A 44684-nucleotide genomic window follows, 5' to 3' on the forward strand; every position below is an offset into this window, starting at 1 on the left:
ATCGATGCTAGTCTGCGTAAGGCCCGAACAATAAGGCAGGCAGGGAGAGGGGGAACGACCGGGCAATCGTTCCGTGTGTTCGAGACAACCGGATTCTGCTGGTCTTCTTCGCTGACGTAGCGCATCACACAACTGCACAGCCAACAACGAAACCGCAGAGCACTGGTGGAATCGTGGAGCGGTTCTTGCGACATATTGGCATCTTGGATGCCTGACGACGTACGGCGGCCATAGCGAAACGCGAACCGGGAGGCCCCATGAATCGCATTTATCAGTATCACGGATTCGAGATTGCCGTGGCCGTTGAGACCGACTTCGGCTGGAAGGGCGCGCGCGGTGTGCCGGTCAGCGCGGGATACGTGGCGATCGTGAAAATCAGCAAGGCGGACGGCTCCGTCAGCGTCTTTTCGCCACTGCGCCTCGGCGAATCACAAGGCGAGCGATTTACCAGCCAAAGCGACGCGCTCATGAGCGGCTACAGCGCTGGGCGACGTCTTGTCGACGACTTGCTGGCTTCGTAACACGGCGCGCAGTTGCGGGCCGTGGATATCGAGCGCGTCTTGCTTCCTGAACGTCACAATCCGCGCGATCCGCGATCCCGCGATCTGCGGCGCAGCTTGTCACAACCCATGGCCATTGCTACCGAAAGCGCCCAGAAAGCAACTATCCCGCCGATGAAAAGCAGGTCCATGGCTTGTCTCCGATATTACATTTTTATGTCTTCAATCTTAGGCACGAACCCGTAAATGCCGCGTTAAAAGATTGACGAGACTTATCAAAAAAACAAAAACAGATCAAAGATCCGGGCCTGCACGGAACCGTTTCGCCGGCGGTCGCGGCGTCCCGACGCCAGACATCAGGGCTAACGCTATTACGATATTTTTCGATTTCACATGTGACCTATCGGAACAGATTGAGCTGCGGGCGAGGTGCGGGAGCGATGAATCGTTCATGCGACCAATATCGGATTTCGCCTTGATCTACAGTAGGCCGCTCGCTTTCTTTCTACTCCTTCAACTTGAGTATTTCGCCAGTTGTCGATATACAAATGGATTGTTTCGTTAATCGAAACCAAGGGCTCAAGGGGATAACGGCGTTGCGGTTTTTTGAGGTATCACGCGCACCAAGCGGCTTTTTCGTTTATTGGTTGATGCACTGACCAGTTCATCGATAACAAGGATATCGTTCGCAATGCGAATAACACTGACATGCACGCTTGCAGCGACCTTCTTCACGGCGCTGGCGGGATGCTCGAATACACCGCAGCAGCAGGTTTCTACGCAAGTTACGCAGCCCGCTGCCAATACCATGACATCGCGTTATGCAAGTTTGGCCAACCTGCCATTCGATGGCGGATATCCGACTCACGACGGCGTCAAGACGTTGCAGGACGAACTGCTATTCCAGCGCGGTGTCCAAAGCTATATTTGGGCGCTGCCGGCGCTCAACATGTACGCCATGAAGGAAGGATCAGAATCGAAGTTCGGTGCGGGCTACAACGTCCTGCCAATCTGGAAAGAACGTCTCAGCGCGAAAACGCTGGTCACGACGCCCAACTCGGACGTCATCTATGCGATGGGATACCTGGACCTTAAGCAGGATGGCCCTATGGTCATCGAAGCGCCGCCGTGAATGCAGGGCATTCTCGACGACTTCTTTCAACGTCCAATCTGCTCGATCGGCAAGATTGACGGCCGCCAATGGTGCGGTGATGTTGGACTGTCCGGTCCAGACAAGGGCAAGGGAGTCAAGTACCTGATTGTCCCGCCGGACTACTCAGGAAAAATACCGCCGGGTTATCTGGCCTATCGCTCACGAACCTACAACGTGTTCGTTTTCTGGCGTGGTTTTTTCAAAGATCCGAAACAGTTGCAAGCGCCGGTCCAAGTCATGGAGCGCACGCGCATCTATCCGTTGGGCAAAGAGGCGTCATCCAGCCAGGCCGATGCAATTTCCTGACGCTTCGGGCGTTCCGGTTAACATGCTTTATCCGAAGGACGGGACCGCGTTCGACATGCTTTCGCGTTTCATCGATCATGAATATGCGGATCCGCAAGACATCGAGATGCGGGGCATGCTGGCAGCAATTGGCATTGTCAAGGGCAAGCCGTTTCAGCCCGACGACCATGCGCGCACGTTACTCGACGATGCCGCCAAGACTGCCAGCAAGATTGGCCTCGCCGGCTCTTATGAGCCGCAGACCATCGTACCCAATGCAAAATTGGTACGACGACCGGCGCTGGCTCAATGTGTTCCCGGGCAACGGCTCCTTTACTTCCGACACCTTCAATTACATTGACCCGCGCACTGGATTCTTCACCAACGCTTATTCTGCAAGTCCGGGCATGGCCGCGCGCATTGAAAACGTCGGCGCGAAATATCCGGCCACGTTCGTCGACGCAAATGGCGATTTCCTGAAGGGGCAGAACAGCTACCGCTTGCGTCTGCCAAAGGGCATCCCTGCCGCACTTTTCTGGTCGGTGACCGTGTACGACTCCATGACGGCATCGGGTCTGGATAACGGGCAGCCCTTTCCTTCAATCAACTTGATGGACCGCCCTGTTGAAAATGCAGACGGGTCCACCGACATCTACTTTGGCCCGGACTCTCCCGGAGCGGGTAAGAATTGGTTTCGAACCTTGCCTGGGAAAGGGTATTTCATCATCCTGAGGATATATGGGCCAACCAAGGCGTTCTTCGAGAAAGACTGGAAGCCAAGTGACGTGGAGAAGACCGGCTAGCGTCAGGCGCGAACGGGTCGTCTTGCTGGCTGCGAATCAAGCCAGCGCAGTCACCATGATCTCGACCAGCAGATCCGGCGCGGCCAGCTTCGACTCGACCGTCGCGCGCGTAGGCGCGTTTCCCGGTGCGACCCATGCGTCCCACACTTCATTCATGCCCGCGAAGTCGCGGCCAATATCAGCCAGCCATACTTGGGCCGACAGCAGCCGCGTTTTATCGATACCTGCCTGCGCAAGGTACCCGTCGATCTTGGCAAGTACCTGCTGCGTCTGCCCTTTCACATCGAGCGTTCGATCATTCGACGTCTGGCCGCCGACAAACACCAGTCCTGCGGCTTTCACCACACGGCTCATCCGTTGATTCGTTTCAAACCTGACGATATCGTTCATACGTATTCCTTGTTAATTTAAAATAACCGTCCATAAACGCTGTTACCTCTATGCCGCCGCAACAGCACTGAACCGGTCGATAGCAAACGCATCGAGCGGTAGCGACGCCACACCGTCCAGCACCAGCTCCGATACCAACTTCCCGCATCCCGGTCCAAGCTGAAACCCGCTGCCGCAATACCCGAACGAATAGGTCAGGTTCGACGCCCGCCGGCTCGGCGAAATCACGGGAAGTGAGTCGTCGGTGAATGCTTCCACGCCGGCCCATGCGCGATTGATCCCGATATTGCGTAGATGCGGAAACAGATCGACAACCGTATTTGCGCTCTTCACGAGCCGTGCAAAATCGACTTCGCCATGACGTCCCGGCAAATCCGCGATCCCGATCAGCTTGCCGCCGATAACAACCGTGCCGTTATCGAATTGCTTGAACGAGAGCGGCCGCCCCGTTGCGCCGAGCGTCGCGCGGCAGAACGGCGCAACGCGATGCGTGACCATCAGCATCAGCCCTTCAGGATGAACCGGCACCGGCTCGCCGACTTGCTGCGTAAGTTCGCCCGCCCATGCCCCGGCCGTGACAACCAGCTTCGCGGCAGAGAATACGCCCGCCGGCGTGTGCGCGAGCCAGCGCTCGCCCTTCTGTTCGATGCGTGTCACCGGTGTGCCTTCATGGAACACCGCGCCATGCCGCTCTGCTGCAAGGCGAAAAGCCGTCGTCGTCCGAAACGGCAGCGCATAGCCATCGCGCTCGACCCAAATACCGCCCGTCACATGCGGCGTAATCGCCGGTTCCAGCTCAAGCAACGTCTCACGGTCGATGATCTTCTCATGCGTAAAACCATGTGCCTCGAGCAGCGCCACGCGTTCACGACACTCATCGAGTTCGGCTTCGGTCTCGGCAATCTTCAACTGTCCCGACGCCACGAAACCGGCATCGTCGCCGATCGTATCGACGATGTTGTGCCAGATCTCCCGCGACATCAACGCCAGCGGAATTTCCGGCAACGGCCGGCCGAGCGTACGTACGCCACCGGCATTAACGCCCGATGCATGGCGGCCGACATAATCGGCTTCCAGCACGGTCACGCTCACGCCGCGGCGCGCGAGATGGAATGCGCTGCTCGATCCATGCAGCCCGCCGCCGATGACCAGCACGTCGGACTCGTTGGCTACGGGCTTATTCACCGGCCAGTTCTCCCAGCGTAAGCGGTTTGATCGGCGGCCGGATGCGGTAGTAGCCGACCGTAGCGGGAGCCACATCACGGGCATCGGCAATCACTTCAGTCACGGTCAATCCGCACAAACGGCCTTGACATGGACCCATGCCGCATCGGCCGAAGGACTTCGCCTGGTTCGGCCCGAGACAGCCGAGCTTCACGAAATGCCGGAGTTCGCCGGCCGTGACTTCCTCGCAGCGGCACACAATCACCTCGTCCTTCGGCACGCGATTTTCATTGCGCGGCCGATAGAGGCTGTCGAGGAAAGGACGAATGCGCATGACGTCGTTCAAGCGGCGAAGCAGCGGCGCGGCGCTGCGATTGCGCGCGGCGGTATCGATTGCGCCGAGCTGCGCGGCGATCGCCAGCGCTGTTACTTCGCCTTGCGTTTCTGCAGCCTGCGCGCCGCCGATGCCACCGCCGTCGCCCGCAACGAAGATGCCGGGGACATCGAGTTCGCCCCATTGATCGGTGACGGGCGTGAAGCACAACTGCGCTTCATCCCACTTATGCGATGCCCGCAACGACTGCGTGAACTGCGTATTCGGCACCACACCCTGGTGCAGCAGGATGACGTTGGCTTCGATCCGATGCGACACGCCCCGCATCGAAAAATGCAGCGCACGTGCGCGCTCGCTTCCGTCTTCGTCGATACCGCTCTCCACGCGCAGATCGTCGGCGGCTTCGTGCATCGGCACGCCCGCTTCGCGCAAGGTCCGCATCAACTGCAAGCCCTTGCTCAGGTAGGGCCATGCGCGCAACGCGGACAGCATGTGCCGCTTGGCGCGCCAGCGGTCGTCGTGGCGAGTCGTATCGACAAGCGCGCGGATCGGTACGCCAGCGCGTACATATTGCCATCCGAGCAGATAAAGCAGCGGTCCGCAGCCGACCAGTATCGGCGGCTCGGTGGGCACTTCGCCCGCGCTTTTCAGCAGGATCTGTGCGGCGCCGGCGGTCATCACGCCGGGCAAGGTCCAGCCGGGAATCGGAAAGGGCCGTTCGAGCGCGCCGGTCGCGAGCACCACGCGCCTGGCCTCGAAGCTGCCTACTTTGCCGTCCTTCAGGTAGTGCACCGAGCGCTCGCGCGTGACTTGCCAGACAGATGCGTTCGGTACATAACGCGCGCCGGAGCGCGCGAATGCGCTGGCCAGCGCCGAACCGGCGGCATAGTCGGGACCGAGGACGCTGCGGCGCTGCGCATCGCTGCGTTCGATCGCGCGATAAATCTGCCCACCGACCGCTTCCTGTTCATCGAGCAGTACCACCGACAACCCTGCCCTCACAGCCTGAGTTGCAGCCGCAAGCCCGGCAGGTCCGGCGCCGATCACGGCGACATCGACGAATTCAGCGGGCATGAGCATTCTCCCTGGATGCCTGCGACGGGTCCAGATCCGACAGCGGCGGCAGATCGCGTGCGCCCTCTTGCGAATGAATACGCATGCCGTCCTGCACCGTGACCATGCAGCTCTGCCGGCTCGGCATGCCGTCGATCTCGACCAGGCATTCGAAGCACGCGCCCATCATGCAATACGGCGCGCGCGGTGCGCCCGATACCGGCGTCGCGCGAAAACGCTGGACCCCGGCGGCCAGCAATGCGGCGGCAACCGAACGTCCCGCCGGTACGCTGAAAGGCTCGTCGTTGAACCAGATCTGGATGGTGGTTTCAGCCTCGGCATCGCTGCCGGCGGCCGGCTGGAGCACTCTGAATAGCGGTTTGGAAGTCATAGTCGGACAGGTCGAAACAAAGCGGTATATCGGCGTTCAGGACTCGCCGCGTGGCACGCAAGCGAGATGTTGAAGCGGCTAATGAACATGGCTGGCCAAGTGATCGGCGGCGAGGAAACGGGCGCCCCGGAACGCGGCGAGTTCATCGGGGATCGGACCACCTGTTATCCAGGGTGCGATGCGAAGGGCGTGTGCTGCCGCCAGCGTCACACCGCTGTGACAGGTCACGACGAATGAGCCCGGATACTGCAGCGACTGTTCGTAGATCGGAAAACTGTCGGGGCTATAGACGCGCAGCGCGGCCCACGTGCGCACCAGCCGCACGTTCTTCAACAGGGGGAAGCTACGGACCCCGCGTCGCGCGATGGTCGAGAGCACGTCGGTGGTGGTGAAGTCGTTGTAGCCGGCCTCTTCCATTGAATCGCCGAACTGCACCGAGCCTTCGTCGGTCTGGCGCACATTGATGGTCGGGTAATGCAGGAACGGTGCGACCCGTTCACTGACCAGCACCTGTCCGCGATTCGGCGCAACCGGCGCATGCAGACCCACCTGGGCGCTGAGCGCGCGGTTACCGAGGCCCGCTGACAGCACCACCTTCGGCGCGCGCCACACAGCGTTCTTGCCGTGCACGGCGAAGCCGTTCGTCTCGGGAACGATGCGACCGATCTCTTCGCCGTTGACGAGTTTCACCCCGCGCCGCTGCATGGCCTCATGCAGCGCACGCAGCAGCTTGAGCGGATTCACGTGGCCGTCCATGGGCGTATAACTCGCGCCGATCACTTCAGGTCCCACGGCCGGCAGACGTTCGCGCAACTCCCGCGCGTCGAGCAACTGATAGGGGTACTCGCCACCGAGTTCCGCCTGCAGCGTCGACAGACGTTTCTCGCGCTCGGCCATCTCGTCCTCGGAGAAACACAAGTGGAAACCGCCCGGCTGCTTAAGCGATACATCGATACCGGTGTCTTCCAGCAACGCAGCCGCCAGTCCCGGCCACAGCCGCGCCGAGCTACGCGACCAGCGTGCGTAGGGCGACAAACCGTAGCCCTTGCCCTGCACCCACACCAAGCCGAAATTGCCGCGTGAGGCGCGAAAGCCGCCGTCGCCCTGGTCCAGCACTGTTACCTTCGCCCCCTCGCGCGCCAGCCCGTAGGCCACCGCGGTTCCCACCAGCCCGCCTCCGACCACCAGCACGTCGGGACTGTCGACTGAATGACCTCTCATCGTGTTTCTCCAATCAGGACGCGGTCCAGACCCACCATGCGGTCGAGCACCAGCATCAGGACGACCGTGCCGACGATCAACACGGTCGACACGGAGGCGACGAGTGGATCGATCGTCTGCGCGATCTGGTTGTACATCGCGACGGGCAGCGTGGTCGTGCCGGGCGTCGCGACAAAAACGGTCATGGTGAGCTCGTCGAAACTCTGGATGAACGACAGCACCCAGCCGCCCGCAACACCCGTGCGAATCATTGGCAGGACTACGCGGCGAAAGGCCGTGAAGCGGCTGGCGCCGCACGACAGCGCCGCCCGTTCCGCATCGCGATCAAGGCCTGTTGCCGATGACAAAGCAAGCCGCAACGCATACGGCAACACGATGATCACATGCGTCGCACAGAGCGCCCAGAACGAGCCGCCGAGCCCGAGCAAGCTAAGAAACCGCAGGAACGCAATGCCGAGCACGACGGCGGGAATCATCATCGGCGAGAGGAAAAAGCCGGTGAGCGCGGCACGGCCGGGGAAGCGATAACGCGCGATGGCAAGCGCCGCCGGTAACGCCAGCGCGACGCCGATCGTGGCCGCCACCAGCGCGAGGCGCACCGAGAGCCAGAACGCCCCGACGATCTGATCGTTGTCCAGAATCGCCCTGAACCAGCGCAGCGACGCGCCGTCGAACGGCAGCGAGATGAATCCCTTGTCGGTGAAAGCGACCAGGATGACGACGACCAACGGCGCGGCGATAAAGGTCAGGAAGAGCGCATTGAACAGCAGGCCGAGGAATCCGTTTTGTTTCATGACGTCCCCCGGTTCAGTCGAAGATGTGCTTGAAACGGCGCTCGGCCAGCCGGCTGCAGCCCAGCACGATCACCACATTGGCGATGAGCAGCAGCACCGCAATCGTCGCGCCCAGCGGCCAGTTCAGCGTGCCGAGGAACTCATCGTAAGCGGCGGTCGCAACCACTTTCAGACGTCGCCCGCCGATCAACGCAGGTGTCGCGAAAGCCGATGCGGACAGCGCGAACACAATGATCGAACCCGATAGCACACCCGGCAGGATCTGCGGCAGCACCACACGCCGGAACACCCGGAACGGCGAAGCGCCGAGCGAGCGGCCGGCCCATTCCACCTGCGGGTCGAGTTTCTGCAGCGTCGCCCAAACCGACATCACCATGAAGGGCACCAGCACGTGCGTCAGCGCGATCACCACGCCGGTCATCGTGAAGACGAGGCGGATGGGTTCAGAGGTGATGTGAAGCGCCTGCAACGCGTTATTCAGCACGCCGTTGTTGCCGAGCAGGATCTGCCAGCCGAGCGTACGGACGACGACCGAGATCAGCAACGGACCGAGCACGACGAGCAAGCAGATGGATTGCCACGGACGTTTCATCCGGGCGAGAACGATGGTCTCCGGCACACCGAGCAGAATGCAGAGCAAGGTCACGGCAAACGCGAGACCGGCGGTGCGACCGAAGATCGAGCCGTAGTAGGGGTCGGTGATAACTTCGATGTAGTTGCGCAGCGTGTAGGCGGTGAGCGTGCCCTGGCTGCTGCTGAAGACGTGGAAGGACAGCATGAGCGTCAATACAAGCGGCACCAGCAACAGGCCGCAGAACAACAGCAACGCAGGGGCGGACAGGAGCCACGGCGCAGCGCCCGCACGATCGTTGTCAAGCGTGGCCATCGAGTCCCTCCTTCTGGAGCACGCGCAAGTCGTCATCCGACCACGCCACTCCGACCTGCGCGCCTTCGTCCGGTGGCGGCGCGCCATTATTGGGCTGCGCTACGCTGAGTTGTCCAAGGCCGGTATCGATGAGAAGCAGCCACTGGTTGCCGGTGAACACGCGTGTGGTGATGCAGCCGGTGGTGCGAATAGCGGCTGTGTCGACGGTCGCGAGATGCACCTTCTCCGGCCGGATGTAGACGTTCACCTGGCCCTGCACATGGCGGCCTTCGTGCGGCACCTTCAGCGTGGTGCCGGCAACATCGATTTCCGCGCAGCGTCCATTGCGCCGCAACACCTCGCCGGGCAGCAGATTGGTCTTGCCAAGAAATGCCGATGCAAACGGCGTCGTCGGCCGCTCGTACGCTTCGAACGGCGTGCTCAATTGCGCGATCGTGCCGCGATGCATCACCGCGATGCGATCGCTCATCGTCATGGCTTCGACCTGATCGTGTGTGACAAGAATGGTCGTGATGCCGAGACGCTTTTGAATCGCCCTTAGCTCGATGTGCATTTCCTCGCGCAGCTTGGCGTCGAGATTGGACATCGGTTCGTCGAGCAGCAGCAGTTCGGGACGCATGGCGAGTGCACGGGCAATCGCAACGCGTTGCCGCTGGCCGCCCGATAACTCTTTCGGATAACGCCCGCCCAGTCCGCTCAGACGCACGAGATCCAGCGCTTCGGCAACACGTTCGGCGCGCGCCGCGCGTTTCATGTTGCGCATCTCAAGACCGAAGCCGACGTTGCCATCCACGGTCATATGCGGAAACAACGCATAGCTCTGGAACACGACGCCCATGCCGCGCTTCTCGGGCCGTTCATATGTGATATCGCGGCCATCGAGCAGGATGGTGCCGGAGGTCGGCGTGACAAAACCCGCGACCATCTGCAAGGTCGTGGTCTTGCCGCAACCGGATGGACCGAGCAGCGACAGGAACTCACCACGTTCGACGTCAAGGTCGATCTGTTCGATCGCGGTGAAGTCGCCGTAGCGCTTCGAAATGCCTTTGAGTGTCAGGAAGCTCATGTGCGGTCGGTCCGTCCCGGTTCAGCGCTCGACGCTGCGATTCCAGCGCTCGGTCCATTCGGTCCGATGCTGGTTGATCGTCGCCCAGTCCATGGCGACGAGCTTCGAGATTTGCTCAGGACCGTAAGGCACGCGCGCCGCCACTTCCGGGGTCAGTTGCACAGTCTTGTTGACCGGGCCAAGGCCGATAGCCTGGGCCTGGATCATCTGCACTTCCGGACTCAACAAATACTGGATGAACTGCTGCGACAACGCGGGCTGCGCATTCTCCGCGACCACGCAGGCTCCCACTTGCAACGCGACTCCGCCCTCTTTCGGGTAGAAGAATTTCAGCGGAAAACCTGTGTTCTGCAGTGCAACGGCGCGACCGCTTCCATATGGCGCGAGGATCACGTCGCCGCTCTGCATCAGGCCGTCCATCTCGCCCGGCGTCGGCGCCCAGGACAACACGTCCGGTGCGACCTGCGTGGTCATCGCGGTGAAACCCGGGTCGATGTTCTTCTCGCCGCCACCATTCAAACGCGCCAGCATGACAAGCGTATGCAGGCCGTAAGTGTTCGTGATTGGCGGCATGCCGAGCTTGCCTTTCAGGCGCTTGTCGTACAGCACGTTCCATGAATCCGGCGCGGGCAGGCCCATCTTCTTGAACGCATCGGCGTTATAACCAATCCCCGTCGCGACCATGCCGACACCAACCGAGGTCGGGCCAAGATGCGCAAGCGGATATAGGTCCTTCATCACCGGCGCGTCATCGATCTTCGCGCACAAACCCATCTGCATCGCCTGATACATCGGGCCGTCGTCCATCACCGCGACATTGATCTGCTGATGTCCTTTTTGCGCCTGCAATTTTGCCAGCGTATCGCTGGAATTACCCGCCACGTAGACTATCTTGACGTCGTGCGCTTTCTCGAACGGCGGGATGATCTTTTGCCGGTACATGGTCTCGTTCGAACCGCCGACGTTCGCCACATATAGCGTGGTTTCAGCGTGCGCGAGCAGCGATCCCGACAACGCCCCGGCGCAGCCGAGCGCGGCAAGCAGCGGCCGCAGATACGAACGAGAAGACGACGAGCAACGGCTTTGCTGCAGTTGTTTCATGTGCGATTCTCCAGACTGTGCAGGGTCGGACGCTTGAGGAATGTGGTCAGGCGAGATTATTCTGTTCGTCGCAGGGCATATCGTCCAATAAGAATAAAATAACTATCCATACAGGAGTGATATGGGTTTCGTTCAATGAATCTTAAGCACATAGAGGCGTTCCGGGCAGTGATGCTGGCGGGTTCCATGACCGCGGCGGCCAGGGAATTGTTCACGTCGCAGCCCAATATCAGCCGCCTGATCACGCAGCTGGAACGCGAAACCGGGCTGCTGCTGTTCCAGCGCAGCGGCGTGCGGCTGATTCCCACCAGCGAGGGCAATGCGTTTTTTCGCGAGGTGGAACGCGCGTATGTGGGCCTGCAGGGGCTAACTAATGCCGCGGCTCAGATCAAGAATCTGGGGACGGGGCGATTGCGCATTGCAGCAATGCCGTCAGCGGGATTGACGCTCGTGCCACATGCAATCCAGCGCTTCCAGGCCTTGCATCCGGAAGTCACCATCTCGCTGCACGTGAACACCTCAGGCACCGTCAACCACTGGACGAGTTCGCAGTTCTGCGATCTTGGTGTCGCGGTTTATACCAGCGAAGCGTCCAATTGCGAGATCGAGTTGCTATCGAAGGTGGCGGCGGTGTGTGTATTGCCGGAAGGGCATCGGCTGGCGAAGAAAGCAACGCTCAAGCCCAAGGATCTACAGGGCGAGCGATTCGTATCCTTGTGCCACGGCGACGGCACACGCGTGCAGATGGACGAGGTATTCGAACGCGAGGGAGTCGAACGGGTGCTCGCGATCGAAGCGCAGTACTCGGCAATCTGCTGCGAGATGGTTCGCTGCGGCATGGGCGTGACGCTGGCTCATCCGATTGTCGCGCAGGACTTCGTCGGTCCCGGCATCGCGATCCGGCCGTTCACGCCGGCGGTCTTGTTCCCGACTTATTTGCTTTTCCCCCCGCATCAGCCACGGGCGCGTCTGACCGTGGAATTCGTCGATGTGCTGCGTAAGACGCATGAGGAGCGGCTCGCGGCGATGTTGGTTAAACCGGAGCGGCTGAAGCGGGCCTGAGCGGGTGCAGGTGACGCTAGCGGTCCGCCTGCGTACCCGGTAAATCCACCAGTCGATGCGTGGTAATGGACCTGATTGCGCTCTCGCATGCCGGCGCTCCCGTCTCCAGATGGACCACCAGGTCGTAGGTAGTCGAGCGCCGCGTGAGCATCAGGCAAGTCACCTCGCCTTGAACCACTCGCGTCGAGTGCCAGCAATGTGGCCGCATGCAGACGCCCTCGCCCGTTGGCACCCAAAACGCGCGCAACGATTCCATATCCGGAAGCCCGCCATCCGTGCTTGTTGCAACGATCTGGATCACCGGTCCCGTCAGCGGCACGATGGCCTGCTGTGTCAGCCAATGAGCTTCGAGGCTTGCGACTGTGTCGTCGGCGTTCCTGTACTTCACCCACAAGACTTCGGTTTCGCCTGCCACGCCGGTATCGAAGAGATGCTCGCGCCAGAAATCCGATGATGGACTGGTGTACGAAGGAACGCTGCCGCCGGTTTTGAGCGGCTTGCCCAGCATCCAGCCGTACGCACCGAAGGCCTCGGCGCTTAGCGGCTGAATCGTGAGGGAAGGATCAATCGGCATTTTTTGACAAGGCTTCTGAATTGAAAGGGAATCGACGCTTCATGGCGAAAGCGGCGCATCGCCCGTGTTGGGAAACAACGCGAACTCCGGACCGTTGGCCAAGCTGAAATCGCGTACGACCTGCAATGCAAGGTGCGTGATGGATTCGCACAGCAGGCTGTTCGGGCTGCGCCTGAACGATGCAACGAGTGCAAGTGCCGGGACGCGATGTGTCACCTGCAGCAATTGCAGGCGTCCCGACTCCAGCTCACGCATGACGAACGCGGCTGGCAGCACTGCTATGCCGAATCCATCGAGAACGAGACGGATGATCGCGGCAACCGAGCTCACGCAGTTGATCTGCACGTGCGTCTCGCCGCTGGCCGCGAACAACTCGGTGAGAAAACCATGCGGCGCCGAGTGCCGCGCGAAACTGACGATGGGAAACGCGGCCAGTTCAGCTTCCGAGAGCGCTTCAGCGGAGAGATTGAGTGAAGGGCTCGCCACCCAACGCATGGGAAGTGTTCCAAGCGGAACATTCACGGCGTCGCTGCCGGTGACGTTCGTGGTCAGCAAGGCGACATCGACATTGCCGTTGATGAGATGCCCGGAAAGATTTGCCGTGGTGTCCGACGTGAGTTCGATCGTCAGGTTCGGGTATTCCTCCCGCACGCGCTTGAGCAGTTCCGGCAGCCACGTATGCACGACTGACTCGATCACGCCCAGGCGCAGCAGCCCCGCGACCTTGGAGCGGTCGCTGACGCTCGCGAGCATCTCCCGGTTCAGCTTCAGGATTTGCTCCGCGAACGCAAGCGCCTTGGTGCCTTCCTGCGTAAGCGTCACATCGCGCGGGCCGCGCTCGAAGAGGCGCACGCCGAACTCCTGCTCAAGCGCGGAAATCCGGCTGGAGATGGCGGCTTGCGTAGCGTGCAGGTGTTCAGCCGTCATCCGGAAGTTGCGTAGCTTGGCGAGCCATACAAACGTTTCGAGAAAGCGGACATTCATGGCACACCCCGGCTGATGCGTTGAGTGGTGAAGCAGCGTGCGTCGACGGAAGCATTCCCGTGAGTTTATCGCCGGATGATTTTATCGTTGATAAGAAAAAGTGAGGACAAGGGCCAACATTTACTTGTTGGACATCGCCGCATGCTTCTTAAAGACTGTCGTTCATCGAGTCAACCCGGTGAAAGGTTTTGATGAAGACACTTGAATGCAGGATCGACGGCGGCGCAGACATTGAGGTGGTCGTGAGCCACCTGGTCATCGCCGGATGGGCGGGACGCGATGCGCGCGACGTCGAGCACCATATCCGCGAACTGGAAGCGCTGGGCGTCAAAAGGCCGGCGTCGGTGCCGACGTTCTACAGAATCACAGCAGACTTGCTGACGACATCGGAGCGAATCGAGGTCGTCGGCACGCACTCATCCGGCGAAGTGGAAGTCGTGCTGATCCAGACCGCGAGCAATGGCTTGCTCGTGGGTATCGGGTCCGATCACACGGATCGCCGGGTTGAAAGCTACGACGTCACTGTATCGAAGCAGATGTGCGCCAAGCCGGTGAGCGCCACGCTCTGGCGTTACGCCGATATCGCCCCGCACTGGGATTCGCTGATCGCGCGCAGTTGGCGGATCGACGGCGATGCTGAGCGCGTGTTGTATCAGGAAGGCACGCTCGCACGCCTGCTGCATCCGGAAGAGCTGATTGAACGCGGTTTCGGTGCAGGCGGCATGCTGCCCGGCTCGGCGATGTTCTGCGGCACCCAAGCCGTGCTCGGACACTTGAGCGCGAGTGCGGGCTACGAACTGGAATTACATGACCCGGTGCTCGGACGCAGCCTTCGGCACCGTTATATGGTTGAAGCGCTGGCCCATGTGGAATGACAGGCAGGACGGCTATCCGCGCACTGTAAGCACGCGACGCTCACAGCGAGCGAGTTACTTGAGCGGCGCGTTGCCCGTCGGCTTATCGCCGCTAGCACCGCGCTAAGGGTTCCCGTCAGAGCAGGCTTGAAGCGTGCGCAGTCACGTTACCGAAGCGCGTTCAGGTAACGGTTAACCTCAGTCAAGAGCGCCGAGTGGTATTGCTCCGGCAAGCACCTGTCGTCGCCGAGGGACATCAAATCCTCGATCCTGTCGCGGAACGACTCGACAATATCTGCCCGCATCGCCACAGGCAGGTGCGCCAGCATTGCAACCAGCAATTCGCCAACGACCGCAAGGCGCGCGCCGTGTTGAACAACGGCGATACCGTTTCTCGTGGATAGGGTCGTGAGCAGATCGAGTAACGTGCCGTCGCTCGTTTCTTTAGATTCTTTGGACGGGACTGCCAGAGATTGCAGCGACGAATCCGGCAGGGTCTCAATGTCTGAATTGCAGATCTGCATTTTGACGTTACTGGGCATGATGAATTTCGTGATCAGAAGGCTTCCCAGTCTGCTGCCGCCTTATTAGCTGTAGTGGCGGCAGGTTTATTAGCAATGACGGCCGGGGTAACCCTCGCCATCGCGGGTTCCGCGCGACGAGTGGTGGCAATCTTGGCCGCAGGCAGGCGAGGCCCGCTTTGCGGAGTCGCAATGTGTGATGTAATTTGCCCCGTCTCGGCGACCCTGAACACGGAAACGGCGTCCTTCAGCCTGGCTGCCTGCTCTTCAAGCGACTGTGCTGCAGCGGCGGCCTGCTCGACGAGCGCAGCGTTCTGTTGCGTCACTTCGTCCATCTGGCCGACAGCCTGATTGACCTGCTCGATGCCGCGGCTTTGCTCTTCGGACGCTGCGGCGATCTCACCGACGATATCGGAGACCTGTTTGATCGCCTGCTTCACCTGCCCCATCGTGGCGCTGACTTCGGTTGCCTGCTTCGCGCCGTCCTGAATCGTTGTCACGGACGAACTGATCAGCTCCTTGATTTCCTTGGCAGCCGCGGCGGAACGCTGCGCCAGGCTGCGAACCTCACTGGCGACCACAGCAAAACCTCGCCCCTGTTCGCCAGCGCGTGCGGCTTCGACAGCTGCGTTCAGCGCGAGAATGTTCGTCTGGAAAGCGATGCCTTCAATGACGCCGGTGATTTCGGAAATCTTGCTTGAGCTACTGCTGATCAGACCGATCGTCCCGACCATGGCCTGAACGGAGTCATTACCTGTATCTGCCATGTCGGTGGCATGGGTGGCGAGCGCGTTCGCCTGACGGGCATTGTCGGCGGTCTGCTTTACCGTCTCGGTCAACTGCGTCATGCTGGCCGCGGTTTCTTCAAGCGACGCCGCCTGTTCCTCCGTGCGGGCAGACAGGTCGGTATTGCCGCTTGCAATTTCGCGTGACGCCACAGCGACTGACTCGGAGGACACCTTGATTCCGCGAACCGTATTGCTAAGCTGCTGATCCATTTTCTTCAGTGCTTCGAGAAGCTGGCCGGATTCGTCGCGAGACACGTTGACAATGTCATTGCCGAGTTTTCCGGCAGCTATACGAGTTGCGACTTCAAGTGCGGTTTGCAGAGCAAACGTTACCGCGCGCACCACGCGAATGCCAAGAATCATGGCCAGCAGAGACACGCAAGCTACTATCGCAATGGATATATATCGAACGTGGCTAGCAGAAACGAGGTTGTCATTTACCGTTGCCTGAGCAGTGGACTGCACATACTGTTTCATGTCGGTCAGAATGCCGAATACCTGATTGGCATTGTCCTTCACCTCAAGCCGGTTGACCTCCGCCCCGCCCTTGATATCGCCCGCTTCGATTCGCTCGACCTGGTGCTTCATGCCGGCCTGCATGCGCTGGTAGGCGCTCTGCAAATTCGTGATCGCGGCGGCTTGCATGCCGCCGTCGCTGTGCGCAGCAAGCGCGGTCAGCGCTTTGTCTACAGCAGAAAAGTGCTCGTTATTTTCCCGCTTCCATGTCGCGATTGATGCCGGGTCGCCGATAGCGATCATGCGCAGGATATTGATATCGGATCGGGTGAGCAAGCCGTCGATCTCGCCAATAGCTAGCGCGTCATGGAAGTCGCGCTGATACATCTCGGCCGATCGCTCATTCGATTGATCGAGCTGTACGAGAAAGTACACGCTTAAGCTCACCATGCTAAGGACAAGCAGGACAACGACTGACAGAAGCTTTTTACTTACGGTCCATTTCATAACCTACCCCGAATTTATATTTGGCTTGTATGTAAAGCGAGGGGCAAATGTTAGGTGAATCGAATAATTCTGGTAAGCGTAAACACTGTCGGTCAATGCTGAAATTTATGTAGGGAATTACTTCATTCTAGTAGGCTAGTCGTTGTCTTTTGCAACGTCCGCGCCCGCAATTTGATGGCGCGCCAGTGACGCCGCGACAAAGTCCGACGCTTTCATGTCCTCGACAAACTTCGAGAGATACGCGGCCGCTTCATCGCCCTTTGCTTTTGGGACCCCCATCGCCTGACGGATTACCATGAAACGTTGATCGAGCAGCCGCAATCCACTTGTCTTCGCGGCATCTCTTTCGAGCTGTTGCTTGACGCCCGCGGCCACGTCCAGATGCTGATCCAGGAAACCTTGCACCACTGCGGGGGACGTCGGGATCCGCACAATCTTCGCGCGATGCAATTCGCGCGTGAGGAACAAATCGTACGCGCTGTCTTTGCCAACGGCGACAGTCACGCCCGCTTGATCGACCTGATCGTTGGTGGTAATCGGCGACGTGTCGCGCACCAGATAAAAGCCTTCAATCAACACATACGGTTTCGTGAAACTGATTTCTTGTCCGCGCTTCGGATCGACGGCGAAGAAGCCGATGTCGGCCTTGTCCTGGTTGAGGTTATCCACGGATGCGCCCGCCGACCTGACCACGATCAGTTGCAGCGGCACACCGAGACGGCTGGCGAGTTCGGTGGCGAGATCGACCGATACGCCGACCGCCTTGCCGGTTGCTGGATCGATACTCGCCAGCACCGGATTCCCGAGATTGATAGAGGCGCGCAGCGTGCCGCCCGGCGCGAATACTTTCACCATGGATTCACCTGCCTCTTTTGCGGATTGTGCAGCGGATGGTTGTGTGAGGTTCGCGCCCTGGGTCTGGGCGAAGGCGGAAACGGACAGGGCGGCGCTGACTGCCACCACGACTGACAGCGTTGCAATGAGACCCCTCGAAAGCTTCGTCATCTTGGGATGCCCTTGATTTAGCGAACCAGCACTGCCTTATACAAGCTACAAGCTCTCGTCGGACGGACTGCCCAACAGCGGTTGGAAGCCGCTGCGCATTGCTTCGAACCCATCGCGGGCGACGTTCGCTCCTTGATTTCGGCTTGACAGCCCGAATGTCAGCGCCGATGCTGATTGTCGACTATCCATGCAATGGTGTCGAACGACTGAAAGTGCCGGAGCAAGTGCGATGCAAGCGCAACCCTTCTCGCTATGGAACACGAGTCATGAACAGCGACGGACTCCCCATCATTGATTGCCATCAGCACTTCTACGACGCCCGACGTTTGCACTACCCTGTATTCGCACAGCGCAGTGCAGGGTTCGAGGATCTCGTAGGCGATTACAGCGCGTTGCCCACTACGTATCTTCCCGAAGACTATGCGCACGACACCCAGGGGTTGAACGTCGTAGGGACGGTCTGGGCGGAGTTCATTTCAGACAATCCCGTCGACGAAGTGCGATGGGCGGATGAGTTGATGCACGCGGCCACCCGCCCCACCGGCATGATTGCTCTCGTCGACTTTCTCAGTCCCGATTTGAAACACACGCTGGATGCTTATGCTTCGACCCAACACGTCCGGTGCGTGCGTCAGCATATGGGCTGGCATTCGGAGAACCCGCTGTTGCGTTACGCGCAACGGCCCGATCTTCTGTCCGATCTCGCGTGGCGCCGAGGAATTGACTTGCTTCGCGGTCGCGGCTTGCTCTGCGAGATCGAGATATTCGCGCCCCAATTGCGCGAGTTCGCATCGATGGCCGCTGCGTATCCGGATATCCAGTTTGTCCTGCCCGTGATGGGCTGGCCCATCGACCTGACGAGCGCCGGCCAGGCGACGTGGAAGCGCGCACTCGTAGCCGTTGGCAAGTGCCCCAACGTCGCGATCAAGATCTTCGGGCTGGAATGCATCTTCGGTATCCACTGGACGGTCGCCCAGGTGCGCCCGTGGATCCTTCAGGCCATCGAGATTTTTGGCCCTGCGCGCAGTATGTTCGCGAGCCACATGCCGATCTGCAAGCTCGCTTGCAGCTTTCAACATCTCTATGGTGCGTATCTTGAGGTGATAGAGGACTTCAGCTCGTCGGAAAAGCGCCAAGTGCTACACGACACGGCTGCCGGAATCTACAAGATAGCCTGAGAAATATTGGTAGGCGCCTACGCGCGCTCAAGCGCTCTTGGACGGCATCAGGCCGTCGCCGCGGTTGACGCTGCACTGGACCGCCCAGCGGCCGTCGAGAGCAGGCGTAATGTAGCCGATCTTTTCCACCGGCTGCTTCGTGACGGGGTGCCGTCCGTTGAATTCGATCCAGCCACCGCCTTGGTCGACCGCGCGCCAACTGGCTTCGCGGATCGCGGATTGGTCGTCGCCCGGCAGCGCGTCTTTGCGCAACTTGCCGACCTTGCTCGGGTCGGAGCCGAAGGCACGGAAATAGTCGTCACGGTCCGCAACCACAATATAGAGGTCGCGGTCGCGAAAGCCGCCCTTCGGGTCGTGAAATCGGCGCACAGCGTTTTCCGGCCCCTCGGCGTCGACCCGCCGGGCCGCACGTTCGGCCATGGCCCGGGCCTCGTCGGCACAGCCCTGGCGCAGCCGGATATATTTAACCCCATCGCTCAGTCGATCGGCACGAGCCTGCAGCTGACTCGCCGTTTCCACCGACCCGCCGACCATCTGACCATTGCGCTGGGTGATGTCATCCAGCACTTCGACCGCCTGGGCAATCTCCTGCAACCCGGTGGTCTGCTCGCTGCTCGACCGCGCGACGTCGCGCAGCAAAGCGGCCACCTCGCTGACCGCGTCGACCGCACGCGTCAACAGGTTCCGGCTGCCTTCGATGGCTTGCACCCCATCAGTCACCTCGTCGCGAGAATGCTGGATCAGTTTCTTGACTTCCGCTGCTGCTTGCGCGCTGCGCTGCGCCAATGCACGCACTTCGGCGGCGACTACGGCAAAACCGCGGCCGGAATCGCCGGCCCGGGCGGCCTCCACCGCGGCGTTAAGCGCGAGGATATTGGTCTGGAAGGCGATACCGTCGATCACGCCGAGCATCTCTCCCATCTCGTGCGAACGCTGCTCGATGCGCTCGATGCTTTCGACCGAAGCGCGCACCGCCGCCTGCCCCGCGACCGCATCGGCATGCGCACGAGCGGACCGCTCATCGGCTTGCTGCGTCTGATCGGTGTTGTAGCGCACGGCTTCCAGCAAGGCTTCGAGCGCGGCACGGGTCTGCTCCAGGCTGGCAGCCTGCGATTCGGTGCGCTGCGACAGCAAGGTGGCATGTTGGGTCGCCTGGGCCCCGCCCATGGCGATCAGTTCGGCTTCGCTGCGGATGCGCGCCACCACCTGCGACAACTGGTAGGCGAGCAGGCGACCCTGTTCGCCCAGCGCCGCCAGTTCGTCGCGCCCCGGCAAAGACACGTCCCGCACCAGATCGCCGTCGCACAGCGCATTCAACTGGGCCCGCAAGGTCGAGATCGCATGGATCAGGCCGGCCCCGAACAGCCCGAAAATCACCAGGAACTGCGCCAATCCCAACACAGCGCCATAGCCGCCGTACCAGCGCGCCGCCGCGATGGCGCCGATAGCGCTAAGCGCGGCAATCGTCCACTGCACCCGCAGGTTCCAGCGGCGCAATGCCGACCTGAGCGGGAGAGAGAGGGATTGTGCGTGGGACAGGCCGGCGGTAACGCGTGGCGTCTCTTTATAGGTTGACATGGATATTGCCCGAACCGTATTTGGCTTTTGCCTTCGATCGCTGGCCAGGTGCGTGGGATGCAACCCGAGAGCACGTCGCTGGCGTGCATGTTCTTCTGTTCCGGGAGACGCCTCCGTAAGCGAGGCCGTCACGGAACACATCGCTCCGGCAAACCTCCGTCTCCCTCGAGTTCGCTGTGCGCGGCGCTCACCGCAAAGCCCACGCCCATGGGGCAAGTTTGCCATAGCGGGGGGGAGCGCGGTTATCGTAAACGCCCTCCTCTCGCCTCTATTCTTCTTATCGGATGAAGGCGCTCCGGCATGCTGTGGTACGCCCAGGCGCCGCCGTCCGATCCGGCTGGACCCAGCCGAGCTGGGCATACGCACGGCCCGAGCCGTTGAGCCAGACACAAGATTTGTTTATTGCCGGCCAACACAATTAGTCGTTGGACGAGACAAATTGGCCTTCGAATACTGAGCCTTATCCGCAGCCCGTGTTTGCCGCGCAAGCACACGCCTGTTTTCCGCTCACCCTCGACACCGAAGGATCCGCTCGTGACCTCCTCTTCCCGCACGCTTCGTCTCTCGCTTCCCGCTTGCTCCGCCCTGGCCACCGCGGTTCTCCTGACGACAAGCGCACCCAGCTTCGCCGCCGATCCCGCCGTGGTCCTGATCGGCCACGCCGCACCGCTGACCGGGCAGCTCTCCCACATGGGCAAGGACAGCGAGAATGCGGCCCGGCTGGCTATCGACGAGATCAACGGCCAGCATCCCGTGATCGGCGGAAAGCCAGTCAGGTTCCAGCTCGATTCCCAGGATGACGCCGCCGATCCACGCACCGGCACGCAGGTCGCGCAGAAGCTCGTTGACGACGGCGTGGTGGCCGTCGTGGGCGACATCAATTCGGGCGTCTCCATTCCGGCGTCGAAGATCTATAGCGAAGCGGGCATCGTGCAGATCTCGCAAGGGTCGACCAACCCCGCGTACACCCTGCAGGGATACAAGACCGCGTTTCGCGTAGTCGCTACCGACGCGCTCCAGGGACCGGCGCTCGCCCATTACGCACTCGACTCGCTGCATGCGAAGCGGATTGCGATCGTCGACGATTCCACGGCCTACGGTCAGGGACTCGCCGATGAATTCGAAAAAACCGCGAAGGCGAAGGGCAGCACGATCGTCACGCGCGAAGCGACCAACGACAAGGCAACTGATTTTCGCGCGATCCTGACGAAGATCAAGGGTCTGCGTCCCGACGTCATCATGTACGGCGGCTCGGACGCGACTGCGGGACCTCTGGCCAAGCAAGCGGGAAACCTCGGGATAACAGCGAAGGTGCTGGGCGGCGATGGCGCCTGCACGGACAAGATGATCGATCTGGCCGGCGATGCTATCGGCAACGTGACGTGTTCAGAAGCAGGGCTCGCGCTCTCGAAGATGCCCAAGGGACAGGACTTCGAAAAGCGTTATATTACTCGTTTCAAGACGCCTATAGATGCGTACGCGCCGTTCACCTACGACGCCGTCTACGTGATCTACAACGCGATGAAACGCGCCGACTCGACCGAGCGGACCAGGATTCTTGCCGCGATGCCATCGACTCAGTATGACGGCGTGATCGGCCGTATCGCCTTCGATCCGCATGGCGACCTGAAGGACGCAGCCATCACCATCTACGAATTCAAGGACAAGAAGAAGACGGTGATGGACGTCGTCAAGATGTGAGGTTTGCGCCGTGAGCCGAGATTGACCGTGTTCCCGGGCGAACCGCCGTTACTCGGGAACACCTCACACTCAGAACTTGTGCCGTATCGCGAGCCGCACGACAACCTGCTTCGACGTAGACGACGCATCCGCCGCACCCGGAACGTAGGCCTGATCCAGCGCAGTCCCGGTTTTGTCTCCGCCGACCGACTGGAACGCAGCCTGAGCGTAGAAATCGGTACGCTTGGACAGCAAGTAGTCGGCCATCAACCCCACCGATTGATAGTTCGGATGGCTGGTGCCGATGCTGGCGTTATCGGTAGCGCGCGTATAGACATACTGTGCGCCGACAAAAAACGCCGGCGTAAATTGATACTTGCCGTTGATCTCGAAGTTATTAAACTTGAGCGACGATATGGACCCGCCCACTGGCACGATCGATCCAGAGATGTAGGTAGTGGAAGTCGGATCGGACAGGTTCGTGTTGGTGTATGCAAAGCCGACCGTGGCATTGCCCATCGTGTAATTGATGCCCGCCCCGAAGATGCGCAGACGCTGCGCGAGGAAGTTCTGGTCGGTCGTCGGGATGGCGCCGTTCGCCGTGCCCGAGGGATTGTCCGAATTCAAATACGCCGCCGCAATCAGCAAACCGCCGTAGGTGTATTGCGCGCCCACACTCATTAAACGATTGTTGGCAAAACCTCCGGCCACGTTACTGAATCCATACATACCGCCGAATTGAAAACCGGCCCACGTCGGACTCGTGTATTTCACCGTGTTATTCACGCGGAATGAATTGTCGGTATTGTCGTTATCGTACGGATGCGCGAACAGATAACCCGCCCAATTTCCGTTAGCGGTTGTCTGCGCGAGAAAGTCGACCACTGAATCGTATTGACGGCCCAACGTGACCGTTCCGTAGGTGGCGTCGCTCAGGCCCACAAAAGCCTGCCGGCCGAACTCCAGCCCGCCTTGGCCCAACCGTCCGTTGTTCACGTTAAAACCATTTTCGAGTGTGAAGATCGCCTTGACGCCACCGCCCAGGTCTTCTGCTCCCTTCAATCCCCAGCGGCTGCCCTGCGCGTAGCCGCTCTGCAATTCATAATCCTTTTTGCCGTTGACGTTATTCGTATAGTCGAACCCCTCGTCGATTACCCCATAGAGCGTCACGCTGTTTTGGGCATGCGCGCCCGCGACGAACAGGCATGACAAAGTCATGCAGATTGCTTGTTTTTTCATTGATGGCTCCGAAACCGTAAACCCGGCGTGTCGCCGGTGTGGACCTGCTTTTTTTATGACGCTTTTATTGATGCTTTTTATTCATCGCCCGGTATGGGCGTGTGTAACCAGGGCCCGTGATACGGGCCCTGTCCTGCTCTCAGTCAAACCTGCTTACTGACCGGGTTACGCGACGCGATCGGCGCGTCGCTCGACGAAACGGCGAACATAGTCGTTCGCGGGAAAACGCACGATGTCCTCGGGCGTGCCTTGCTGCACCAGTTCGCCGTCGCGCAGGATCGCGATCTGTGTGCCGAGCCGCAATGCTTCGTCCAGGTCGTGCGTGATGAAGACAATCGTCTTGTTCAACGTCCTCTGCAACTCGAGCAACTGATCCTGCATTTCGGTTCGGATCAGTGGATCGAGCGCCGAGAATGCTTCGTCCATCAGCAACACCTCCGTGTCCGCTGCGAGCGCACGGGCAAGCCCCACGCGCTGGCGCATCCCGCCCGATAGCTCGTCGGGAAACTTGTCGGCGTAACCGTCGAGGCCCACTTTGCCGAGCCACGTCCGGGCCTTCTCGTTCGCTGCGTCGTGACGCTCGCCGCGCACACGCAATGCATACGCCGCGTTCTCCAGCACCGTTGCATGAGGCAGCAACCCGAAGTTCTGGAACACCATGCTGACCCGATGACGCCTGAACTCGCGCAGCCCCGCCGCGTTGAGCGACAAGATGTTCTTCCCGTCGATCACGATCTCGCCCGCGCTTGGATCGATCAGCCGGTTGAAGTGGCGCACGAGCGTGGACTTGCCCGAACCGGACAAGCCCATGATCACGAAGATCTGCCCCGCTTCGATATTCAGGTTGATGTTATTGAGGCCGACGTTGCAGCCGTTGTCGGCGAGCACGTCCGCCTTCGACGCGCCGTGGCGGAGCATGTCGATGACACGTGCATGGGTCATCGACGGCCCGAAGATCTTGTAGACATTGCTGACTCGGATAGCTGTCATGTTCGCGCTCCACGCAAGAAGATTGGGCTGATGGTCAGACGTGACGCGATGCCGCTTCGCCCGCGGTTTCAGGATCGCCAAGATCGGCGCTGCGAACGCTCTGGCGAGCCTGCACACGCGCCCTTCTATTCGCGCTAAGCGCCATCCGTGCGCGCCGCTCCTGCCCGTAACCCTGCGAGATCCGGTCGATCACAATCGCCAGGATGACGATCGCTATGCCCGCCTGCATGCCCTTGCCGACATCCAGCGTCTGGATGCCGGCCAGCACGTCTTCGCCCAGGCCTCGTGAACCGATCATCGATGCGATCACGACCATGGAGAGCGACATCATGGTGGTCTGGTTGATGCCAGCCATGATGCTCGGCCGCGCCAGCGGCAACTGCACGCCTATCAGCATCTGCCAGCGTGTCGTGCCAAAGGAGCGCGCCGCCTCCACCACGTCGCCGTCGACCTGACGAATGCCGAGGTCCGTGAGCCGGATCAGCGGCGGCAGCGAATAGATCACCGTCGCGAAGATGGCCGGCACCTTGCCGAGTCCGAAGAGCATCAGCACCGGTATCAGGTAGACAAAGCTGGGCAGCGTCTGCATCACGTCGAGCACGGGCAACAGCGTGCGGCGCACCCAGCGGTTTTGCGAGCACAGGATGCCGAGCGGCACGCCCAGTATGATCGACAGCACGGTCGCCACGAGCATCAGCGCGAGCGTCTGCATCAGCTTGTCCCAGAGCCCGAACGCGCCAATCGCGTAGAGCAGCAGCACAAACAACGCGGCCACCGAAAGCCTGCGGGTGGCGTGCCACGCAAGCACGCCGGCGAAGATCAGCAACAGCCACGGCGGCGTGATCCGCAAGCCGCTTTCCAGCGGCACCAGCAGATATTTCAATACGACCAGGCTGAACGAGTGGAAGGCATCGCCATAGTTCTGGACCAGCAATGCGACCTTGTCGTTAATCGGGTCAGCAAGCGATAGATGCGGAAAGATGGACGTCATGGTTCACTCGTCTAGAGAAGGGTCGCGCGGGTTCCCGTTTTCAACTGCCCAGCTTGGCCTGCACCTTGGCCGCGACATCGGCCGGCACCCACGTCTTCCACATCTCTGGGTGCGTGCGCAGGAACGTGGTGGCCATGGCCGAGCCATCGAGTTTCTTCGAACTCATTTCAAGGATCGTGTTATTCAGGAAGTCCATCGGGAAGCTGACTTTCGAGAACAGAGCCATGGCTTGCGGTTCGGCTTCGCTGAACGGCGTCGACACGCCCACCGTCACGTGCGAAACCATGTACGACGATGCACATTGCTGCATGCTGCTTTCGTCGCGCAGGGTCTTCCAGCAGGCGTCGTTATACGACGGCATCTTGAGTTCGACGAACTTGTATTTCGCCATCAATGCAGCCGGTCCCCAGTAATAAAACACCAACGGTTTACCGCGTTGATACGCCGATTCAATCGATGCATCCAGTGCTGCGCCGGTGCCCGGGTGAAAGTTGGTATAAGACGCGTCGAGCCCAAGCACCTTGAGCAAGCGCGTGTTCACGCGTTCGCAATCCCAGCCGGTCGGGCAGTTCAGGAAACGGCCCTTCTCCGGTTCTTCGTCGTCCGCGAACAGGGACTTGTACTTCGGCAAGTCGGTGACAGAAACGAGACCCGGTGCGCTCGCCTTGATGTTGCGTGCAGCATCACCCTTGATCACGTATTCAGGCACGAACCAGCCCTCCTTCGTGCCGCCCGGCAGCGTGTCGCCCACCAGTTTGACCTTGCCAGCGGCGACCGCCTTGGACGTGATCTCGCTGCGGCCGGTCCATTGTTCGGCCCATACCTGCACGTCGTTGCTGGCCAGCGCGGTCTCGGTGGCGGCCGTGCTGCCGGGAACAACGTCAGTGGTGCAGCCGTAGCCCTTTTCAAGAATCTGGCGCAGCACTTCTGTCGCGAATGCGCCGCTTTCCCACGTAATGCCCGCAAAGTGCACGGTCTTTCCCGAGCTGCAGAAGGTTCCAGCGGCGTGCGCAGTGCCGGCGGTGGCTGCGACCACGACCAGCGCAGACAGGCTTGCTTTGAAGAATCGTTTGAGCATCGTCTTGCACCTATGGGGAGTTGGTTTGTTGTCGATGTTTACGACGCGCGGCTATCCGATCGTATCGGATTCAGGCCAGAAGCCGCGCTTCGAACGGATAATCGGAGAGCAGTTCCACCCGTCCGTCGTCGCGAATGTAGACCTGCTCTTCAAGCTTCACACCTTCGCCGCCGGCCTCGTGTCCGATGTAGCTCTCGATGCACAGCGTCATGCCGGGCTCGATCACGCCGTCGTAACCCTTGGCCTCGTTGTCCTCTCTATGCACGATGTACGGATACTCGCCCGTCATGCCGACGCCATGTGCAAGCGCAAAATAACGGCGTGCGCGATACGGCTCGGGAATCTTCCACGCCTTTGCAATGAATTCCTGGAACGTCGTGCCGGCGCGCACGTTCTCCATGTTCGAATGAATCTGCTCATAAGCGAGCCGGTAGAGATTCTTTTGCGCGTCCGTCGCCGCCACATCGCCGCAAAGAAACGTGCGCGAAAAATCCGCGTAGTAACCAAAGCGGCCGACCACGTCCGTGTCGAGTCCGACCAGCTCGCCCGACTGGATCTTGCGCGGGCTGCTTTCCTGGAACCACGGATTCGTGCGCGGCCCTGAACTGATCAGGCGCGTTTCAATGTAGTCGCCATCGGTTGCAATGATGTGCTGATGAAGATGCGCCCACAGCTCGTTCTCGCTGATGCCCGGCACGAGCGCCGCTTCCAGCTTGCGCACGCCTTCCTCGGCCGCACGTAGCGACGCGCGGATCATCTTGATCTCGTTCGGCACCTTGATAGCGCGTGCGCGTTCGAGCGGCTCCTGTGCATCGGAGACCTGATAGCCGCGCGCCTGCAACGCGAACGCCGCAGCGGACGTCGCACTTTCGATAGCGATGCGCTTGCCGCCGCCGCTTTGTTTCACCAGCTCATCGATCTCGTCAGCCCAGCGCTCGGTGACCTGGCGAAGCATGTCGTCGCAAAAGTAATAGGAAATGGCTGTGGCGGGGCGGATTTCATCGACGGTGTCCAGGCCTTCTGCCAGGAAATCGCAGCCCGCGTATTCGAACAGCACGACCTTGCCTTCGGCCGGCACGAACGCATAGCGCGCGGGGTTGCGCATCGAATAGACCTGCATGTTGCGCGAGCCGGTGGCGTAGCGCATATGCGTCGGGTCGAACAAGACGGCCGCGGTGAGATCGCGCTTCTTCAACTCACGACGCACGGCGGCAAGCCGCTCGCGTTGGATCTGTGCAATTTCTACCTGTGTGGGTTCGCAATCTTCAGGGAGATGGGTGGGGCGAATAATCGACATGTGGGGTTCTTTTCTTATGGGGTTAATCGACCAGGCTATCGGCGCGAACCAGCCGTTGCTCGGCTTCCAGATGCGCTTCCGAAACACGGCCGTATAACTGGCGTGTCCGTTCGAGCCGTCCAATCACGCCAGGCTTTTGCGAGTACGCGAAGATGGCAGTGTGACGCTCGATTTCACCCGCCACCTGCGTGACGCGGTGCAGCGAAAAACGGCCCTTGAACAACTGCAGGTCACCCGGACGCAAGGTGATGACGTTGATGGCTTCGCGCGTCTCGCCGCGCACCACGCGGCCAACGCCTTCGTAGTTTTCGCCCTGCGGCGAGCGGATGTTCGGGCAATATTCGAAGTCGCCGCCGGCGCTGGGCTGCTGCGTCATCATCGAAACAATGAATTCGTTCGTGTCGTAGTGCCATGGCTGCTCGGTGCCGGGCGGCATCACGTTCTGCACCAGGCCCGCGTACGGATCGGCGTATTCCCAGACCCGTGTTTCCCCCAGGCAGGCCGCGACGAAGCGTTTCATCGCCCGGGCTACGTAGATACGGTGCACGATGGCATCCGCCGGAATCAGGTCGCGTGTCACAAAACCGCTGGTGCGGTCCATGAAGATGCGGCGCGGGTCCGCTTCGGACAGCGCGGGGTCGTCGGCGGTAAAGTAAGCGTTGACCTTACGAGTTGAAAAGTAGGTTTTGGCGGCAAGGGCGCGACCCTCGTTGCGCGCCCGCTCCAGTGCTTCCGGGCGCAGGAAGTCGTGCAGCACCGCGCTGCCGCTCGCTGCCAGCTCCGCGCGGCAGGCCGCCACCAGATCGTTCAGGCGGGGGCTGTCCGGGTCGTGCAGGGGATAGCGGTCGGTGTTGACGATATCGCTGAGATCCAGGCATTCAGCATCGGCAAGTAAAACGGAGAGAACCACGGCAGGCTCCAAATCGATATTTTGGCGAGTGGATTTACGAGTCGACTTCAACAACAATCTGCGAACGACGGCCCGATCTTTTGGCGGCCAATTTCTTTTGGAAAGCGAGTATTTCCGATGGATTCCATTAGCGAACCCGATTGGTCGAAGATCGCTTCACTCGATGCAGAACTGGTGCGAGCGTTTGTCGTCGTGGCTGAAAGCGGCGGTTTTACGGCGGCGGCACGGCAGCTTCATCGTACGCAATCGACCATCAGCCTGCGTATCCGGACGCTCGAAGAACGGCTCGGCGCGCATCTCTTCATGCGAAATAGCCGTCATTTCGCGCTCTCCAGCGACGGCGAGAATTTCCTGATCCACGCGCGGCGGATATTGCAGGTGCAAAACGACGCGATCGCCGCGCTGACGCGGGGCAGCCGCGGCAACGTGATTCGTTTCGGGTTGCCGGAGGATTATGCGGAGCTGTGGCTGCCGGAATTGTTACGGGCGTTTTATGCGTTACGCCCGGGCGCCCGGCCCCATATTCATTGCCGGACGTCGCTGGAGTTGCTGGAACGGCTGGGTGCGGGGGAACTCGATCTGGCGCTCGTGGTGCGGCACGGCGAACGTGCCGGGGGAAAACCCTTGGCGCGTCAGGAACTGGTGTGGGCGGCGCATCGCGATTTTGTATTGCCGACGGATGCGCCGATACCGCTCGCGCTCTTCGATGAAAGTTGTACGTACCGGCAACGTGGGTTGCAAGCGCTGACTGCGATCGGGCGCGATTATCACCTCGTGTACACGAGCCAGAGCCCGACGGGAATCCGTATTGCGGTGAATCATGGTGCGGCGGTGACGATTATTGATCGCCGTACGTTGCCCGCATGCTGGCGCACGTTCGACGAGACGCACGGGTTGCCAGCCCTGCCACCCGCGGAACTGGAGCTGCATGTGGCGCCCACCATGCGCAATGAGGCAACGCGCGATCTGAGCGAGTTGATCGAGATGCTGGTGTCGGAGCATAGCGGTGTGATGGTTTGAGCGTCGGGCCTGGACCGACGTTGCAGGCATCACCCCGACCCTCGTCAAAACCGCATTTGCCGTAGGGTCCGAAACACTGCACGAAACGATAACTTCGGAATGCTGAATCATTTCGCCTCGGGCGTTAGCTAGCCGGTTGCCGCGCCTCATCCCCGCCGAAACATCTCCCGCATCAATCCAGCGAAACTGCTCGCGACTGCTTTATTGGCGGTCGAAACTACGAGACGGCGTATTTTCGCCACATCGAAACCCGCTCACCGTTGCAAAGGACCACTCAATGCAACTTCGCACGCTGCGTTACTTTCAGGAACTCGCCCACAGTTCGTCGTTACGCAAGGCATCCGAGCGACTGCACGTCGCGCCGAGCGCGATCAGCCGGCAGATCGAACAACTCGAGCACTACTTCGGAGTCGCGCTGCTGGAACGCGGGCCACGCGGTATCAGCCTGACGATCGAAGGGGAGTTTCTCGCGGAACGCGTGGAGTTCATGCTGCGGGAGTTCGATCAGGTGCGCACGCTGATCGCCGACCGGCACAAGCTCGAAGTCGGCTCGGTGTCGGTGTATGCATCCGAGGGTGTGGTGTCGGGGTTGCTCGCGCCCGTGCTTGCCGAGTTCGCGCGTCACTACCCCAAGATCCGCTTCAACATCGTTATTGCGAGTGCGCAACGCACGCTGGAAGCGCTATGCAGCGGCGAGGCCGACATCGGTCTCGGTTTCTATCTGCCCAAACGCGCCGACGTCGAGGTGCATGCGCACTGCGAGCTTTGGCATCGCGTGCTGGTGTCGCCGCATCATGCGTTCAGCCAGCGCGAGAGTGTCACGCTCGCCGATCTCGTCGACCAGCCGCTGGCGATTCCCGACTCCGCGTTTGGCGTGCGGCAAGCACTCGATCGCGTGGCGAAAGCGAGCGGCATCACGCTGAATCCGGCCTTCACCACGTGCTCGCTGGAGACTCAAAAAGCGCTCGCGCGACAAGGCGCGGCGCTCCTGATCCTGCCGCAGTTCGCTCTCGACGAGACCGGCTGCGAAGACGGCCTGCACGCCGTGACCATCACCGATCCCGACCTGCGCCAGATCCGCGTCGAACTGTGCGTGTACCGTTACCGTCCCACATCGATTGCTGTACGCAAGTGTCTCGACATGCTGCAAACAGCGATGGCGCGATACGCGTCCGCGGTGCATCCCGCAGCCGAGCCCGCACCATCGCCGTAAGCAAAACGTGGCTCAGAACCGGACGATCAGGCCCGTTCCCAGGGCCAGTTGAGTCTGGCCGGGAAGCGCAGTGGTCGTGTAGTTGTTGACGCCGAAATCGCTGCCGCCGCCGTTGATCATGTAACCGCCGGTGAGGTAGACAGTCGTGCGTTTCGACAGCCAGTAAAGCGCGGTGGCGTTGAAAAGCGTCGGCCGTCCCGCCTCGTGCTGGTAGTAATAACGCCCACCTTCGAGCACGAGCTTGAGCGCAGGGTTCGGCATGTAGGAAGCGGCGAGCCAGTAGAGGTTGCCGTCCGGCGATGCCTGCAGCGAACCGCGCACCGCCACCGCGCCGCCTGAAATAACGACCTTGTCAAAGCCATAGCGCGCTACAGCGCTAGCCCTTCGATCAACAAGGTTCGACTGGTCGACGGTCCCACTCACCGTGCCGCGCACCTCTTCGTAGCCGACCCGCGCCGAAAAATTGCCCGTCACATATTCCGTTGCCGCGCCCCAGTAACGCCCCGCTGCCGAGTTGCCCGCGATCTGTTGACCGAAGCTGTACATGGCCTCCACGTTCAGTCCGCTCATGTCGGGCGACAGGTACTTGACCGAGTTGTTGAGCCGCACTGTCGCCGAGGGAATCATGTTCAGCGAGAAGATGGAATAGTTGTTAAAGAGCGTCGGCTCGTAGAACACCGTCTTGTCGTATTGCACGCTGTACTGACGCCCCGCCGTGAACGTGCCGTAGCGCCCGCTCAATCCGACCAGCGCAACCCGGTTGAACAACGTATCCGACGACGCCAGCGTCCCGTTGCTCAGCGAAAACCCGTTCTCCAGGTTGAAAATCGCATGCCAGCCGCCACCCAGATCCTCACTGCCGCGCAGCCCGAAGCGCGACGGATAGGACGTGCCCGCGTTAGTCGAGGTGACCGTCGAATCGCCCGCTGCATTCGCGTGCGTCTTGTACTGCAGGCCGGCGTCCAGCAATCCGTAAAGCGTCACGGAACTCTGTGCATGCGCAGCCGCGCTGCCAAGTCCGCCAGCCAGCGCGGCGAGCCCCAGACGCGCGAATTTTCCCTTGCGTTTTAGTTTCATGTCGATGCCTTAGCGTGTGGTGATGTAACCGTTATTGCCCGGCGCGCGCCGGTTTCGTCTCGGCGGCCATGAAACCCGCGCCGATGCAGATAGCGTTCGCCGCGAGCAGATACGCGACGGGAGACATCGGGTTCCCGGTGGTCCCGATAAGCCAGGTGATGATCAGTTGCGCCGTGCCGCCGAACACCGACACCGCGACCGCATAGACGATCGAGAAGCCCGTGGAACGCACGCGCGAAGGGAAGCTCTCGACGATCAACACGATCAGCGCCGCGCCGCTCATGCCGTGCAGCGCCGAGAGGACCGTGATGGTGGAAAGGAAGACCAGCGGCGTCGGGTGAGAGACGATCAGGTTCAGCGCGGGAAAGATCAGTGCGAGCAGCAGGACGCGCGGCCAGATCAGCACTGCGCGACGGCCTAAGCGGTCACACAGCCGTCCTCCCACGACCGCGAACACGGCAAGAGCAGCGCCGGTGACGAGCGTCGCGAGCATCGCTACACGGCCCGGCAGGTGCAGCTCGGTGAGCGCGAAGGTCGTCATGTAGTTGAGGAAGTACTGCGTGATCGTGCTGCCGAGCAGGATCAGCAAGCCGATGACAATCGGCCGCCGATGCGACGTATTGAGTTCGCGGAGAATCTCGCGCGTGGAGGTCGGCGCGTCGTGCTCCTGGATCGTGTCGGCAAGCCTCCGGCGGATATAGATGCCCACCGGCAGCACCAGCAGGCCGAACACGAACGGCACACGCCAGCCCCATGAGTTGAGCGCCTGTTCGGGCAGCGTGACGGCGAGCCCGTAGCCGGTCAAACCGGCTGCCACGGCCGCGAAACCTTGTGTCGCGACTTGCCAGCACGCATAGGAGCCACGGCGGTCCAGCGGCGCGGACTCGAGGATGTACGTGGTCGCGGGACCGGCCTCGCCACCCCAGGCGAGCCCCTGCACCAGCCGCGTCACGACCAGCAGGATGGGCGCGGCGATCCCAAGCGTTTCATAACCCGGCAACACCGCGATCGCGCCGGTGCCTACCGCCATCAGTACGAGCGTGAGCATCATCGCGGGCTTGCGTCCCGCGCGGTCGGCATAAGCGCCGATCAGCACAGCACCGAGCGGCCTGACGACAAATCCAAGCCCGAACACCGACACCGAAAGCAGCAAGCTGATGAACGGGCTCTTCGCCGGAAAGAACGTGTGGCCGATCATCACGGCAAAGGTCGCGTAAGTGCCGAAGTCGAAGAACTCGACGGCGTTGCCCAGCGCAACCGCCACCACATTGCGGCGTGCGCTCGCGGCATCGGGGCGCGTGCCGGCGGGACTGACGTCGTCGCCGGTATAGGTTGTCTGGATCGAATCTGACATGACATGTCCTTCGTTAAAAACACACATGGCCAGCCGGGCGCACGCAGCGAAGCGCTGCGGCCGGAGGGGCGCATCGGGCGAACATCGAAACGGAATGCGAGGTGCTTTACAGGGCGCTGCATGAGCCCATCAAGAGCGCGTCAATGGGGCGGTGCGGGCCAGTGCGGCGCAGCGGGCCGCCAGTTCTCGTAGGCCTTGCCAAGCTGAAGCACGCGGCGATCGGAAAAGCGCGGGCCGACAATCTGCAAACCGATCGGCATGCCGCCCGCCGTGAAGCCGCAATTGACCGACAACGCCGGCTGCTCGCCCATGTTCCAGGGGACCGTGAACGCAATGTGCTCGAACGGGAGGCGCGGGTCGTTGGTGGGACTTGCCCACTCGGCGGAATAACCGCCGATGGGATTGACGGGTGACAACACCGCGTCGACGTGCTGGAACAGACGCGCGGTCGTAGCGCGCATCTCGAAGGTCCGGCCGAAACCGCGCACCGCCTCCACGCCCGACACGTTCACGCCCTGCCCCGCCCATTCGACGATATAAGGCAGCACACGCGCGCGCTCGGTCTCGGTCAGGCGTTCCAGTTCGCCCCAGAGCCGCGCTTGCCAGAAGCGGTCGAGGCCATCGAGCATCGCGCGGTCGAGCACCGGGGCCACCGGCACGATCTCCGCACCGTGCGCCGCGAACAGATCCGCTGCCGTGCGCACCGCCGCCACGATCTCGGGCTCAGGGTCGAGGCCGCAACCGGCATCGAGCATCAGGCCGATGCGCAAGCCACGCACATCGGCGGGCTCGATCGTCCAGTCGACGGGCTCGGGCGGCAGGCTCGTCGCGTCACGCCAGTCGGGCAGCGAGAGGAATTGCATAAGGAGCGCGGCGTCGTCGACAGTGCGCGTCATCGGGCCGGCGCAGCGGCCGGTGTAATACGGATCGATCGGAATGCGTCCATGCGATGGTTTGAATCCCGCCAGCCCGCACCAGCCAGCCGGCAACCGCACCGAGCCGCCGATGTCCGTGCCGACGTGCAGCGGCCCGTAGCCGGCCGCTGCTGCGGCCGCAGCGCCGCAACTCGAGCCGCCCGGGTTCATCGCGAGTTGCCACGGATTGCGGGTGACGCCGTGCAGGCTCGACAGTCCCGACGACAACATGCCGAAATCCGGCGCCGTGGTCTTACCCAGGATTACTGCGCCGGCCTCGCGCATACGTGCGGCGACGGGCGAATCGGCGCTGGCCGGCCGCGGTCTCGATCCCGCGGAACCCTGCGGCACGAGGTCGCGTTCAGTCGCGATCATTTCCTTCAGCGTCACCGGCACGCCGTCGATTGCGCTGAGCTGGACGCCCTCGGCCCAGCGGCGTGCGGAAGCTTGCGCCTGATGGCGCGCTGCATCGGGATCGAACGCGTAGAGCGCATTCACATGCGGCTCCCAGAGGGCAACGTGCGCCAGTACAGCCTCGATGTAGTCCACCGGCGTGAGGGTTTTAGCGGCGTAGCGCGCAGCAACTTCCCGCGCGCTGAGATCGTGCAACTCTGTCATGGTCGTCTGGCTCGTCGTAGTTCGAAGTGCCGGTTATATCGGCGCCCAGTGGCGCTCACCGAACCGGTGCGACGACAGTAACCGCGCAAAAATTTCGACGGATAGCGCGATTTGTGCCGAACGGTGAGCACTTTTTTAGAACACTGACGATGCGCGACTCATCGGTTAGCTACCTGCATTCGCGCTTTGCGGCCCCGATCCGAGCGGTTATATTCCTTGTTCCCTTCAGGTAGTGCTGTGAACGGCGCGCCCTGTTCTACCCATGCTCTTGTGTTTTAACCATGCCCGAATCCACACCCGTTTTAGAAACAGAGCGCCTCATCCTCCGTCCTCCGCAACACAGCGATTTCGACGACATCTTCACCATGTGGTCCGACATCAGGGTCGTGCGCCACGTCACCGGTAGCGCCTTCACGAAGGAAGAAGCGTGGGCGCGCCTGCTTCGGAGCGCGGGGCATTGGGCGTTGATGGGATTCGGCTACTGGGTGGTCAGCGAGAAGCACAGCGGGAAGTTCTTGGGCGAAGTCGGCTTCGGGCAATACAAGCGCGGTATCGACCCGGCATTCGATGAAGCGCCGGAGATCGGCTGGATGCTGACGGTGTCGTCGCAAGGACAGGGTTACGCGACTGAAGCCGTACGCGCTGCATTGCAGTGGGCAGATACACGCTGGCCCGAAGCCGAGGTGGTCTGCATCATCTCGCCGGAGAACGCGGCCTCGCTTGCGCTAGCCAGGAAATGCGCTTTCGCGCAAAGCCGTACGACGCCTTACAAAGGCAAGCCAACGGTAGTGTTCCAGCGCAAGGCACACTCGGCGCCTTAACGTCAAAGCCCTTCCAGGAAGTCTTTTTTGATCGACTTGGAGTAAGCGGAACACGCAACGTGCGCTGCATTGGCTGCGGCGTTCACCATCACGCTGGCGTCGACGGGCTTGCATAGCGACACGATGATCGGCGGCGGAACAGGTTTCAGCGGCAGCTCGACGAACTCGCCACTCTGCAGTTCCTTGGCAACGAAAAGACTGGGAATACCCGCAACGCCATACCCGTCGCGCACCAGTTGAACGATCGCCGCCACCGACGGCGAGCAGGTAATGCGCGTCTGTTCCGGCCGCATGTTCTCCTGCCGCGCAAGCGTATGCACAATGCTCTCCAGCGCTACCTGGGGCGCCGTGCCACGGCCGAACGTAACAATAGGCCGCTGCAAAACGCGCAGCGCAAGTCCTGCCGCGCGTCGCGACAACAGCCCGCGTCGCGCGATCCAGCGCACCGGGTAACTCGCAATCGCACTCGATGCAATCTTGGTGCTGTCGATCCCTTCCACGCGGATGACAAGATCGAGTTCGCCGCTCAGCAAACGGCGCTGCAGCACCGAACTCGAATCGACGGTGAGATCGACGTCGAGCTTCGGATAGTTCGCGTTGAGATACGTGATGTAGTGCGACAGCCAGCTATGGACGACCGTTTCGATCACTCCCAGCCGCAGCTTGCCGCCCACCACCACTTCCTGACCCGCCGCCTCTCGCAACGCGCGGGCGGCGTCCACCACGTTCCTCGCGAGCCCGAGCAGGCTCTGCCCCGCAGTCGTCAAGCGGAAGGCCGTTGAAGAACGATCGACCAGCTCGGTCTTCAACTCGTCCTCGAGCGACTTGATGCGTAGCGAGATCGTCGCGGGCGTGGCGTGCAGGACACGCGCGGTCGCCCGAAAACTTTCGAGTTCGGCAAGCGTCACGAAGGTCTCGAGGAAGCGTGTATTCATGCAGGCGTCAGCCGGAATGACTGCATGGCCTCGCCAAGACGAAGCGCCTGGTCGTTCATCGAACTCGCCGCGGCCGCTGCTTGTTCCACCAGCGCCGCGTTCTGCTGCGTGGTGCCGTCCATCTGCGCGATGGCCCGGTTGACCTCTTCAATGCCTACGCTCTGCTGGTTCGACGCCATCGCAATGTCTTCGACAATCGTCGTCACGCGTTTGACCGCCGTGACGATATCGGCCATCGCCTTGCCTGCGTTTTCGGCGAGTCCCGCGCCGTTTTCGATCTGCGTCAGCGATGCATCGACCAGCACGCGGATCTCTTTTGCCGCCGCCGCGCTGCGTTGCGCGAGGCTGCGCACTTCGCCCGCCACCACGGCAAAACCACGGCCGTTTTCACCGGCGCGCGCCGCTTCCACTGCCGCGTTCAGCGCGAGAATATTCGTCTGGAATGCAATGCCGTCGATAACCGACGTGATCTCCGCGACCTGCTTCGAACTCGTTGCGATGGCGCGCACGTTCTCGACCACATCACCCACCACAGTACCGCCCCGCACCGCTTCCGCCGATGCACTCGCCGCCACCCGACTCGCTTGCGACGCGTTCTCGGCATTCGCCTTCACGGTGGAGGTGATCTCGTCCATCGCCGCCGCGGTCTCCTGAAGCGAGGCTGCCTGCTGCTCGGTCCGGCTCGACAGATCCGCGTTGCCGGAGGCAATTTCCGCTGCCGCGAGCTTGATGGCGTCGGCGGCGTCTTTCACGCGCGATACCGTGCCCGCCAGACTGTCGCGTGTATGTGCAATGGCCGAGATGACGCTCTCCGTATCGCCGGTCGTCACGTCGATGCGCCCCGTCAGATCGCCCGATGCAATTTGCCGCGCAAGTTCCGCAGCGGCGGCAGGTTCACCGCCGAGCGAGCGGCGCACGCTCTTGATCGCCAGCGACGCGAACAGCGAAATTGCCGCGCCGAGCGCTAACAGCATGAGGAACGAATGCCAGAGCGTGCGGTAGAACGCGGCCTGGATATCGTCCTGATACGCGCCTGCAATCAGGTCCCAGTCCCACGGCTTGTAGCGCTTCGTATAACCGAGCTTTGAGCTCGGTTCCGTCTCGCCCGGTTTCGGCCACCAATACTCAAGAAAGCCCGCGCCTTCCGGCGAACTGCCCGCCGCGGCTATCGCCTTGTAGAGCGCATTGCCCTTCGCGTCCTTCCAGTCCGACATGTCCTTGCCGTTCAGCTTCGGGCTGATGGGATGCATGACCATCACCGAATTCGCACCGACGATGGTCACATAACCGCCGCCGTCATACCGCAGGTCGCCGATCCGCGCGATCGCTTCCTGCTTCGCGGCGTCGGCGGACATCTTGTCGCTTTGCGCAAGTTTGTCGAGGCCGGCAGCAATGGAATACGACATCGCGACAATATCGCCCAGATCGCGGTGACGCTCCGACAACTGCAAATCACGCGTCTGGTAAGCGTGCCAGACAGTCAGCGTCAGAAGGCCGAACCACGAAAGAATCAGCGGCATCCATAACTTCTGACGCAAGGACAGACGGTTCATTTTTTGTTTTCCAATTGAAAGGAACTGCGAACAAGAGAGTTGCAGGAGAACGCGCCCGCTGTTTCGCTTATCGGCAGCCCGGAGGAATTATTAACTCCGCCAAAAAAACGTGTCTGCGCAATCGCTGTTTTGTGGAGGGTATTTGCGAGCGGCCGATGCATTTTGATTCTTCTTCCTTTGCGCGATAAAACATCATGGATAAAGGCATATAGCCTTGCCTGGTACCCATTCATCAAGCCAATCGCGCTAGGCCGACTACGTGAAAACCCCCATGAATCTGTTAAGAAAACCTTAACGCATACGAGCGGAATAACTCGCTGGCGCAGCTATTTTTTCGCCCCTAACCTGCATCTCATCGCCTATCTCAACGCACCGTAGGGACCTGAAGCCATGCCGCATCTCTTCCGCCAGCAAGTTCGCAGCAAGCGTTTTACCGGTCCGACGGCCGGTCATTGCGGCGAATTCGCGCAAGCCAATCTCGCCATCGTCCCAAGCGTCTACGCTGAGGATTTCCTGCGCTTTTGCGTGCGCAATCCGAAAGCATGTCCGCTGCTCGGCGTGGGTGAACCGGGTCAGTGGAACGTGCCCACGCTCGGCCGCGACCTCGATATCCGCACCGATGTGCCCGGCTACAACGTGTATCGCGACGGCGTGCTGTGCGAGCAGCCCGACAACATTGTCGAACTCTGGCGCGACGACCTGGTGGTGTTTGCCATCGGCTGCTCGTTCTCGTTCGAGCAGATGCTGGCGCGCGAACGCATCCCGCTGCGCCACGTAGACGAAGGCGTCAACGTGCCGATGTATCGCACGAACATTGCCAATCAGCCGGCTGGGCCGTTTGGCGGCAAGCTCGTCGTCTCCATGCGTCCGATGAGTGGCGCGCACGCTGTCCGCGCGGTCCAGATCACGAGCCGGTTTCCATCGGTCCATGGTGCGCCGGTGCATCTGGGCAGCCCGGCAGTGCTCGGCATAGAAGACCTGATGCAACCCGACTACGGCCAACCCGTCTCGATCCACGAGCACGAGATACCTGTGTTCTGGGCGTGCGGCGTGACCCCGCAAAGCGCCATCGAAAGCGCGCGCTTGCCGTTCGCGATCGCGCACCGGCCGGGTCACATGCTCATGACCGATATTCCCAACGCATCGCTCGCCGTGCTCTGAGCGCCCGATCACGAACCCTGGAGAAACCCATGAATACCGAAGCACGCTATGCGAGTACGCAAGTTGAAGCGCTGGCCGATGAACCCGCCAGCGGCGGCATGTTCGGCTGGTACAAACATACGACCACAAGCGAAAAGCGCGCGTTCTGGAGCTGCAAGATCGGCTACGGACTCGACGCCATGGATACGCAGTTCCTGAGCTTCGTGATCCCCACGTTGATCGCAACCTGGGGCCTGAGCAAAGGCGAAGCCGGTTTGATCGGCACGGTGACGCTGCTGACGTCCGCCCTCGGCGGCTGGGTGGCAGGCATCCTGTCGGATCGCATCGGCCGCGTGAAGACGCTGCAGATCACCATCCTCTGGTTCGCGTTCTTCACGCTCGTCTGCGCATTCGCTCAGAACTACACGCAGTTGCTGGTCGCGCGCGGCTTGATGGGCTTCGGCTTCGGCGGCGAATGGACCGCGGGCGCGGTGTTGATTGGCGAGGTGATCCGGCCGCGTGACCGTGGCAAGGCAGTAGGCATGGTGCAAGCGGGCTGGGCGATCGGCTGGGCAGTCGCAGCAGGTCTCTATACGCTGGTGTTTTCGTTCCTCCCCGGCGACATCGCGTGGCGGGCGCTGTTCGCGCTCGGAATCTTGCCCGCGCCGTTCGTAATCCTGATCCGCCGTCTTGTCGATGAACCCGAAGTCCACAAGCAACAGAAACAACGCGAACTGGAAACCAACGACCGTAGCTCTTTCCTCGAGATCTTTGCCCCAGGCATCTGGCTGACCACGCTGCGCACAGCCATTCTCGCCACCGGCACGCAGGGCGGTTATTACGCCATTACCACGTGGCTGCCGACCTACCTGAAGACCGAGCAGCACCTGAGCGTGGTCGGCACGGGCGGTTACCTCGCCGTGGTTATCGCGGGATCGTATGCGGGTTATCTGTGCGGCGCGTTTCTCAGCGACCGCTTCGGCAGAAGGCTGAATTTCATCGTATTCGCGCTTGCCTCAATGATCATCGCGCTCGTCTATACCCGCGTGCCGATGAGCAACGGCCTGCTGCTTGTCCTCGGTTTCCCGCTCGGCTTCTTTGCATCGGGAATCTTTGCCGGGATGGGTGCGTTCATGACCGAACTGTTCCCCACGCGCATTCGCGGCTCCGGTCAGGGCTTTTGCTACAACTTCGGCCGTGCAGTCGGCGCGACCTTTCCGTTCCTGATCGGCTTTGTCGCACAGAAAATGTCGCTGGGCATTGCGATTGGAACGTTCGCAGCAGCTGCGTATGGCGTTGTCATTCTGGCCGCGCTGACGTTGCCGGAAACGCGCGGCGCAAAACTCATATCCTAAGTCATCCTTTATAACTGGATCTCATTGTCATGAAGCAGGCTGTTTCCACCCCCGTCCCGCAAGAGCGCCGCTGGCAATTCTGGATCGACCGCGGAGGCACGTTCACCGACATCGTCGCGCGCCGCCCCGACGGCCACATCGTTACGCACAAGGTGTTGTCGGAGAACCCTGAGCGGTATCGCGATTCCGCCGTGCATGGCATCCGCGAATTGCTGGGCATCGCGAGCGGCGAAACCGTGCCGGCAGCGCTCATCCATAGCGTACGGATGGGCACGACGGTCGCGACCAACGCGCTGCTTGAACGCAAGGGTGCGCCAACCGTGCTCGCGATCACGAAAGGTTTCGCCGATGCCCTGCGAATCGCGTATCAAAGCCGGCCGAAGCTGTTCGTGCGCCAGATCGAATTGCCGACGCTGCTGTACGAACAGGTCGTCGAGATCGATGAACGGATCGGGGCGCGTGGCGAAGTGGTGCGCGAACTCGATGTCGAACAGGCGCACCGGGCGTTGCAAAGCGCCTTCAATAGCGGCATCCGTTCCTGCGCGATCGTGCTGATGCACGGCTACCGGTACACCACGCACGAACAGAAGCTCAAGGACCTCGCGGAACAAATCGGCTTCACGCAGATTTCGGTCAGTCACGAAGTCAGTCCGCTGATGAAGCTGGTATCGCGAGGCGACACCACGGTGGTCGACGCGTACCTGTCGCCCATCCTGCGCCGCTACGTCGGGCAGGTCGAAAGCGATCTAGGCGCGGTGCCACTGCAGTTCATGCAGAGCAATGGCGGCCTCACCGACGCCCACCGCTTTCAGGGCAAGGACGCCATCCTGTCGGGACCGGCAGGCGGTATTGTGGGCGCAGCGCAGGTATCGAAGCTGGCTGGCTTCGACAAGATCATCGGCTTCGACATGGGCGGCACATCGACCGACGTCACGCATTACGCAGGCGAATACGAACGCGAGTTTGCGACAGAGGTGGCGGGCGTTCGCATCCGTGCGCCGATGATGAAGATCCACACGGTCGCGGCGGGCGGTGGCTCGATCTGCAGTTTCGACGGTGCCCGTTTTCGCGTCGGGCCGCAAAGCGCGGGTGCGAATCCGGGACCGGCGTCGTACAGACGTGGTGGTCCATTGACCGTGACGGACTGCAACGTGATGACCGGCAAGATCAGCGCACGCTGGTTCCCGCGCGTATTCGGGCCGGAAGGCGACCTGCCGCTCGACGCCGATGTCGTGCAACGCAAGTTTGTGGGAGTGGCGTCGGCGGTGGAGGCCGCAACCGGCGTTGCGCGAACGCCAGAAGAAATTGCGGAAGGGTTCCTGAAGATTGCTGTCGAGAACATGGCGAACGCGATCAAGCAGATCTCCGTGCAACGCGGCTACGACGTGACGAAATATACGCTCGCGTGTTTTGGCGGCGCGGGTGGTCAACATGCCTGCCTCGTGGCCGATGCGCTCGGCATGACTCGCGTCTTCATCCATCCGCTGGCGGGCGTGCTGTCGGCGTACGGCATGGGTCTCGCCGATGTCCGCGCACTGCGTCAGCAGGCGCTCGAAACGCCGCTCGATCGGGAGGCTCTCGCCACTTGCGATCAGACATTCGAGCCGCTCGAAGCGGCGGCACAAAACGAAGTCGCCGGGCAACGCATCCCCGCCGGCAACATCGCGTTGCGGCGCACACTGCATATCAAATACGACGGCACGGATACCGCACTCGAAATCGACTTCTCGATGGAACCCGCGAAGATCGTAGCGACGTTCGAGAGCCTGTATCGCGCGCGTTATGGCTTCCTCATGCCGAACAAGGCCCTGATCATCGAAGCCATCGCGGTCGAAGCAATCGGCCGCACGCAGGACGCGGAGGACGAACAATGGCCGCTGGCTGCTCACGCGTCGGTGAATCCGGAAGCGCTCGCCACCACGCGCATTTTCTCGGGCGGCGAATGGCGCGACACGCCCGTCTTCGACCGCGACGCGCTGGCGCCGGGCGCGCGTATCGACGGACCGGCGATCGTGAACGAGCGTACCGGAACGACAGTGATCGAACCTGGCTGGCAAGTCGTGGTGAGCAAGCACAATCATCTTGTCGTCGAACGGACGACGGCGCTCGTCAATCGTCACGCAGCCGGTACGCAAGCCGACCCGGTACTGCTTGAAGTCTTCAACAACCTGTTCATGTCGATTGCCGAACAGATGGGCGTGACGCTCGCGAACACCTCGTACTCGGTGAACATCAAGGAACGGCTCGACTTCTCGTGCGCGCTCTTCGATACCGGCGGCAACCTCATTGCCAATGCGCCGCACATGCCGGTGCACCTTGGATCGATGGGCGAAAGCGTGCAGACGATCATCGAGCGTCGTGCGGGCACCATGCAAGCCGGCGATGTCTATGTCCTCAACGCGCCCTACGCGGGCGGCACGCACTTGCCCGACGTGACCGTCATCATGCCGGTGTTCGTCGACACCAGCCGCACGCCGACCTTCTATGTCGCGGCACGCGGGCATCATGCGGATATCGGCGGCATCACGCCCGGTTCCATGCCGCCGGACTCCACGCATGTCGATCAGGAAGGCGTGCTGCTCGACAACGTGCAACTCGTGGCGCAAGGGCGTTTCCTCGAACGCGAGATCCGCGATCTGCTGAGCTCCGGTCAATATCCGGTGCGCAACGTCGAGCAGAACCTCGCCGATCTGCGTGCGCAAGTTGCCGCTTGCACGAAGGGTGCGCAGGAGCTGGAACGCATGTGCGGGCAGTTCGGTCTGGACGTCGTGCGTGCCTATATGCAGCACGTGCAGGACAACGCGGAAGAAGTCGTGCGACGGATGCTTTCGGTGTTGAAAGACGGCCGCTTCGAATACGCCCTCGACGACGGCGCGAAGATCGTGGTGGCGGTATCGATCAATCGCGAAACGCGCTCGGCCGTGATCGACTTCGAGGGCACGAGCGCGCAACAACCGAACAACTACAACGCGCCATCGGCGATCTGCAAGGCGGCCGTGCTGTACGTGTTCCGCACGCTCGTGGACGACGATATCCCGCTTAACGCCGGTTGCCTGAAGCCGCTGGAGATTCGCATCCCGGCAGGATCGATGCTCAATCCGCACTATCCGGCGGCGGTCGTGGCGGGCAATGTCGAGACTTCGCAAGTCGTCACCGATGCGCTCTACGGCGCCCTCGGCGTGATGGCCGCGGCGCAGGGCACGATGAACAACTTCACGTTCGGCAACGAGCAGTTCCAGTACTACGAAACCATCTGCGGCGGTGCGGGCGCGGGTCCGTCCTTTGCAGGTTGCAGTGCGGTCCAGACGCACATGACCAACTCACGCCTGACCGATCCCGAAGTGCTCGAGTGGCGCTTTCCGGTACGTCTCGATGACTTCCGGATCCGGCGCGGCAGCGGCGGTGCGGGACTGCATGCGGGCGGCGACGGTGCCGAGCGGCGCATACGTTTCCTCGCGCCGATGACCGCGGTGGTCCTGTCCAACCGGCGCCGTGTCGCGCCGTTCGGGCTGGCCGGTGGTAAACCGGGTGCGGCCGGTGTGAACTGGGTCGAGCGAGTTGGCGAAACAGAGCGCGAAATGTTCGGCGCGAGGCATCAGGCGCAGATGAATCCCGACGATGTCTTTGTCATCCAGACGCCGGGGGGTGGCGGTTACGGCGAAGAGCCGTGAATGCTTTCGTTCGCACTCGGGGTTTGAGTTTGGGGTCTTGAGGGTTCGTGGTCGGGGGTGGAGTTGGGTTGCGCGGGGTTTTCGGGGTTAGTGGTCGGGGTCGATGCCGGGTTGCTGCTTTCAGGGTTAGTGGTCTGCGTGAGTTAGCTGTATTTTTTATCACTATTAGCCACTGTGCGT

The 44684-nt window shown here is 61.3% G+C and carries 39 protein-coding genes and 1 pseudogene; 14 read left to right on the forward strand and 26 right to left on the reverse strand.

Features of this window, described 5'->3' with window-relative positions; translation table 11 throughout:
* The first annotated feature begins 257 nt into the window (after positions 1 to 257).
* From M0D69_RS21545 to M0D69_RS21560, 4 genes and pseudogenes are all read left to right on the forward strand, one after another.
* On the forward strand, positions 258 to 521 hold the full coding sequence (locus tag M0D69_RS21545; RefSeq protein WP_301783939.1) for a hypothetical protein: 264 nt from the start codon (positions 258 to 260) through the stop codon (positions 519 to 521).
* A 787-nt stretch (positions 522 to 1308) separates the two neighbouring features.
* Positions 1309 to 1959 (forward strand): annotated as a pseudogene (locus M0D69_RS21550) (DUF1254 domain-containing protein).
* On the forward strand, positions 1946 to 2299 hold the full coding sequence (locus M0D69_RS21555; RefSeq protein WP_301783940.1) for a hypothetical protein: 354 nt from the start codon (positions 1946 to 1948) through the stop codon (positions 2297 to 2299). Before M0D69_RS21550 ends, M0D69_RS21555 begins: the two are co-directional and overlap by 14 nt.
* Positions 2214 to 2741 (forward strand): DUF1214 domain-containing protein, encoded by a 528-nt coding sequence (locus M0D69_RS21560; protein ID WP_301783941.1) that lies wholly within the window; start codon positions 2214 to 2216, stop codon positions 2739 to 2741. Before M0D69_RS21555 ends, M0D69_RS21560 begins: the two co-directional genes overlap by 86 nt.
* A gap of 36 nt (positions 2742 to 2777) precedes the next feature.
* Here M0D69_RS21560 and M0D69_RS21565 read toward each other — a convergent pair whose 3' ends face one another.
* The 9 genes from M0D69_RS21565 to M0D69_RS21605 form a co-directional block, all read right to left on the reverse strand.
* Positions 2778 to 3131: a RidA family protein gene (locus tag M0D69_RS21565; protein ID WP_047848667.1), complete on the reverse strand. Its 354-nt coding sequence runs from the start codon at positions 3129 to 3131 to the stop codon at positions 2778 to 2780.
* A gap of 48 nt (positions 3132 to 3179) precedes the next feature.
* Complete coding sequence (locus M0D69_RS21570; RefSeq protein ID WP_301783942.1) at positions 3180 to 4316, reverse strand: FAD-binding oxidoreductase; 1137 nt, start codon at positions 4314 to 4316, stop codon at positions 3180 to 3182.
* Positions 4309 to 5703 (reverse strand): NAD(P)/FAD-dependent oxidoreductase, encoded by a 1395-nt coding sequence (locus M0D69_RS21575; RefSeq protein WP_301783943.1) that lies wholly within the window; start codon positions 5701 to 5703, stop codon positions 4309 to 4311. Before M0D69_RS21575 ends, M0D69_RS21570 begins: the two co-directional genes overlap by 8 nt.
* Positions 5693 to 6073: a (2Fe-2S)-binding protein gene (locus M0D69_RS21580; RefSeq protein ID WP_301783944.1), complete on the reverse strand. Its 381-nt coding sequence runs from the start codon at positions 6071 to 6073 to the stop codon at positions 5693 to 5695. The genes M0D69_RS21575 and M0D69_RS21580 overlap by 11 nt, the downstream gene beginning before the upstream one ends.
* A gap of 78 nt (positions 6074 to 6151) precedes the next feature.
* Entirely contained in the window at positions 6152 to 7294 is a 1143-nt protein-coding gene (locus tag M0D69_RS21585; protein WP_301783945.1) for an FAD-binding oxidoreductase, read from the reverse strand.
* On the reverse strand, positions 7291 to 8088 hold the full coding sequence (locus M0D69_RS21590; protein WP_301783946.1) for an ABC transporter permease: 798 nt from the start codon (positions 8086 to 8088) through the stop codon (positions 7291 to 7293). The genes M0D69_RS21585 and M0D69_RS21590 overlap by 4 nt, the downstream gene beginning before the upstream one ends.
* 13 nt (positions 8089 to 8101) lie before the next feature.
* Positions 8102 to 8974: an ABC transporter permease gene (locus tag M0D69_RS21595; protein WP_301783947.1), complete on the reverse strand. Its 873-nt coding sequence runs from the start codon at positions 8972 to 8974 to the stop codon at positions 8102 to 8104.
* Positions 8961 to 10040, reverse strand: a complete 1080-nt coding sequence (locus M0D69_RS21600; RefSeq protein WP_301783948.1) for an ABC transporter ATP-binding protein — start codon at positions 10038 to 10040, stop codon at positions 8961 to 8963. The genes M0D69_RS21595 and M0D69_RS21600 overlap by 14 nt, the downstream gene beginning before the upstream one ends.
* Before the next feature lie 21 nt (positions 10041 to 10061).
* Positions 10062 to 11141, reverse strand: a complete 1080-nt coding sequence (locus M0D69_RS21605) for an ABC transporter substrate-binding protein (RefSeq protein ID WP_047848675.1) — start codon at positions 11139 to 11141, stop codon at positions 10062 to 10064.
* A 135-nt stretch (positions 11142 to 11276) separates the two neighbouring features.
* Here M0D69_RS21605 and M0D69_RS21610 point away from each other — a divergent pair, with 135 nt between their 5' ends.
* Positions 11277 to 12203 carry a LysR substrate-binding domain-containing protein gene (locus tag M0D69_RS21610; protein WP_301783949.1) on the forward strand — a complete coding sequence of 309 codons (927 nt, stop codon included), beginning with the start codon at positions 11277 to 11279 and terminating at the stop codon, positions 12201 to 12203.
* 16 nt (positions 12204 to 12219) lie between these two features.
* On the opposite strand, the gene M0D69_RS21615 is transcribed toward M0D69_RS21610, so the two are convergent.
* Positions 12220 to 12777, reverse strand: a complete 558-nt coding sequence (locus M0D69_RS21615) for an ureidoglycolate lyase (protein ID WP_301783950.1) — start codon at positions 12775 to 12777, stop codon at positions 12220 to 12222.
* A 39-nt stretch (positions 12778 to 12816) separates the two neighbouring features.
* A complete protein-coding gene (locus tag M0D69_RS21620; RefSeq protein WP_301783951.1) occupies positions 12817 to 13761 on the reverse strand; it encodes a LysR family transcriptional regulator in 945 nt (314 codons plus the stop codon).
* A 191-nt stretch (positions 13762 to 13952) separates the two neighbouring features.
* On the opposite strand from M0D69_RS21620, the gene M0D69_RS21625 reads away from it, so the two are divergent.
* Positions 13953 to 14636 (forward strand): DUF2848 domain-containing protein, encoded by a 684-nt coding sequence (locus M0D69_RS21625; protein WP_301783952.1) that lies wholly within the window; start codon positions 13953 to 13955, stop codon positions 14634 to 14636.
* Positions 14637 to 14782: 146 nt separating this feature from the next.
* On the opposite strand, the gene M0D69_RS21630 is transcribed toward M0D69_RS21625, so the two are convergent.
* The 3 genes from M0D69_RS21630 to M0D69_RS21640 form a co-directional block, all read right to left on the reverse strand.
* Positions 14783 to 15157, reverse strand: a complete 375-nt coding sequence (locus M0D69_RS21630; protein WP_301783953.1) for a hypothetical protein — start codon at positions 15155 to 15157, stop codon at positions 14783 to 14785.
* 14 nt (positions 15158 to 15171) lie between these two features.
* Complete coding sequence (locus tag M0D69_RS21635; protein ID WP_301783954.1) at positions 15172 to 16887, reverse strand: methyl-accepting chemotaxis protein; 1716 nt, start codon at positions 16885 to 16887, stop codon at positions 15172 to 15174.
* 135 nt (positions 16888 to 17022) lie between these two features.
* Positions 17023 to 17742, reverse strand: a complete 720-nt coding sequence (locus M0D69_RS21640) for an ABC transporter substrate-binding protein (RefSeq protein WP_301783974.1) — start codon at positions 17740 to 17742, stop codon at positions 17023 to 17025.
* Between the two features lie 416 nt (positions 17743 to 18158).
* Between M0D69_RS21640 and M0D69_RS21645 the strand changes: the two genes are divergently transcribed.
* Entirely contained in the window at positions 18159 to 19070 is a 912-nt protein-coding gene (locus tag M0D69_RS21645; protein ID WP_301783955.1) for an amidohydrolase, read from the forward strand.
* 27 nt (positions 19071 to 19097) lie between these two features.
* Here the strand turns inward: M0D69_RS21645 and M0D69_RS21650 are convergent, their stop codons facing one another.
* Entirely contained in the window at positions 19098 to 20648 is a 1551-nt protein-coding gene (locus tag M0D69_RS21650; protein ID WP_301783956.1) for a methyl-accepting chemotaxis protein, read from the reverse strand.
* A 585-nt stretch (positions 20649 to 21233) separates the two neighbouring features.
* On the opposite strand from M0D69_RS21650, the gene M0D69_RS21655 reads away from it, so the two are divergent.
* Complete coding sequence (locus tag M0D69_RS21655) at positions 21234 to 22349, forward strand: branched-chain amino acid ABC transporter substrate-binding protein (protein ID WP_301783975.1); 1116 nt, start codon at positions 21234 to 21236, stop codon at positions 22347 to 22349.
* Positions 22350 to 22418: 69 nt separating this feature from the next.
* Here the strand turns inward: M0D69_RS21655 and M0D69_RS21660 are convergent, their stop codons facing one another.
* From M0D69_RS21660 to M0D69_RS21685, 6 genes are all read right to left on the reverse strand, one after another.
* Positions 22419 to 23567: a porin gene (locus tag M0D69_RS21660; protein ID WP_301783957.1), complete on the reverse strand. Its 1149-nt coding sequence runs from the start codon at positions 23565 to 23567 to the stop codon at positions 22419 to 22421.
* A gap of 165 nt (positions 23568 to 23732) precedes the next feature.
* Positions 23733 to 24557 carry a glycine betaine/L-proline ABC transporter ATP-binding protein gene (locus M0D69_RS21665; protein WP_301783958.1) on the reverse strand — a complete coding sequence of 275 codons (825 nt, stop codon included), beginning with the start codon at positions 24555 to 24557 and terminating at the stop codon, positions 23733 to 23735.
* A gap of 34 nt (positions 24558 to 24591) precedes the next feature.
* Positions 24592 to 25548, reverse strand: a complete 957-nt coding sequence (locus M0D69_RS21670; RefSeq protein ID WP_301783959.1) for a proline/glycine betaine ABC transporter permease — start codon at positions 25546 to 25548, stop codon at positions 24592 to 24594.
* Between the two features lie 40 nt (positions 25549 to 25588).
* Positions 25589 to 26626: an ABC transporter substrate-binding protein gene (locus M0D69_RS21675; protein ID WP_301783960.1), complete on the reverse strand. Its 1038-nt coding sequence runs from the start codon at positions 26624 to 26626 to the stop codon at positions 25589 to 25591.
* Positions 26627 to 26696: 70 nt separating this feature from the next.
* Positions 26697 to 27923, reverse strand: coding sequence for a Xaa-Pro peptidase family protein (locus M0D69_RS21680; protein WP_301783961.1), 1227 nt, complete (start codon positions 27921 to 27923; stop codon positions 26697 to 26699).
* A 22-nt stretch (positions 27924 to 27945) separates the two neighbouring features.
* On the reverse strand, positions 27946 to 28890 hold the full coding sequence (locus M0D69_RS21685) for a hypothetical protein (protein ID WP_301783962.1): 945 nt from the start codon (positions 28888 to 28890) through the stop codon (positions 27946 to 27948).
* A 60-nt stretch (positions 28891 to 28950) separates the two neighbouring features.
* Between M0D69_RS21685 and M0D69_RS21690 the strand changes: the two genes are divergently transcribed.
* Positions 28951 to 29853 (forward strand): LysR substrate-binding domain-containing protein, encoded by a 903-nt coding sequence (locus tag M0D69_RS21690; RefSeq protein WP_301783963.1) that lies wholly within the window; start codon positions 28951 to 28953, stop codon positions 29851 to 29853.
* A 277-nt stretch (positions 29854 to 30130) separates the two neighbouring features.
* Positions 30131 to 31066 (forward strand): LysR family transcriptional regulator, encoded by a 936-nt coding sequence (locus tag M0D69_RS21695; RefSeq protein ID WP_301783964.1) that lies wholly within the window; start codon positions 30131 to 30133, stop codon positions 31064 to 31066.
* Between the two features lie 12 nt (positions 31067 to 31078).
* Here M0D69_RS21695 and M0D69_RS21700 read toward each other — a convergent pair whose 3' ends face one another.
* The 3 genes from M0D69_RS21700 to M0D69_RS21710 form a co-directional block, all read right to left on the reverse strand.
* Entirely contained in the window at positions 31079 to 32143 is a 1065-nt protein-coding gene (locus M0D69_RS21700; RefSeq protein WP_301783965.1) for a porin, read from the reverse strand.
* 31 nt (positions 32144 to 32174) lie between these two features.
* On the reverse strand, positions 32175 to 33497 hold the full coding sequence (locus M0D69_RS21705; protein WP_301783966.1) for an MFS transporter: 1323 nt from the start codon (positions 33495 to 33497) through the stop codon (positions 32175 to 32177).
* Positions 33498 to 33637: 140 nt separating this feature from the next.
* Complete coding sequence (locus M0D69_RS21710; protein ID WP_301783967.1) at positions 33638 to 35029, reverse strand: amidase; 1392 nt, start codon at positions 35027 to 35029, stop codon at positions 33638 to 33640.
* Between the two features lie 281 nt (positions 35030 to 35310).
* Here M0D69_RS21710 and M0D69_RS21715 point away from each other — a divergent pair, with 281 nt between their 5' ends.
* Entirely contained in the window at positions 35311 to 35850 is a 540-nt protein-coding gene (locus M0D69_RS21715) for a GNAT family N-acetyltransferase (RefSeq protein WP_301783968.1), read from the forward strand.
* A gap of 2 nt (positions 35851 to 35852) precedes the next feature.
* Here the strand turns inward: M0D69_RS21715 and M0D69_RS21720 are convergent, their stop codons facing one another.
* Both M0D69_RS21720 and M0D69_RS21725 read right to left on the reverse strand, forming a co-directional pair.
* Positions 35853 to 36785 (reverse strand): LysR family transcriptional regulator, encoded by a 933-nt coding sequence (locus tag M0D69_RS21720; protein WP_047848709.1) that lies wholly within the window; start codon positions 36783 to 36785, stop codon positions 35853 to 35855.
* The gene (locus M0D69_RS21725; RefSeq protein WP_301783969.1) at positions 36782 to 38338 is read right to left on the reverse strand and encodes a methyl-accepting chemotaxis protein; all 1557 of its coding nucleotides are present in this window, start codon (positions 38336 to 38338) and stop codon (positions 36782 to 36784) included. The genes M0D69_RS21720 and M0D69_RS21725 overlap by 4 nt, the downstream gene beginning before the upstream one ends.
* 390 nt (positions 38339 to 38728) lie before the next feature.
* On the opposite strand from M0D69_RS21725, the gene M0D69_RS21730 reads away from it, so the two are divergent.
* Genes M0D69_RS21730 through M0D69_RS21740 form a run of 3 tightly spaced genes read left to right on the forward strand, consistent with a single transcriptional unit; the run spans position 38729 to position 44504 of the window.
* A complete protein-coding gene (locus M0D69_RS21730) occupies positions 38729 to 39499 on the forward strand; it encodes a putative hydro-lyase (RefSeq protein ID WP_301783970.1) in 771 nt (256 codons plus the stop codon).
* Positions 39500 to 39528: 29 nt separating this feature from the next.
* Positions 39529 to 40833, forward strand: coding sequence for an MFS transporter (locus M0D69_RS21735; protein ID WP_301783971.1), 1305 nt, complete (start codon positions 39529 to 39531; stop codon positions 40831 to 40833).
* 29 nt (positions 40834 to 40862) lie between these two features.
* On the forward strand, positions 40863 to 44504 hold the full coding sequence (locus tag M0D69_RS21740; protein ID WP_301783972.1) for a hydantoinase B/oxoprolinase family protein: 3642 nt from the start codon (positions 40863 to 40865) through the stop codon (positions 44502 to 44504).
* Positions 44505 to 44684: the final 180 nt, after the last annotated feature.

The sequence above is a fragment of the Caballeronia sp. SEWSISQ10-4 2 genome (assembly GCF_030464885.1).
Taxonomy (GTDB): domain Bacteria; phylum Pseudomonadota; class Gammaproteobacteria; order Burkholderiales; family Burkholderiaceae; genus Caballeronia.

Bases quoted from the DNA above. Each gene is read 5' to 3' on its own strand.
- M0D69_RS21545 (WP_301783939.1), top strand. From the start codon at position 258: ATGAATCGCATTTATCAGTATCACGGATTCGAGATTGCCGTGGCCGTT.
- M0D69_RS21555 (WP_301783940.1), top strand. From the start codon at position 1,946: ATGCAATTTCCTGACGCTTCGGGCGTTCCGGTTAACATGCTTTATCCG.
- M0D69_RS21560 (WP_301783941.1), top strand. From the start codon at position 2,214: ATGCAAAATTGGTACGACGACCGGCGCTGGCTCAATGTGTTCCCGGGC.
- M0D69_RS21565 (WP_047848667.1), bottom strand. From the start codon at position 3,131: ATGAACGATATCGTCAGGTTTGAAACGAATCAACGGATGAGCCGTGTG.
- M0D69_RS21575 (WP_301783943.1), bottom strand. From the start codon at position 5,703: ATGCCCGCTGAATTCGTCGATGTCGCCGTGATCGGCGCCGGACCTGCC.
- M0D69_RS21580 (WP_301783944.1), bottom strand. From the start codon at position 6,073: ATGACTTCCAAACCGCTATTCAGAGTGCTCCAGCCGGCCGCCGGCAGC.
- M0D69_RS21585 (WP_301783945.1), bottom strand. From the start codon at position 7,294: ATGAGAGGTCATTCAGTCGACAGTCCCGACGTGCTGGTGGTCGGAGGC.
- M0D69_RS21590 (WP_301783946.1), bottom strand. From the start codon at position 8,088: ATGAAACAAAACGGATTCCTCGGCCTGCTGTTCAATGCGCTCTTCCTG.
- M0D69_RS21595 (WP_301783947.1), bottom strand. From the start codon at position 8,974: ATGGCCACGCTTGACAACGATCGTGCGGGCGCTGCGCCGTGGCTCCTG.
- M0D69_RS21600 (WP_301783948.1), bottom strand. From the start codon at position 10,040: ATGAGCTTCCTGACACTCAAAGGCATTTCGAAGCGCTACGGCGACTTC.
- M0D69_RS21605 (WP_047848675.1), bottom strand. From the start codon at position 11,141: ATGAAACAACTGCAGCAAAGCCGTTGCTCGTCGTCTTCTCGTTCGTAT.
- M0D69_RS21610 (WP_301783949.1), top strand. From the start codon at position 11,277: ATGAATCTTAAGCACATAGAGGCGTTCCGGGCAGTGATGCTGGCGGGT.
- M0D69_RS21615 (WP_301783950.1), bottom strand. From the start codon at position 12,777: ATGCCGATTGATCCTTCCCTCACGATTCAGCCGCTAAGCGCCGAGGCC.
- M0D69_RS21620 (WP_301783951.1), bottom strand. From the start codon at position 13,761: ATGAATGTCCGCTTTCTCGAAACGTTTGTATGGCTCGCCAAGCTACGC.
- M0D69_RS21625 (WP_301783952.1), top strand. From the start codon at position 13,953: ATGAAGACACTTGAATGCAGGATCGACGGCGGCGCAGACATTGAGGTG.
- M0D69_RS21630 (WP_301783953.1), bottom strand. From the start codon at position 15,157: ATGCCCAGTAACGTCAAAATGCAGATCTGCAATTCAGACATTGAGACC.
- M0D69_RS21635 (WP_301783954.1), bottom strand. From the start codon at position 16,887: ATGAAATGGACCGTAAGTAAAAAGCTTCTGTCAGTCGTTGTCCTGCTT.
- M0D69_RS21640 (WP_301783974.1), bottom strand. From the start codon at position 17,742: ATGGTGAAAGTATTCGCGCCGGGCGGCACGCTGCGCGCCTCTATCAAT.
- M0D69_RS21645 (WP_301783955.1), top strand. From the start codon at position 18,159: ATGAACAGCGACGGACTCCCCATCATTGATTGCCATCAGCACTTCTAC.
- M0D69_RS21650 (WP_301783956.1), bottom strand. From the start codon at position 20,648: ATGTCAACCTATAAAGAGACGCCACGCGTTACCGCCGGCCTGTCCCAC.
- M0D69_RS21660 (WP_301783957.1), bottom strand. From the start codon at position 23,567: ATGAAAAAACAAGCAATCTGCATGACTTTGTCATGCCTGTTCGTCGCG.
- M0D69_RS21665 (WP_301783958.1), bottom strand. From the start codon at position 24,557: ATGACAGCTATCCGAGTCAGCAATGTCTACAAGATCTTCGGGCCGTCG.
- M0D69_RS21670 (WP_301783959.1), bottom strand. From the start codon at position 25,548: ATGACGTCCATCTTTCCGCATCTATCGCTTGCTGACCCGATTAACGAC.
- M0D69_RS21675 (WP_301783960.1), bottom strand. From the start codon at position 26,626: ATGCTCAAACGATTCTTCAAAGCAAGCCTGTCTGCGCTGGTCGTGGTC.
- M0D69_RS21680 (WP_301783961.1), bottom strand. From the start codon at position 27,923: ATGTCGATTATTCGCCCCACCCATCTCCCTGAAGATTGCGAACCCACA.
- M0D69_RS21690 (WP_301783963.1), top strand. From the start codon at position 28,951: ATGGATTCCATTAGCGAACCCGATTGGTCGAAGATCGCTTCACTCGAT.
- M0D69_RS21695 (WP_301783964.1), top strand. From the start codon at position 30,131: ATGCAACTTCGCACGCTGCGTTACTTTCAGGAACTCGCCCACAGTTCG.
- M0D69_RS21700 (WP_301783965.1), bottom strand. From the start codon at position 32,143: ATGAAACTAAAACGCAAGGGAAAATTCGCGCGTCTGGGGCTCGCCGCG.
- M0D69_RS21705 (WP_301783966.1), bottom strand. From the start codon at position 33,497: ATGTCAGATTCGATCCAGACAACCTATACCGGCGACGACGTCAGTCCC.
- M0D69_RS21710 (WP_301783967.1), bottom strand. From the start codon at position 35,029: ATGACAGAGTTGCACGATCTCAGCGCGCGGGAAGTTGCTGCGCGCTAC.
- M0D69_RS21715 (WP_301783968.1), top strand. From the start codon at position 35,311: ATGCCCGAATCCACACCCGTTTTAGAAACAGAGCGCCTCATCCTCCGT.
- M0D69_RS21720 (WP_047848709.1), bottom strand. From the start codon at position 36,785: ATGAATACACGCTTCCTCGAGACCTTCGTGACGCTTGCCGAACTCGAA.
- M0D69_RS21725 (WP_301783969.1), bottom strand. From the start codon at position 38,338: ATGAACCGTCTGTCCTTGCGTCAGAAGTTATGGATGCCGCTGATTCTT.
- M0D69_RS21730 (WP_301783970.1), top strand. From the start codon at position 38,729: ATGCCGCATCTCTTCCGCCAGCAAGTTCGCAGCAAGCGTTTTACCGGT.
- M0D69_RS21735 (WP_301783971.1), top strand. From the start codon at position 39,529: ATGAATACCGAAGCACGCTATGCGAGTACGCAAGTTGAAGCGCTGGCC.
- M0D69_RS21740 (WP_301783972.1), top strand. From the start codon at position 40,863: ATGAAGCAGGCTGTTTCCACCCCCGTCCCGCAAGAGCGCCGCTGGCAA.